The organism is Pseudonocardia sp. Ae150A_Ps1 (assembly GCF_001932315.1).
Taxonomy (GTDB): Bacteria; Actinomycetota; Actinomycetes; order Mycobacteriales; family Pseudonocardiaceae; genus Pseudonocardia.
This window is the reverse complement of the sequence record NZ_MCIJ01000001.1, coordinates 5,561,565-5,617,093: the sequence shown is the minus strand read 5'-3', so window position 1 is coordinate 5,617,093 and position 55,529 is coordinate 5,561,565. Positions and strand designations below refer to the sequence as shown.

Sequence of the window (55,529 nt, the reverse complement as noted above, 5' to 3'; positions counted from 1 at the left end):
GCACGACGAGCAGGAGCAGCTCCGCGAGCAACGGCGCGGCGACCGCGGCCGGCCACCGTCGCCGTCCGAACGTCCACAGCGCGACGCCCACGACGAACCCGGCGACGGCGACGACCGGCGCGACGAGATCACCCCACCGTCCGGCTGCCGTCGCGGCCCCGGTCGTCACGAGGTTCCCCGTCACCACGCCGGCGAACGCGCCGCCGAGCGAGCCGACCGCCCAGACGTCCACCACACCCGAGCACGCCGCCATCGCGGCGAGCACCACCGCACGTCGCACGCGTCGATCCTCCCGGAATCGGCGCGACGGTGGCAGGCTCTCGGACCATGCTGCGTGCCACGTCCTCCCGGGTCGGGCTGTTCCACGTGCGCTACGAGGTGAGCCACGACGGCCGCCCCGTCACCGGCTGGACGGCGCGTACCTGGCAACGCCATCGGGACCTCGTGATCGACGGCCATCCCTACGCGCTGCGCTCGGAGGGCATCGCCCGGTTCGCGCTGGAGGGCGACCTGCGCGCGCACATCCTGCGCTCCGTGGACCATCCGGACGGCCCGCTGTCGCGACCACACTGGAACATCGAGATCGGGGACCTGACGTACCGGCTGGCCGGGTCGGGCGTCGGGCGGCGGTTCGCGTTGCTGACGACGGCCGACGCCGTCAACGAGGCCGGCCGGGTGTGGCGGACGGGGGCGCTGCGGCCGTCGTACGCCGCGCAGCTGCCGGACGCGCTGGAACTGCCGGTGCAGGTGTTCGTGCTGTGGTCGGCGATGGCGATCTGGCGGGCCAGCGTCGCCGCCGCGACCGCCGTCGCCCGGTGACCGGCGCCTACCGGGCGGCGGCGTGGGTCACGAGCACCGGGATCGGCGACTCCAGGATGATCCGCTGAGCGGTGCTGCCGGTGAGCAGCTTCCCGACCGGGCTGCGCCGCTTGACCCCGACGACGAGCAGCTCCGTGTCCTGCGCGGCGGCCAGGTCCAGGAGTGCCTCGGCGGGGTCGCCGCCGTCGTCGACGACGCGGACGTCGGTGCCCGGGTCGCCGTCGGCCCGCAGCGACGCGAGGCGGGCCTCGATGTCGGCGCGCAGCGTGCCGCCGTCGTGGGCGTCGGAGTCGGGGTCGAACCGCTCCTGTCGCTCGGTCGCGAGCGCGACCAGGGTCGCACCCCGCAACCGGGACTCGCGGACGGCCAGGTCGAGCGCGGCAGCGCCCTCGGGCGTCGGGCCGTAGGCCACACAGATCGTCATGTCGCTCCCCATCAAGCGCGTGCGGACGGCGGAACGATATCCAGCGAAACGGACGAGTCGAGGAACAGTTCGTTGTGTTCACAGCGTTCGTAGAGTTTCCGGAACCGGACATTGGCGACCGCGGTGATCTGTGCCAACGTCTCCGGCCATGCCACGACGGCAGGTCATTGCAGCCCTGGGAATCGTCCTCGTCGCCGCTCTCGCGGTGACCGCGTTCGCCGACGCCGCCCGTTCCGGGCAGGGTCAGGCAGCGCGCTCCAACCTCACCCTCATCGCCCCCGCAGCCGCCGGGGGCGGCTGGGACCTCGTCGCCCGCGAGGCGCAGCAGTCCATGCGCACGGGCAACGTCGTCAACACCGTGCAGGTCGTCAACATCCCCGGCGCGGGCGGGACGATCGGTCTCAACCAGCTCGCCGGCCTGGCCGGTGAGGAGACGACCATGATGGTCACCGGGACCGTGATGCTCGGCGGCATCAGCCAGGCCAACAGCCCGCTGAGCCTGGAGGACACGACGCCGATCGCCCGTGTCGCCGAGGACTTCGAGGTGATCGCGGTGCCGGCGGACTCGCCGTTCCGCACGCTGGAGGACTTCCTCGCCGCGTGGAAGGAGAACCCGCGCGGCCTGCCGGTCGGCGGCGGCTCCGCGGGCGGCATCGACCACATGGTGGCCGCGCAGCTGGCGCAGGCCCGCGGGGTGCCGGTCGAGGACCTCGTCTACACCCCGCACCCGGGCGGCGGCGAGCTGACGCTCAGCCTGCTGTCGACGGCGGCCGGCACCGTCGGCGTCGGGATCTCGGGGTACAACGACTTCCGCGACCTCGTCGAGGCCGGGCAGCTGCGGGTGCTGGCCGTCGTCTCCCCGGAGCGTCTGGAGGGCGTGGACGCGCCGACGATGGACGAGCTCGGGCTGCCGCAGGTCGACCTCGTGAACTGGCGCGGTCTCGTCGCCCCGGCCGGGATCACCCCGGAGGAGCGGGCGGAGCTGGAGCAGATCACCCGCGAGATGGTCGGGACCGAGTCGTGGGCCGAGTCGGTGGAGCGCAACCGGTGGGTGCGCAGCGAGGCCTACGGCGACGACTTCGGCGAGTTCCTGGTCAGCGAGCAGCGCCGCATCGACGATCTTCTGAAGGAGCTGGGGCTGGCATGAGCCGCCGTCCGCCACACCTGTCGAGGGGCGCGCTGGTCGTGCCCGCGATCCTGACCGCGCTGGGGCTGTTCCTGGTCTACGGCACGCTGACGATGGAGGTCGTCGGTGACGGCGGCCTGTTCGGCCCGACGACGATGCCGTGGATCGTCGCGGTGCTGTGCTTCGTCGTCGCGGTGGGGCTGGCCTTCGACATCCTGCGGCCGCGCCGCGAGTACGACACCCCCGCCCGGACCCCGGAGCCGGCGATCGCCGCCGGCGCGGCCGTGGCCCCGCCCCGGCCTCCGGGGCCACGGCCGCCGGTGACACGGGCGAGGATCCCGCGGGTCGCACCGATCCGGAGGGGGTGAACGCCCCGGCCGTGCTCACCGCGGTCGGCGGCGTCGTCGCCTTCATCGTCGTCCTGCCCTGGCTGGGCTGGATCCTCTCCGCGACCGGCCTGTTCACCGCCCTCGCCGCCGCACTGGGCAACCGCAAGTGGCTGCCGGTCGTCCTGGCCGGCCTCGCACTGGCCTCCGCGATCCAGGTCGTGTTCAGCGGTCTGCTCGGCATCTCCCTGCCCGCAGGCTTCGTCGGCCTCCTGGGAGGTGGCCTGTGATGGACCAGCTCACCAACCTGCTCGGCGGCTTCGCCGACGTCCTCAGCCCCTCCGCACTGCTGTTCGTCTTCCTCGGCGCCCTGCTCGGCACCGCCGTCGGCGTCCTGCCCGGCCTCGGCTCGTCGATGGCGGTGGCGCTGCTGCTGCCGCTGACGTTCGTCCTCGAACCGACCAACGCCCTGATCATGTTCACCGGCATCTACTTCGGCGGGCTGTTCGGCGACTCCATCGCCGGGATCCTGATGAACACCCCCGGCAACTCCACCGCCATCGCCAGCTCCTTCGAGGGCTACCGCATGGCCCAGCGCGGCAAGGCCGCCCAGGCACTGGCCACCGCCGCCATCGGCGCCTTCATCGGCGGCATGATCGCCTCCGTGCTGGTGGTGTTCTTCGCCCCCACCCTCGCCGAGCTCGCCACCGGGTTCGGGCCCGCCGAGTTCCTCGCCCTCGCCGTGTTCGCCTTCGTCGCGATCTCCGCGGTCGTCGCCGACTCCGCCATCCGCGGCCTCGCCGCCCTGGCCATCGGCCTGACCCTGGCCCTGATCGGCATCGACCAGCCCTCGGGCAGCCCACGGTTCTCCTTCGGCTTCCCCGCCCTGCTCGACGGCATCTCCATCGTCGTGATTACCGTGTCCCTGCTCGCGCTGGGCGAGGTGTTCCACCAGGCCGCGAAACTCGGCCGCACCACCGACCAGGAGACCGTCCTGCCCATCGGACGCCCCTGGCTCTCCCGCGCCGAGTTCCGCGCCGCGCTGCCCGCGTGGCTGCGCGGCACCGGCTACGGGCTCCCCTTCGGCGTCATCCCCGCCGGCGGCGCCGAGGTCCCCACCTTCCTCGCCTACGGCACCGAACGCCGCCTCGACCGCCGCCGCGACACCCCCATGTTCGGCAAGGGATCCATCCAGGGCGTCGCCGGCCCCGAAGCCGCCGGCAACGCCACCGCCGGCACCGCGATGGGTGCACTGCTGGCACTGGGCCTGCCCACCTCGGCGACCGCGGCGATCCTGCTCGCCGCGTTCCAGCAGTACGGCCTGCAACCCGGACCGCTGCTGCTCGAACGCTCCGGCGACATCGTGTGGGCCCTGCTCGCCGGGTTCTTCCTCGCGATGATCGTGCTGCTGATCCTCAACCTGCCCTTCGCACCACTGTGGGCACAGCTGCTGCGGGTCCCGAAGTCCTACCTCTACGCCGGCATCGCCGTGTTCGCCGCGTTCGGTGTCTACGCCGCCGGGGCCAGCACCGTCGACCTCGTGATCATGCTGGTGATCGGTGTGCTCGGACTCGCCATGCGGCTCTACGACATCCCGGTCGCACCGGTGCTGATCGCGGTCATCCTCGGCCCGCTCGCCGAGTACTCCCTGCGCGACGCCATGGGCAACTCCGAGAACGACCCCGCCGTCCTGGTCTCCAGCCCGATCACCATCGTGCTCTACCTCCTGCTCCTCGCCGGACTGGCCTGGACCGGCTGGCGCAGGTTCGCCGAGAAGCGTGCCGCCGACGTCTGACCCGGCGGTGCACCCCGGTCCCGCCGTGCTCCCCGCGGCGGGGCCGGAGGATCACGTGGCCCGGGCGAGACCGATCGCCCGGGCCAGCGTCGTGAGCCGCTCGTCGAGGGTGTCGCCCGCCGGGTAGAGGCGCACGGTGCCGATCCCGGCCGCCGCCCAGTCCCGGAGCCGCGCGGCGACACGCTCCTCGGTGCCGATCAGCGTCGTGCCGAGCACCATGTCGTCCGTGACGAGCGCGGCGGCACCCGCCCGGTCGCCGCCGAGCCAGGCGGCGCGGACGGCGTCGGCCCGCTCGCCCCAGCCCTGGCGGCGGTAGGCGTCGAAGTAGAAGTTCTGCTCCGCCGTGCCCATCCCGCCGAGGCTGAACGCGATCCCCGGGCGGCGGGCGTCGACCATCGCGGCCTCCTCGCCGGGGTCGGCGGCGAACGCGACCTCGGCCCCCTGGCAGAGCTCGACGTCGGCACGGGTGCGCCCGGCCGCGGCGAGCCCGGCGTCCAGCGGGGACAGGTAGGCCGCGGCGCCCTCCGGGACGAAGCTGGTGCCCAGCCAGCCGTCGGCGACCCGGCCGGTCAGTTCCAGCATCCGCGGCGAGAGCGCCGCGACGAACACCGGCAGGTCCGGCACCGGGGTGGTCGACAGGCGCATCGGGCGACCGCGGTCGCCGGGCAGCGGGATCGCGACGGTGTCGCCGTCGTGCGAGATCCGCTCGCCGGCGCAGGCCGCGCGGATCACCTCGATCGTCTCCCGGAGCCGGGTCAGGGGGCGGTCGAACGGCACCCCGTGCAGACCCTCGATCACCTGCGGGCCGGACGGGCCGAGCCCGAGCACGAACCGGCCCTGCGACATGTCGTGCAGGGTGAGCGCGGCCTGCGCGACCGCGACCGGGGAGCGGGTGCCGACCTGGATCACCCCGGAGCCGAGGCGGATCCGGTCGGTGCGGGCGGCGAGGAAGCCGAGTGCGGACGGCGCGTCGGAGCCCCACGCCTCGGCGACCCAGCAGTCGTCGAGCCCGAGCTTCTCGGCCTCGGTCACGAACTCGACGGTCTCCGCCCAGTTCCCCCCGGACGCCTCGACCGTCGTCGCGGTGCGCACCTCAGGACTCCCCGGTGGACCGGACGAGCCCGACCGGGCTGCGCTCGGGGACGTCGCCCGCGGCGAGCACCGCGGACGCGAGCGGGTCGAGCAGCGCGGCGAGCTCGTCCGTGCGGTCCCCGCCGAGCGCCGTCCACGGCCGGGCGGCGGCCGCGTCGGTGAGCCGCTCGATCTCGGTGTGCTCGGCGGCCCCGGCGGACGTCAGGGTCCCGTCGGGGCCGGTCCAGCCGCGGCGGCGGACGTCCTCGGTCCCGGTGGCCCAGTCGTCGTCGCTCCACCCGCGGGCGGTGCGCAGCCACTCGGCGTCGGTCTCCCCCGCGGCGGCCTTGAGCAGGTGCGCGGCGACCGGGCCGACGCCGCGGGCGACCAGGACGGCGACGTGGCCGTCGCCGCGGTGCTCGCGCAGCGTCGTCGTCGCCTGCCAGAGCGTCTCGACCGCGCCGCCGGGACGGGGCAGTGCCGCGTTCGCGGCGGCGAGCACCCGGCCCTCGACGTCCACCTCGGACGCGGCCGCCCAGGCCAGCTCCGCGGCCCGGTCCACCGGGCCGGTCCCGATCCGCCGCAGCGCGGCGGCCGCGCCGGACGACCGGGCGTCCAGGGCGGCGGCGGGCGGGGCGAGCGACCACACCTCCGGCAGCGCGCGGGCGGGCATCGACGGGTGGAAGTTGTGGAACGCGGCCGTCACCGGCGCCGGACCCACCGGCCCCAGCGGGGCGGCGCGCATCGCGAAGTAGCCCCGCCAGAAGCCGCGGTAGCCGGCCGCCTCGGCGGCGGCGCGGGCCTCCGGGGTGAAGTAGACGACGTCGTGCACCGGTTCGAGGCGTTCCCACAGCGCACGCGCGGCCGGCACCGGCCCGGGAGGTGGCGTCACCGGCGCACCGTAACCCGTGTGCGGCGCCGGTGGCGCGCACGCCGCCGGGCCCGCACACCACGTGGGTGTGCGGGCCCGGACGGGATCCCCTGCTCGGCGGTCAGGAGAGGTGGTGCCGCTCCTGCAGCGCGTAGACCGGCGTGGAGATGCCCTCCTGCCGCGCCTTGAGCTGCAGAGCGAGGCACAGCGAGTAGAACCGGCTCTGGTGCAGGTTGCCGCCGTGGAACCAGAGGTTCTGCTGCTGGGTGGGCTTCCACATGTTGCGCTGCTCGCCCTCCCACGGGCCCGGGTCCTTGGTGGTGTCGGACCCGAGACCCCACACCTTCCCGACCTTGTCCGCGACGTCCTGGCCGACGATGTCGGCGGCGAGCCCGTTCATCGACCGGTAGCCGGTGGCGAAGACGACGAGGTCCGCGTCGAGCTCGACCGTGGCTCCGTCCGATCCGGTCAGGCGCACGCCCTTCTCGGTGAACTCCTGCATCTGGCCGCGGACCAGCTTCACCTTGCCGTCGGCGACGAGCTCGGCCGCGCCGACGTCGATGTAGTAGCCCGAGCCCCGGCGCAGGTACTTCATGAACAGGCCGGAGTCGTCGTCGCCGAAGTCCAGCTCGAACCCGGCGTCGGTCAGCCGCTGGTAGAACTCGGCGTCGACCTCGCGGGCCTTGTCGTAGGCCGGCTTCTGGAACTGCGCCATGATCCGGTACGGCAGCGACGCGAAGATCATGTCCGCGGTGTAGGTGTCGACACCGGCCTTGACCGCGCGCTCGGAGTACAGGTCACCGAGGCCGTACTCCATCAGCGTGTCGGACTTGATGATGTGGGTCGAGGACCGCTGCACCATCGTGACGTCGGCGCCGACCTCCCAGAGGGCGCCGCAGATGTCGAAGGCCGAGTTGTTCGACCCGATGACGACGACCTTCTTGCCCTGGTAGGCGTCCAGCCCGGGGTGCTGCGAGGAGTGCTGCACCCCGCCGCGGAACTGCTCCCGGCCCGGGAAGTCCGGCACGTTCGGCTTGCCGGAGACCCCCAGCGCGACGACGACCTGGCGCGGGCGGAGGGTGACCTCCTCGCCCGCCCGGTCGACCACGACGGTCCAGCGGCCGGTGGCCTCGTCGAACTCGGCGGACCGCGCGGTCGTGGAGCCCCAGTAGTTGAGCTCCATGATCCGCGTGTAGAACTCGAGCCAGTCGCCGATCTTGTCCTTCGGGGCGAAGACCGGCCAGTTGTCCGGGAACTTCAGGTACGGCAGGTGGTCGTACCAGACCGGGTCGTGCAGGGCGAGGCTCTTGTAGCGCCTGCGCCAGGAGTCGCCGGGGCGCTCGTTGCGCTCGACGATGATCGTCGGGACGCCGAGCTGCCGGAGCCGGGCACCCAGCGCGATGCCGCCCTGGCCGCCACCGATGATCACGACCTCGGGGTCGCGGGTGCGGCCCAGCTCGGACAGCTCCTCCTCGCGCCGCTCCTTCCACGTGACCCGGTCCGGGTTGGCGCCGTGCTCGGTGCCGAACGGGCGGTTCTCCCGCATCGGCTCCTCGTGCCCCGTGAGCTCGTCGAGGGTGGTGAGGAGGGTCCACGCCTTCCCGTCGACGATCCGGACGTGGCCGGAGCCGCGGCCCACCGCCGTCGCGAAGGTGAACCAGGCCTCGGTGACGCCGTCGGCCTCGGCCGGCTCCGCCGACAGCTCCCACCGCGACGGGTCGGTGCCCTCGAGAGTGTTCTCGAGCAGGTCGCGGACACCGGCGTGGTGCTCGACCGTCTTCAGGTTCCAGGTGAAGGAGACCAGGTCGCGCCAGTAGCTCTGCTCGGCGAACAGCGACACCGCCCGGTCGACGTCCCGGGCGGCCAGCGCCTCGCCGAAGGCGTCCAGCCAGCCCTCCGCGGTCGTGCGCGCCGCGGACTTCTCCTGCGTGGTGGTCACGTGAGCACCTCCTGCGAGCGGTTCGCCGCGACCACGGGGCGCTCGCCGTCCCTGCCGCGGTCATCGGGGCAACGGGAGCAGTGAGCACCACCGTCGTGACGCGCGACACGGGTTGCGGCGAGGTTGCAACCGCTCGGCCTACCGGAAGAGCAGCACTCCGCGGCCGCGCTGCCCGCCCACCTCCAGGGCGCGGTGGGCCTCCGCGGCGTCCCCGGCGGGCCAGGTGGCGGCGACCCTCGGGGTGAGCCTGCCCGACGAGGCGAGGTCGCGGATCGCGAGCAGCGTCTCCCGGTCCTCGGCGACCGTCCGCACCCACACCGGGTGCCAGGTGATGCCGCGCTCCGCGGTGCCGCGGTGACCGCGGACGGTGGCGATCCGGCCGCCGTCCCGGACCGCGGGCAGCAGCGCGTCGCCCTGCAGGGAGCCGTCGGCCAGCCCGTCGACGCCGCCGGGGACGGCACCGCGGACCGACCCGGCGAACCCGTCGCCGCGGGGCAGCACGACGTGTGCGCCCAGCCCGTCGACGAGCTCGGTGTCCCGCTCGGCGGCGTCGGCGACCACCCGCAGGCCGCGGGCCACGGCGAGCTGCACGGCGTACCCGCCGAACGCCCCGGCCGCACCGGTGACCGCGACCGTCCCTCCGCGCGGGACGGCCAGCTCGTCGAGCGCCAGCCAGGCGGTGAGGGCGTTCATCGGGAGCGTCGCGGCGGCGGTCTCGTCGACGCCGTCGGGCAGCGGGACGGCCGACCCGGCCGGGACGACGACGTGCTCGGCATAGCCGCCGTGCGTCCCGTCCGGGACGACGATCGCCATCACCCGGTCGCCCACCCGCAGCGGGACGTCGTCCCCGGCCTCGTCGACCACGCCCGCGACGTCCATCCCGGGCACCCACGGCGGGTCCGTCTCCTGGCGCCGGACGGAGCGCTGGAGCGTGTCGGTCGGGTTGACCGCGGCCGCGGACACCCGGATCCGGACCTGCCCCGGGCCGGCGTGCGGCTCGGGCAGGTCGAGGACCTCGAGGACGTCCGGGCCTCCGTGCGTGGTGAGTCCGACGGCGCGCATGGACCCACCCTCACAGTCAGGCGAGATCGGGGCGCGGTGGGAGCGTCTCCCCCGCCTCGACCGCCACGTCGAGGTGGTTCCCGGCGGGCGGCAGCGGGCAGGTCGCGTGCGCGGTGAAGGCGCACGGCAGGTTCACCACGCGGTTGAGGTCGAGGCGCAGCGCGCCGTCGGCGCCGGGGTCGGCGGTCTTCAGGATCCGGCCCCCGCCGTAGGTGGTGTCGCCGGAGGTGGCGTCGCGGAAGTGCAGGGACAGGCCGCCGTCCCTCCCGGACAGCGCGACCAGGCGCTGCTGTGCGCCGCCGTGGCGGAACGTCACCTCGCCGACGGCGGTCGGGAAGTGCTGCAGCCCGTCGACGACCGCGTCGACGGTGATCCGGCGCGGCTCGTCGTAGGGGGTGAAGGCGGCGTCGACGACGGCGGCCTCGTCGTAGGGGTACGCGGGGACCCCGGTGAAGGTGGTGCGGGTGACCGCGTGCGGGTCCCGGATCCGCAGCGCGGAGGAGTCGGTGCGGCGGGCGATCTCGACCATCCGGTCGCCGACGGCGACCATCACGCCGGGCGCACCGTCGACCGGGTGCAGGTCCACGGTGCCGTCGAGCGGGGTGTCGGCGCCGGGCGGCACGACGCCGTCGGCGGCGGCCGCGGTGACCGTCACCGTCCCGCCGCCGGTGGCCCGCCAGGTGCCGGGGAGGCCGGGGACCGTGCCCGGGCCGTCGTCGAGCCAGTGCAGGGCGGTCAGCGACAGCCAGCCGTGCGGCTCGCGCAGCGTCTCCTCGCGGGCGGCCTTCCAGGCGGCGTGCTCGGTGCGGGCGTCGGTACCGGTCGTCGTCATGCCGGTGGAACGCGGCGTGCGCCGGATGACTTCCCGGGCGGGTGTGTCAGTGCACCCGGTGCCGTTCGGCCTCGGGGTCGGTGCGGGTCAGCGCGATCACCCCGGCGAGCGCGACGACGACGCCGATCAGCGCGGCGCCCGCCCACCCGTCCCGGATCCGGTCGCCGAGCAGCGCGATCCCGACCACGCCCGGCACCACGACCTCGGTCACCGACAGCACCGCCGTCGCCGGGCCGACGGGGCCGTTCTGCAGCGCCTTCGCGAACGCCAGGACGCCGAGCACCCCCATCACGACGACGCCGTACACCAGCGGGTCCAGCAGCAGGTCCCCGATCGTGTCCCAGCGGAGCGGCCCGGGGTGCAGGGCGCGCACGGCGAGCGCGGTGCCGCCGAACCCGAGCCCGGCGAGCAGCGCCAGCAGCATCGGGCGTCCCGTCCGCCACACGAACGGCGTCGCGACGAGGATCAGCACGAACGCGACGAGCAGCGCCGGGGTCGCCGCGGGGGGCAGCGCCTCCGGGCGGTCCGGTTCGGCCGCGGCGGCGACCAGCACCAGCCCCGCCAGCACGGCGACGACGGCCCACCGGTCCCGCCACGCCAGGTTCCACGGGTTCCAGCCGTGGTCGGACAACGTGGTGAGCGCGATCGCGCCCGCCAGGATCGACTGCACCGCGAACACCGGCAGGTACCGCAGCGCGACGACGGTCAGCACCCAGGCCACGACGTCCGCGAACAGGCCCGCGAGGAACCACGGCTGCTGCCACACCGGGCGCCCGTACCGGGCCAGCCTGCTGCCCCGGGCCTCCCACAGCGCGGCGATCGTGTTGCCGACCATGGCGGCCACGGCGATCAACAAGGCGAACACGGTCGTCATCTCCGCCCATCCTGCCCCCTCCCGCGCCGGGCGGCTCCGGACACGCCGATCCCCACGGCGGGAGGACGCGGTGCACACTCGGGCCATGCGCATGCAGTTCGGTGTGGACGAGGACGAGGCGTTCCACGAGTGCGCGGGCCGGCTGATCAGCGGGTTCGCGGACTGGCTCGACGAGAACGACCTGGTCGCCGAGCCCGTCTCGGCGGAGCTGCTGCTGCAGTACAAGTGGCTGGAGGCCGACGGCGACCTCGCCGCGTGGCCGCTGGCACACGTCGAGACGTTCCTCGACGGCTGGTGCCCGCGTGTCATGACCGAGTACCGGCTGCCGGTGCGGCTGGTCCCGCTCAGCGTCGCGTCGTTCGTCGAGTACCTCGACGAGCGCGGGTTGCTGACCCCGGACAGCCCGCGGCCGTCGCAGGTCCGGCGGTTGTGCACCGCCTACGCCGACGACTACGACGAGCTGGAGGCCCGCGGCGTCCACCCGGTGCTCGACGAGTTCGGCACGCCCCCGGACCCGGTCCGGATCCCGGGACCGGCCGACCGCGCCGCCTCGGCCGCGGCGGCGACGGTGCTGGCCGACGCCCGTGCGCTCGCCACCTGGTGCGGGCCGTCGGGCCGGGTCCTGACGAGGACCGGCAACCTGCGCATCGCCGACGCCCGGGAGCTGGCCGGGAAGCTCGGCACCGACGACCTCGACTCGCCCGGCTCGACCGTGCCGACCGGCTCCCGGTCCTGACCTGGGTGCTGGAGACGGCGGTCCGGGCCGGGGCGGTGCACCACGAGAACGGCCGGCTCGTCGCCGGCGGGCGGTTCGGCGGGCTCGACGACACGACCGCGCACGAGGACCTCGTGCTCGCCGCGCGGGACCAGGGCGTGCTGACCGTCACCGGGGAGCGGCGGGTGCCCGACGGGGCCGAGCCGCTCGACGTCCTCGACGGCCTGCTCGAGGAGCCGCCCGCCGGGACCGACGACGAGGACGGGCGGAACGCGCTGGAGATCCTCGCCGAGCAGCTCGGCCGGGCCGACGGCGAGGAACTCCTCGACGAGGACGGGTTCGACCAGGGCACCCCTGTCCCCGAGCCCGCCGACGACGCCACCCCCGCGTTCCTCGCGCTGCTGCGCCACCCGGTCGAGGGGATGCCCTTCGACGATCTCGCCGCCCTGCTCGACCTGGTGCTGGGCTGGGACGGCGGCCCCGCGGGCGACGGGGCCTTCCCGGCCCGGATGCTCGTCACCCGTCTCGAGCGCCTCGGCCTCGCCGAGTGGTCGGACTCCACCCTGGAGCAGGACGACGTGCTCGGTGCCGACGTCCGGTCCGGCGGGCGGGTCACGCTCACCCCCGGTGGCGTCGCCTGCGGTCTGCTGGTGCTGGCCGCGGAGAGCCTGGAGTTCCCGACCCGCCCCGATCCGGCCGTGGCGTCGGTCGAGGAGATCGTCGACCTGGCGGGCGAGGTGACGCCCACCGAGTGGCGCCGCGACATCGACGCCTGGCACGCGGCGCAGCCCGACCCGGACCGTGCGGTCGCGGCGTTCGTCGACCGGGCGCTGGCACCGGGGCGCCCGCTCGTCGTCGTGCTGACGGCGACCGGCGTCGCCGCGGACAGGTTCGGGGACGACGTCGTCGACGGCCTGCTCCGCCGGCACCTGGACGGTCCGCACCGGGCCCAGGTGGCGCGCCGCCTGGTGGCACGCGGGCAGCTGGACCCGGGCACGCTCGAGCCGGAGCTGCTGCTGCAGGCCTCGATCGACGTCCTCGCCGTCACCGTCGACACCATCGGGTCCGACGAGTGGCCCGCGCTGTTCGCCCGGGAGTTCCCGGCCGACGCCGCGGAGGTGTTCGACGAGCTCTGGCGGCTGGACCATCCCCGGCTCGGCGACGTGCTCACCGAGGTCGGTGCGCACCATCCCGATGCGCGGGTCGCGGAGGCCGCCCGCACGGCGCTGTCCCGGTGGCGGGGCCGCAGCGGCGGGCACTGACCGGTACCGGAGTCTGGCCCACCCGGCCGGATCGTGCGAACATATGTTCGTGCGCGGCCTGGCCACCATCCTGCACGCCGACCTGGACTCGTTCTACGCGGCGGTCGAGCAGCGGGACGACCCACGGCTGCGCGGCCGCCCGGTGATCGTCGGTGGCGGGGTGGTGCTGGCCGCGAGCTACGAGGCCAGGGCGTTCGGCGTGCGGACCGCCATGAACGGCGGCCAGGCCCGCGCGCACTGCCCGGGCGTGATCGTCGTCCCACCGCGGATGGCGGCCTACTCCGAGGCGAGCCGGGCCGTGTTCGCGATCTTCCGGGACACCACGCCCGAGGTGGAGGGCCTGTCGATCGACGAGGCGTTCCTCGAGGTCGGCGGGCTCGCCCGGATCGCGGGCACGCCCCGGGAGGTCGCGCTGGTGTCGTTCCTCGGTCCGGCGAGCGGGCGGCACCTGCACGCGCTGGCCCACCTGCGCGACCCCCGCCCGGTCGACACGCACCGCTCGCGGCGGTCGATCGGCTCGCAGCGCGCGCTCGGCCGCAGGCCCCGCACCCCGGAGGAGCTCGACGCGATCCTGGCCGGCACCGTCGACCGGCTGGCACGGCGACTGCGGGCGCCCCGCGAGACCGGTGGCGGGCGGGTGTGCCGCACGGTCGTGCTGCGTCTGCGGTTCGGCGACTTCGCCCGCGTCACCCGCTCGCACACGCTCCCGGTGCCGACCGCGCACACGCCCACGATCCTGACGGCGGCCCGGCGGCTGCTGGTCGCGGCGACGCCGGAGATCCGGGACCGCGGGATCACCCTGCTCGGACTGTCGCTGACCAACCTCGACCGCGACGACGCGGTGCAGCTGGAGCTCCCCCTCGACGCGCACGCCGGCCCGGCACTGGACACCGCGCTCGACGAGGTGCGCCGCCGGTTCGGTGCCTCCTCGGTGTCGCGGGCGACCCAGCTCGGCCGCGACCAGGGACTGCAGGTCCCGCTGCTGCCCGAGCACGAGTGAGCACCTCAGCAGGACGGGTTGCTGCCGAGCTCGCGGGTGGTGCGGATGTAGTAGTTCGTCACCCAGCCCTCCTGCGGGCCGAGGATGCGATACCAGACGGTGTCGCCGCGGACCGCCTCCCCGCGCTGCCAGCAGCCGATCCGGACCGGGGTCCCGGACTCCGGGATGGTCCCGACGACCGCGAAACCGGTGCCCGGTCCGGAGCGGACCTGCAGACCCTCGATCGAGGTCCGGGTGCACCCGGACAGCACGAGAACCCCGCACAGCACCACGAGGCCCTGCGCCACACGCTTCCGTCGCACACCCTCACCTCACCCGATCAGGTGACATCGCGGATGCGCAACGTAGCGATGAGCGACCGACCATGCACGGCGAATCGCGGTCAACCCACGGTTGACGACCTAAGATCGTCAACTTACAGTTGACGCATGACCACTCCGTCCCCCGTCACCGGGACCGTCCGGCTCGACGACCTCATCTCCGCCATCACCGACGTCCACTCCGACCCGCTCGAGCAGCTCTCCGGCGCGGTGCTCGCGGGCGACCACCTCGGTGACCTGGCCGACCACCTGATCGGCCACTTCGTCGACCGGGCCCGCCGCTCCGGCGCGTCCTGGACCGACATCGGCCGCAGCATGGGCGTGTCCAAACAGGCCGCCCAGAAGCGCTTCGTCCCGAAGCCCGACGAGCCGGTCGACCCCGAGGAGGGCTTCAAACGGTTCACCCCGCGCGCCCGCGGCGTCGTGGTCGCGGCGCAGAGCGAGGCCAGGAGCGCCGGCAACGACCGGATCACCCCGGCGCACCTGGTGCTCGGCCTGGCGGCCGACCCGCAGGCGCTCGCCGTCGTCCTGCTGGAGCCCCAGGGGGTCACGCCGGACGCGCTGCGCGAGGCCGCCGTCGCGCGGCTGCCGGAGCGGGTGGAGCAGGTGCCCGACCTCGTCCCGTTCGACGGGGCCGCGAAGAAGGCGCTCGAGCTCACCTTCCGCCAGGCGCTGCGGCTGGGCCACAACTACGTCGGCACCGAGCACATCCTGCTCGCCCTGCTGGAACAGGAGGACGGCGACGGCGTGCTGTCCGGGCTGGACGTCGACGGCCCGCGTGCCGAGGCCGCGATCGTGAAGACGCTCGCCGCGATCGCCGCGCAGCAGGAGCAGGGCGACGGCTGAGAACCGGTCAGGACGCCAGCTGGTAGCGCGTGTGCTGCAGGATCGTCCACGCCACCAGCGCGGGATTGTCCATCATGGGCACGTGCCCGACACCGGGCAGCACCACCAGCTCGGCGCCGGGGACGGCGTCCATCAGCGGGCGGCCGTAGCGGCCGTACGGGATCGTGCGGTCCGAACCGGACCAGGCGATCCGGACCGGGCAGGGCAGCTCGTCGAACGGCACGATGGCCGTCTCCATACTGGCCGCGGACAGCAGCGGGTCGAGCACCGTGCACGCGGCGAGATCGTCGAAGAGCACGGCGACGTCCTCGGCCGAGTACAGGTCGGCGCGTTCCGCGAGGGTGAGCAGCAGCAGGCGCCGGACCAGCCCGCACGACGCGAGCAGCCGCACCGGCGTCCACCCGGCCAGCAGCGCCCCCACCCGGAAGGTGGCGAGCAGCCGGTAGAGGTCCTTCGGCAGCGCCCACGCCCCGGCCGGGGACAGCGCGACGACCGAGCGGGCCCGCCCGCGCCGGGCCAGCTCCAGCGCGGCCCAGCCGCCGAGCGAATTCCCGACGACGTGCGGCATCTCGTCGATCCCGAGCTCGTCGAGCTGCTCGACCAGCGCGTCGACCATGACGTCGATGGAGAACTCGCCGTCGGGCAGCGGGGGGCCGTCGCGGTGCCCGGGCATCGTGACCGCCCAGACGTCGTGGTGCTCCTCCAGCATCGGGAGCAGCGGCGTCCAGGCGCGCCACGACGACGTCACGCCGTGCAACAGCAGCAGCGGCTCGCCGGAGCCGCCCCGGTGGAACGCGGTCATCTCACGATCATGGGCGCCGCGGCGCCGGGATGCAGCGCGAGCACCTCGTCGAAGCCCGCGGCCAGGCACTCGGCGAACAGGTCCCGGTCGGTGATCGCCGCCGCGTCCAGGTTGGCGCCGACGCAGCAGACGTCGCCGTGCGTGACGACCGAGATCATCGCCGCGCAGCCGGGCAGCGGCGCGAACGGGTAGACCCGCTCGATCCGCGCGCCGCACAGGAACGCCTCCGATCGCAGCCCCGGCACGTTCGACGCCTGCAGGTCGTTCCCGGCCGTCGACCCGCCGGCGACCAGCGTCAGCAGCGGGCCCGGCAGCCGCGCCAGCAGCGGCGCGACGACGTCGGTGCTCTCCAGCGCGGGCTCGCCCCGCGCCGCGCGCATCTGCTCGCCGACCGCCCGGATCCGCTCGGCCGGGTCGGTCACGCCCATCGGCGCGGCCAGCCGGGCGGGCGCCCACCGGTTCCCGCCGGACGAGTCGCCGTCGCGGCGTACCGACACCGGCACCGACGTGCGGAGCGTGGTGTCCGCACCGACCGGCCGGCCCATGCGCTCGTGGTAGTGCCGGAACCCGCCGAGCAGCGCGGCCACGTAGGCGTCGTTGAAGGAGCCGCCCACCGACTTCCCGGCCGCCCGCAGGTCGGCGAACACGACGTCGACCGCGACGAAGCGCCAGGACAGCCCGCGCGGGCGCAGCAGCTCGGAGCCGCCACCCGACGGCGGGGACAGCACCCGCACCGCCGAGTCGAGGTAGCGGGCCGTCTCGCGGGCCGCGGTCAGCGGGTGGGTCAGCGCCCCGAACAGGTCCCGGGCCGCGCGCGCCGCCGACGGCACGATCCCGGCCTCGCGCCGCACCAGCCGGTCCATCTCGGCCAACGGGTCCGGCGCCTCGGTCGCGGGTGCCGGCGGCTGCGGCTTCGTCTCGTCATGCTCGCGCTTGCGGCTGTGCAGCTGGGACAGCAGCTGGACCGCGCCCATGCCGTCGGTCAGCACGTGGTGCAGCTTCAGCAGGAACGCGGCACGGCCACCGGGCAGCCCCTCGACCAGCATCGCCTCCCACGGCGGCCGCTCCCGGTCGAACGGGGTCATCGCGAACTGCTCCGCGATCGGGCCGAGCTCGCTCCAGAACCCGGGGCCCGCACCGGGGATCCGCACCCGTCGCAGGTGGTAGTGCAGGTCGAACTCGACGTCGTGGATCCAGTACGGGGTGCCGAGCCCGGCCAGCGGCTCGCGGACCCGCTCCCGGAAGCGCGGCACCATCCGGGTCGCCCAGTCGACGGCCGCGACCAGCCGGTCCCGGTCGGGCTTCGTGTCGAGCAGCTCGACCGCGAGGACCGGCGAGCGGTAGCGCGGGTCCTCGGCCTCGGCCTCGGCCTCGGCGCGCCACATCATCACCTCGAACGGCGACATCTCGCGGACCGATCCCCAGGACAGCGGGACGTCGCTCATCGGGTGCCGCCCTCCGGCCAGTTGGGTCAGTGTGTCGACGAACAGGTCCCGGATCTCCTCGGAGTACTTCCCGGCGTTCTCCGGCACCCAGTTGGTGGTGTCGACAGGCGGGTGTACGGCGACCTGCACGGTGCCCGCCCGCAGGGTCTGTGCGCCGCGCCACATGATCTCGCCGGCGTTGCGGATCACGACCGGCACGATCGGCACCTCGGCCTGCATCGCGATGTGGAACGCGCCCTTCTTGAACCGGCCCAGCCGCGGCGTCGGGGAGCGGGTGCCCTCCGGGGCGATCACCAGCGAGATGCCCTCGTCGCGCAGCTTGGCGACGGCCGGCCGGAGCGCCTCGCGGGCCTGCCGGCTGTCGCCGCGGTCGATGAAGGCGACGTCGGCCATCTGGAACAGCTGACCCCACACCGGGATCTGCGCCGCCTCCTTCTTCGCGACGCCGGTGAAGCTGCCGCGCAGCAGCTTCATCAGGACCGGCACGTCGAACTTGGACTGGTGGTTGAACACGAACACGCACGGCCGGGCGGCGACGAGGTGCTCCGCGCCCGTCACCTCGACGTCGATCCCGGACAGTCCGAACGCGACGTCGGACCCGACCGACGCGGCCAGGTCGACGAACCGGCGGCGCGAGCCGTGCAGCAGCCCGGCACCGGCCGCGGCGGCCAGCCCGCCCGCCATGCCGCCGTAGAACACGGCGGTGCGGGCGACGTCGGCGACGTCCGGGAGGAGCCCGCCGCGGGGCGCGCAGTCCAGCACCGGCCAGCCCAGCTCGACGGCGACCCGGCGCAGCGAGTCGGTCGGCGACACCGCGACCGGGTTGCCGACCGCGGAGAGGAACTCGGCGTCCTCGGTGCCGTTGGCGTACCCGAAGCAGTCGGTGAGCTCGGCATCCTGTGCCTCGGCGTCGGCACGGACCGCGGCGGCCTTCCCGGCGCCCCACAGCGAGATGCCGGCGACCCGCCCGGTGAGCACGCCGTCGCGCACCTCCAGCTCGGTGCACAGCACCCGGTCGGCGCCCAGCTCCTCGGCCATCGGCTGGACCTGGAACCGGGTCGCCGACGACGCCATGACGACCTGGTGACCCTGCTCCTGGTGCGCGGCGACGAGCTCCCACACCTCCGGGTGCAGCGCACCCGCGATCTCCTCCTTGAACAGGGACCGGCCCAGTGCGTGCAGCTCGTCCTCGCTGCGGCCCTTCCAGGTGGCCAGGGTGATCGAGAGGAACTCCTTGAAGTCGTCATCGGTGCGGATGCCACGCATGCCGGACAGCACCGTGCGCGCCATCTCGACCGGGCCGACGTCGAACTCGCGCAGGCGCTTCCGGTAGAAGGCACCTGCCGAATACCCGTCGATGACGGTGCCGTCGTAGTCGAAGTACGCGATCGTCCCCGGCCCCGGCGGGGCCTCCCGGATCGCCCGGAGCCGCTCGGCCCGGGCGGTCTCAGCTCGCGACACCACTGTCCCCCTCCGCACGTGCGTGGTCACTGTCGGACGCCACGGCCGGCGCCGCGGGTACCGGGTCCGCCGACCGGGAGCCGTCCGTCGCCGACCCCAGGACGACGGCGAGCCGGGCGCGCTGCAGCTGCGCGAGGCGGCCGAGGTCGTCGATGACGCCCGTCACCTCGTCCCGCCACATCCGGCGGCGCTCACCGAGATCGGCCGCGCCGTCGCCCGCGTCGGTGAGCAGGCCCCGGTTGCCCGCCTGCCGCACCGCGGTGGCGTAGAGCTCGCGGGACACCGAGTCGGCCCGGTCCAGCCGGTGCTGCAGGAGCATCTGGCCGCCGACGCCGAGGCACTCCTCGAGGAACGGCCCCTCCTCGGTCAGCGCCTCGTCGTCCCGCGCGGCGAGCCGGTCGGCGACGACGAGCTGGGCGTCCAGGAAGGAGCGGAGCACGCCCGGGGCGACGAGCAGCGGCGCCTGGCGCAGCGCGCCGCGCACGTCGGCCGGCGCCGCGGCACGCGAGCGCCAGTCCGGGTCGACGAGATCGAGCTCGTGCAGGATCTCGTCGCGGAACTCCCGGCGGGTCGAGAAGAAGAACTCGAACTTCAGCAGGTCCCGCAGCCGGGCCAGCTCCCGCCAGGCGACCTCGACGAGGTCCTCGGCGTCGCCGATGCGCAGCAGCGCCACCTCGAGCAACGCCCGGTTGAGCAGGTGGTGCAGCGTCCCGTTGCGGTAGAAGGCGGCCACGTGGTGGCGGCCCGAGCTGATCGAGAAGACCGGCTCGGTGCCGTCTTCGAAGATCGTCACGACGCCGGCCTCGGCCAGCCGGTCGAGCGTCATCCGCAGGCCGTGCCGGGTGCGCAGCTCGGCGATCGGGACGGGGACGCCGCGCGACTCCAGGTAGTCGGCCAGCGGCGCGACGACCTCCCGGACCTGCTGCAGGGTCAGTGCCCGGTCCCGCGCCGAGAGCAGCGCGAAGGTCGCCAGCGACGTCGCGGTGGCCGGGGTGACCCGGTTGATCCCGGCGCACACCCGGAAGGCGACCTTGTCCAGCTGCGCGGACCCCTCGCCGGCGTCGGCGAGTGCCTGCCGCAACCCGATCGGCTCGGCGAATCGGACCCGCGCGGCACCGATGTGCCGGCGCTGGTCGCGGAAGTAGTGGTAGAGCCAGCCCAGGCCCTCGGCCTTCTTCTCGCCGCCGCGCTGCTCGGCGGCCATCGCGCCGACCTCGTGCAGCTGGTCGTAGGCGATCGACACCGGCACGAGCACGGCGTCGAGCTCCGGGCGGTCCTCGATCGCCGAGACGAGGTAGCGGAGCAGGCCGATCCGCGGCTTGCGGAGCTTGCCGGCGCGGCTGCGGCCGCCCTCGATGTACCACTCGAGGTTGAACCGCTTGGCGAGCAGGTGCCCCAGGTACTCCTGGATCGCCGCCTTGTAGACGGTGTCGCCGCCGAAGCTGCGGCAGATGAACACGACGCCCGCGCGCCGGCCGAGCGCCCCCATCGGCCAGAACGACAGGTTGTTGCCGCCGAGCACGTGGTTGCGGGGGAAGTTGCGGTCGTGCAGCACCTCGGCGAAGAGCAGCGGGTCGGCGTACGAGCGGTGGCTGGGCAGGAACACCAGCGCGTGCTCCTTGTTGAGCTCGCGCAGCCGCTCCAGGCCCGACTCGTCGACCTGGACGTCCCAGGCCCGGGAGTGCATCGGCCCCATCATCGCCCGGAAGACGTCGATCGCCGGCGGGCTCTGCACCGCGGCCATCTCGTGCAGGCACGACTCGAGCCGGCGCTCGATCTCGGGGGCCGGCTGCCCGGTCCGGCGCGCGAGCCGCTCGACGAGCGCCGGGAACCGGGTCGACGAGGTGATCTGCTCGACCATCCGGCGCGGCACCTTGTACCGGTCACCCAGCACGCGTCGTTCGGCCCGGTCGCACGCCAGGACGGCCTGGCGGGCGACGAACCGCGCGAAGCCGTGCGACCCCGGCCGCCCGTTCTCCTGCGCGACGAACCGGGAGACCAGGTCGGCGACGGTCGCGGGCTCCCCCGCGACGACGCGCGCGGCGTCCCGCCGGTGCCGGGCCATCGACGGGTGCAGCGGCGACCACGCCATCCGCATGACGGCGGTGGTCGCCAGCCCGGCGAGCCTGCGGACCGCCCCCGGCTCGTCGGACTCCGGGGTCACCCAGGTGACCCGGGCCGGGACGATCACGGTGGCGTCGTCGGAGTGCAGCGACTCCCCGAGCGCGGACGGGACGTCGGACCCCACGCCGAGGGGCACGACGACCGAGCCGGGATGGTGCTCCTCGGCCCAGCGCCGCAGGATCGTGCGCTCGGTGTGCGACCGCGACTGGGCCACCACCACCTCACGGGTGCCGCTCGGTCCGTCCGTCGTCATGGAACCCCCGTTCGGACCGCCGCCGCACCGCGGCGTCGTGGGGACCCCACGTAGTTACCGATGAGTTCGGGAACAACAGGGACACGGCCCGGGGCCTCAGCCGACCAGCGACCACGCCTCGGTGAGGGTGTGCCGCAGGATCTGCTCCATCTCGTCGAACTCGGCCTGCCCGGCGACCAGCGGCGGGGCGAGCTGCACGACGACGTCGCCGCGGTCGTCGGGACGGCAGTAGAGCCCGTTGTCCAGCAGCGCGCCGGGCAGGAACTGCTTGACCAGCCGCTCCCGCTCCCCCGCGTCGAAGGTCTCCCGGGTCTGCCGGTCCTTGACCAGCTCGATCGCCCAGAAGTAGCCGTCGCCACGGACGTCACCGACGATCGGCAGGTCCAGCAGCTTGCGCAGAGTGGTCTCGAACCCCGCGGCGTTGCCGAGGACCCGGCCGTAGAGGTCCTCGCGTTCCATCAGGTCGAGGTTCGCGAGCGCGACGGCGGCCGAGACCGGGTGCCCGCCCCAGGTGTAGCCGTGCGGGAACGTGACGCCCGGGGCCAGGAACGGCTCCATCACCCGGTCCGAGGCGATCATCGCGCCGAGCGGGCCGTAACCCGACGTCATGCCCTTGGCGCAGGTGACGATGTCGGGGGTGAACCCGAACTTCGCGCAGGCGAACGGGTGCCCCTGCCTGCCGAAGGCGTTGATCACCTCGTCGGAGACCAGCAGCACGTCGTGGCGGTCGCAGATCTCCCGCAGCCGCGCGAAGTACGACGGCGGCGCGGTCAGGCAGCCGCCGGAGTTCTGCACCGGCTCGACGACGACGGCCGCGACCGTGTCGGCGCCCTCGAAGAGGAGCGCCTCCTCGACCCGGTCCGCGGCCCAGCGGCCCAGCGCCTCGGCGTCGCCGTCGAACTCGGGGTGCCGGTAGAGGTTGGTGTTCGGCACCCGGAACCCGCCGGGCGCGAGCGGCTCGAAGTCCTTCTTCATCGCCGGCAGGCCGGTGATCGCCAGCGCCCCGTGGGTGGTGCCGTGGTACGCGGTCGCCCGGCTGATCACCTTGTGCTTGGCGGGCCTGCCGCGCAGCGTGAAGTACTGCTTGGCGACCTTCCAGGCGCTCTCCACGGCCTCCCCGCCGCCGGAGGTGAAGAAGACCCGGTTCAGGTCCCCGGGTGCCAGGTGGGCGAGCCGCTCGGCCAGCTCCGCGGCGGGCGGGGTGGTGTAGCCCCACACCGGGAAGTACGCCAGCTCCGACGCCTGCCGCGCCGCCACCTCGGCGAGCTCGCGACGACCGTGACCGGCCTGGACCACGAACAGGCCGGCCAGACCGTCAAGGATCCGCCTGCCCCGGTCGTCCCACAGGTGCACACCCTCGCCCCGGGTGATCACCGGGACCGGGTTCACCCCGTCCCGGCCGTGCATCCGGGCGAAGTGCATCCACAGGTGCCGGCCCGCCGACCGGGCGGCCTGCGACGTCCCGGTGGCGGTGGGGTCCTCGAGTGCGGTCATGGGGCGCTCCTTGCTCCGCGGGGGACGCGGGTCCCGGCGTCCGTGGGCCGCGGGCAAGCATACGAGCCGGGCGGCCCGCGCCGCCCGGCCGCGGGATCACCCGAGGTCGGCCGAGAGGAGCTCCACCTGCCCCATCGAGGCCGCGATGGCACCGTCGAGCGGGCGGCCGTAGCCGGCGGCGACGTCGGCGGCCCGCCGTGACCCGACCGTCCAGCCGTGCCGCTGCAGCCACTCGACCGGGCCCTCGCTGCGCGGCTCGTCGAAGAAGAGCTCACGGACGTCGGTGCCGAGCATCCGCTCGGAGAGCGCGCGGAAGTGCGGGTCGGACACGATCCGGTCGATCGAGACGCCGAAGTGCTCGACGGCGATCCGGCTGCCCGGCGCGGACAACGCGTGGACCCGCTCGAACAGGAGCCGTTCGGCGTCGGCGGGCAGGTACGGCAGCAGTCCCTCGGCCAGCCACGCCGTCGGGCGCGCCGGGTCGAGCCCGGCCTCGGTCAGCGCGAGCGGCCAGTCGTGCCGCAGGTCCACCGGGACGGTCTCCCGCCGCGCGGTGGGTGCCCGGCCGGCGTCGGCGATCACGCCGTCCTTGAAGGCCAGGACGCGCGGCTGGTCGACCTCGAAGACGGTCGTCCCGGACGGCCAGTCGAGCCGCAGTGCGCGGGCGTCCAGGCCGGCGGCGAGCAGCACGACCTGGCCGGTCCCCGCGCCGCGCAGGGCCTCGTCGAAGAACCGGGACCGGACGCCCTGGTAGGTGGCCTGCAGGCGCCACAGGTCGTCGGGGTCCTGCGGGTCGCCCTGGACGTCGACGCCGTGCCCCGCGGCGTCGACGAACGCCTGGGCGAGCGGATCGTCCACGAGCCGGTCCGTGCGGCGGGTCTCGGTGGCCCGCCCGGCGGCGACCGCGAGAGCGGTCGCGCCCACGCTGCTGGTGATGTCCCACTGATCGTCGGCGGTACGCATGACGATCACCGCACGACGGTTCATTAGCATTGCTCAGGTCAGCGCGTGATGATCACTCACGTGGCGGAGGACGTACCGGACACCCGGTCCCATAGCCGTCGGGCGCGGTGACCCGTAACACACCCCGGGGGGGCGGCCCGAGTCCACGCGATGGACCTCCGCCGGGTCACCGGGTACATCGCGCTGGGCCTCCTCGCGCTCTACCTGCTGTGGCTGCTCTCGCGGACCGCCCCGGAGCTGCGCAAGAGCACCCGGGGCCGTCATCTGCGGGCCCAGGTGCTGGCTGTGCGGCTGTGCGCGGTGGCGCTGGCCGGGCTGTTCGTGGGGCTCGTCCACTTCTGGGCCACCGCGTGGTGGCAGGTGATCGTCGCGGTGCCGGTCACCTTCGCGCTGGCGACCGGGCTGCGCCGGATCCACCGGAAGCTGGTCGCGCTGCCCCGGCACCGCGTGCCGCTCGCCCAGCGGGTCCGGCGCACCGGGCACTTCCAGGTGATCCGCGAGCCCGGCTCGTCCGGGCCGCACCGGCACGCGGCGGGTGAGCTCGGGACGGCACCGTTCGTGGTGCCCGGCGCGGAGCCGGACACCGCCGTCCCGCCCGACGCGCCGGACGGTGGGTCCCTGTTCGACGTGGCCCCCGTCGACGCGGTCCCGCCCGCGGAACCCGACGACCCGGGCCGGTCGCGGCCCGGGTCCGGGTACTGAGGACGCCGGCCCGGATCAGCCCGTGGCGCCCACCGGCTCCTGCCGCTCCGCCCCGGCCCCGGCCTCCACGGGGTCCTCGGACTCCGCGGCGTCCGGGAGGTCGGCGGGATCGGCATCGCCCGCGGTCTCCGGCGTCGCGGCGCGCCCCTCCAGCAGCTCGGTGTAGACCCCGGTGAGTGCGTCCGCGATCCGGGACCGGTCGAAGCGCGACACCGCCCGGTCCCGGCCGGCGATGCCGAAGCCGGTCCGCAGCCCGTCGTCGGCGAGGATCTCGCGCACGGCCACCGCCAGGTCGTCCACCCGGCCGGGTCGGACGTGCAGACCGGTCACGCCGTCGACGACCGCGTCCCGCAGCCCGCCGACGCCGGAGGCGACCACGGGCCGTGAGCACGCCATGGCCTGCAGCGCAGGGGCGACCGGGACGTCGTGCCCGGGGGCGGCCACGACGACGTCCGCCGAGCGCAGCAGCCGCGGCACCGTCGCGGCACCGACCGGGCCGAGGAACCGGACGCGCCCGGCGACCCCCACCGACTCCGCGACGGCGAACAACCGCGCGCGGTCCGCGTCGTCGCCGGTGGCGCCGCCGCCGACGAGCAGCTCCGCACCCGGCACCCGGGCCAGTGCGCGGATCGCCGCACCCGCCCCCGCACCGTCGGCCAGCGACCCGAGCGTGACGATCCTCGGGTGCTCGTCCCGGCGCAGGGCAGGCCCCTCCGGGGTGAAGACGTCGGTGTCGACGCAGGCCGGGACGGTGCGCAGCACCGCCCGCGGGACGCCGAGACGCAGCAACGCGGTGTGCTGGTCCTCGCTGGCCGCCAGCACCCGGGCGCGGCCGACGGGCAGCGGGTCGTCGTCGGCGCCGGACCGGGCGGGGACACCGGCCGGGTAGGACAGGACGACCGGGAGACCGGTCGTCCCCGCGGCCCGGGCGGCGGCCGGGCCGACGGCGTGCACCAGCTCGGGCGGGTCGTCCGCCCAGGCGGACGCGAGGCCGTCGGTGAGCGTGGCCGGGGTGAGGGTGTCGACCCGCAGGTCGCCCGCGCCGTCCGGCCGGACGAGGGCGGGGTCGTCGGGGAGGTCGGTGACGACGCGGATCCGGTGGCCGGCCGCGGCCAGCGCCGCCGCGACGAGACCGGTGCCGCAGTCCTCCGGCACCTCAGGGGTTCGGACGATGGCGATGCGCAACTCAGGCCTCCTGGTCGTGCTCGCGATGCGGGCACGCGCAGGTGGCTCTACGCGTCGGACGGCCGACCCTACCCGTTCGAGCGGGCGGCGCCACCCGGCGCAGCGCGCATGCCCGCACACGGATCCGGGTGCGCGGCCGCCCGGACCGACGGTCGGACGGCCGGCCCGGACTACTCCCGGGCCCCGGCCGTGGCCTCGGCGGCGGCCCGACGGGCGTCGGCACGGCGCCGGCGGACCAGCCAGGCCACGACCCCGGCCACGACGACCACCGCGAGGACGATCCAGCCGAGCAGCCCGAAGGCGTGCTCGAACTCCTTCGCCGCCTCGCGCAGCAGGAACCCGGCGGTCACGTGCATCGCCGCCCACGCCGTCGCACCGACGGCGACGGCGGGCAGGAACCGCCGCAGCGGCAGCCCGGACGCACCGGCCGCGGCCGGCGTCATCGTGCGCACCACGGGCAGGAAGCGGGCGCACAGCACGGCCCAGGAGCCGTGTCGGCGCAGGGTGCGGGCGGCGTCGTCCCACGAGTCGCGGCCCATCCGACCGATCAGCCGGGACTCGCGCAGCCGGGACCCGAACCGTCGTCCGATCGCGTAGCCGATGGTGTCGCCACCGGCCGCCGCGACGGCGACGACGCCGGTGACCAGCACGGCCGCCGGCACGTCCGGGACGGCCATCGCCGCCGCGATCAGGACGGTCTCGCCGGGCAGGAGGAGGCCGACACCGAGCGTGGTCTCCCCGAGCGTGACCAGGCCCGCGACGAGTACCACCACCCAGAGCGGCACGGACGTGAGGAACTCGATGATCTCGGAGATGGGAGGCTCCTTCAGTCGACGCAGGGAACGCCGTCGGCGGTCAGGTCGGGGGGCGGGACGCTCGCGGGTGGCGCGGCCGGGTCCGGCGACCCGCGCGGGGCGGCGGCGCCCGTCGTGCCGGAGTCCTCGGCCGGGGCCGGGTCGTCGCCGACGGCGGCCTCGGGCGTGGCACCGGTGCCGTCCCCGTCCGGGTCCTCGCCGGGCGCCGCGGGGTCGGTGGGGTCCGCCAGGAAGGCGGTGACCTCGGCCGGGTCCACCTGCACGGCGACGCCCTCGCTGCCGGTGCGGTAGTCGGCGCGGCCGGTCGGGATCGTCCGGAACTCGACGCGGTCGCCGCGCAGCTGGCTCGCGTGCGCGATCATCGAGGTGAGGTCCCACCCCTGGTCGAGGACGACGGCGCCGTTGACCGCACGCAGCAGTCCGGCGACGGCCGTGGGATCGGCCAGCGTCCCGGCCGAGAGCAGCCGGTGGGTGAGCCCGGCGAGGAACGCCTGCTGGCGCCGGACCCGGTCCAGGTCCCCGCCCGGCAGCCCGTGCCGCTGCCGGACGAACTGCAGTGCCTGCGCGCCCTCCACCGTCTGCGGGCCCGCGGCGGAGTCGGCACCGGAGTACCGGTCCCGGACGGGTTCGCGCAGGCAGACGGGCACTCCTCCGAGCGCGCGGGTGATCTCGGCGAACCCGGCGAGGTTGACCTGGGCGTAGTGGTCGACGGAGACGCCGGTCAGCTCCTCCACGGTCGCGACGAGCGTGCGGCTGCCCGCCGCGTTCGCCTCGCGTTCGAGATCGGCCCCGGACAGGCCCTGCCCGCTCAGGCCGGGCCGGGCGACGGCGGCGCCGCGGGCGTGCGCAGAGTTGATCTTGTGCATGCCGAGGCCCGGGACGTCGACCCAGGCGTCGCGCGGGATGGAGACCGCGGACGCGCCGAGCGACGGGTCGTCCGGGATCCGGACGAGCATGAGGGTGTCGGTGTTGGCCTGACCGTCGGCGTCACCGGCGTCGAGCGCGTCGAGCACCTCGCGGGGCAGCGGGTTGCCGCGGGCGTCCACCCGGGAGTCGCTGCCGACCAGCAGGATGTCGGTGGCGCCGTCGGCCACCGTGTCGCCGGTGATGTCGGCGGTGACCAGCCCGCCGTCGCCACCCAGCACCGACCAGGCCGCGCCGGTGGCGAGCAGGACGGACGCGGACAGTGCCGCGACCCAGCGCCGGGCCCGCGACGGGGGCCGGTCCCCCGCCCGCGGCCACGGTGCGACCGGCCCGCCCGGTGCGACCGCCCCGACCGGGGCGAGCGGGGTGGTCCGGCGGGTCGGGTCCACGGGGGGCGCCGCCGGAGGGCGGCGCGGCGGGCGGGGCCGTCCGGGGCGCTCGGCGGATCGCCTCGGCGGGGTGCCCGGCGGCGGGCCGGGCGGACGGGCCGGCGGCGGGCCCGGCGGCACCGCGCCGCGGGGGTCGCGCCGCGGCGGGCGGGGCGGGGTCACGCACTCCCCCGGGCCCGGCCGGCGCCTCCGGCGTCGGGGCGGCGTCGTGCCCGCTGTGCCGCGACGACCGCGTGCACCGTCTCGACCACGCCGGGATCGTCGATCACGTAGATCTGGTGCCGGCCCTCCCGCCGGGCCCGCACGAGCCCGGCGAGCTTCAGCTTGGCCAGGTGCTGGCTGACCGCGGCGACCGGCTGGCCGAGCGCGGTGGCCAGCGAACCGACGTCGTGGGGGCCCGCGGCGAGCAGCCAGACGATCTGCAGCCGGGAGGTCGCGCTGAGCATCCCGAACGCCGCGGCCACGTCGGCCAGCAGCTCGGGTTCGAGGAGCTCCTCGTCCACCACACCTCCAGACAGTTGCAATACTTACGCAACTGTTACCGTACCGGTCGGGGTCCGGGCACGGCCCCGGGGACCGAGGAGCGCGATGGACCGGACGACCGAGGCGGGCGCCGCCGCGGCCGGGCCGCCTCCGCGCCGCGGCCCCGGCCCCCCGCCGGTCCCGGGCGAGGCCGCCCTGCGCCACTACGCGCAGGCCGACGCGTTCGCCCTGCTCCGCGGCCTGGAGACGTCCCGGCGCGGGCTCACCGAGGACACCGCCGCGCTCCGCCTGGCCGAGCACGGCGAGAACGTCCCCGCCGCCGACCGCAGGCACGGCCCGCCGGTGTGGCTGCGCCGCGCACTGGCCAGCCCGTTCGCCGGACTGATGACCGTGCTCGGTGCACTGCTCGCCGTCGCCGACGAGGCCGGGAGCGCGGCGCTGGTACTGGTGATCGCCGCGCTCGGGATCGGGCTGCGGCTGTGGCACGAGATCCGGGCCGACCGCACCGCTCGGGTGCTGCGGGCCCGGGCCGGCACGACGGTCACGGTGCGCAGGCGCCCCGCCGCCGGCTCGTCCCCGCGGGAGAGCGAGGTGCCGCCCGAGGACCTGGTGCCCGGCGACGTCGTGCTCCTGCGGGCCGGCGACCCGGTGCCCGCCGACCTGCGGCTGCTGCGCGCCACGGACCTGCTGGTCGACCAGTCGTCGCTGTCCGGGGAGCTGCTGCCGGTCCCGAAGGCACCGCCGTCGGCCCCGGAGCGTTCGCCGCGCCGGCTCCGTGACCGGCCGGCCACGGTCCCTCCGGTGACGGCGATCCCGTCGCTGCTGCCGGCCGGTGGCACCGTCACCCGGGGCGAGGCGACCGCGGTCGTGCTCGCCACCGGGTCCCGCACGCACGCCGAGGAGCTCGGCGGCCGGGCGCACCGGCCGCGGCCGTCGTCCGCGGTGGACCGGGGCGTCCGCGCGGTGAGCTGGACGCTGGTGCGCTGCATGCTGGTCGCCGCACCGCTGGTCGTGGTCGTCAACGGCTCGGTGTCCGGCGACCCGCGGCAGGCCCTGCTGTTCGCCGTCGCCGTGACCGTCGGGCTGGCGCCGGAGCTGCTCCCGCTGATCGTCGGGACGACGCTGCTGCGCGGCGCCGCCCGGCTGCGCGAGTCCGGTGTGCTGGTGACCCGGCCGGACGCGATCCACGACCTCGGAGCGATCGACGTCGCCTGCCTGGACAAGACCGGCACGCTCACCGAGGACCGGGTCGTGTTCACGCACTCGGTCGACGTCGACGGGCGGCCCGATCCCGCACCCGGCGACACCGCGGCCGTCGCCGTCCGGTTCCAGGGCACCCCGCGCGACGGCATCGACGACGCGCTGGCCGGTGCGGGCCGGGACGGGTCGGCGGAGCTCGCGCAGGGGCTGCTCACCCGGGTCGACGAGCTGCCGTTCGACCACGCACGGCGCCGCGCGGCCGTCGTGCTGCGCGACGCGCACGACCCCGGTGAGCTCGTGATCGTGCGCGGCGACCCGGACACCGTCCTCCCTCGCTGCTCGCACGCGGTCCGCGACGGCTCCGCCGAACCCCTGACCCGCTCGCTGCGCGCCGCCGCGGCCGACGCCGCCGACGGCCACCGCGCCCGCGGGATGCGGGTCGTCGCCGTCGCCACCCGGCGGATCGCCGCGCACGACCCGGACCCCGAGCAGGACCTGCTGCTGCTCGGGTTCGTGGGGCTGGTCGATCCGGTCCGCGCGTCCGCCGCGGGCGCGGTCGCACGGTTCCGCGAGCAGGGCGTCGAGGTGAAGGTGCTGACCGGGGACGACCCGGTCGTCGCCGAGCAGGTCTGCGAGCGGGCCGGGATCGCGGTCGACGGGGTACTCGACGGCGCCGCCCTCGACGCGCTCAACGACGTCGCGCTGGCCCGCGCGGTGCAGCGGACCACCGTGTTCGCCCGGCTCGCCCCACTGCAGAAGGAGCGGGTCGTCGCGGCGCTCCAGGCACGCGGCCACACCGTCGGCTTCCTCGGCGACGGCGTCAACGACGTCGGCGCGCTGCGCACCGCCGACGTCGGGATCGGGGTCGACGACGCCGTGCCCGCCGCCCGCGCGGCCGCCGACATCGTGCTCACCGGCCGGGGCCCGGACGCCGTCGTCACCGCCGTCGAGGAGGGCAGGCGCACCCTCGGGCGGGCCACCCGCTACCTGACGGTGACCGCCGCGCTCAACGTCGGCAACGCGCTGTCGGTGGTCGTCGCCTCGGCGGTGCTGCCGTTCCTCCCGCTCCTGCCCGCGCAGCTGGTGCTGCAGAGCGTGCTGTTCGGGGTGGCGGCGCTGTCGCTGCCGTTCGACCGGGTCGAGCCGGGCTGGACCGCCCGGCCCCGGACCTGGGACACCCGCGGCATGCTGCGGTTCATGGCGGTGCTCGGGCCGCTGTCCTCGGCGTCCGACCTGGTCACGTTCTGGGCGGTGTGGCGTTTCCTCGGCCTGGACACGCCGCAGGAGCAGGCGGTCTTCCAGGCGGTCTGGTTCGTCGAGGGCGTCCTGTCCCAGGTGCTGGTGCTGCTCCTGCTGCGGACCCGGGCCGGACGCCCGGTCCGCGCGGTGGTGCTCACCGTCGCGGCGGTCGTCGTCGCGGGGGTGGCGCTGCCCTTCACCCCGCTCGCCCCGGTGTTCGGGATGGCGGCACCGCCGCCCGCGGTGTGGCCCCTGCTGGCGGCCGTCGTGCCGCCGTTCCTGCTGTGCGTGGCCGCGACGCGGCCGCTCTACCTGCGTCACGTGCTGGGGATCGCCCCGGCGGAGAAGGACGGTGTCCCATGACCCCACCCGGACCGACCCAGCTGCTGATCGTGCTGCTGGTCCTCGTGCTGCTGTTCGGCGCGAAGAAGCTGCCCGACCTCGCCCGCTCCGTAGGTCGCTCGAGCCGGATCCTCAAGACGGAACTGTCCGCCGAGGAGAACCGCACCGACCACACCGACCGCTGACCCCACACTGGCCGCGCACCCCTCCGCGGGGCGGCGCACCCGTCGCGTGGGGTGCGCCGCGCCGTGACGGGGTGCGTCCCGGCGGGACGCGGCTCAGAGCAGGCTGGACCAGTAGATCCAGAACCGCTGGAGCGCCAGGCCGATGATCACCAGGAACCAGAGGACGACCGGCACCGCGTGGTAGCGGCGCAGGCCCTCGTAGAGCCCGCGGGCCGCGCCGCTGCGGTCCAGCGCCGCCAGTGCCGAGTACCAGAAGATCGGGATCGTCACGGCCCAGACGACCATGCAGTACGGGCAGAGCGCCCCGATCTCGTACAGGCTCTGGACGATCAGGTAGTGCACGAAGGCGACGCCGAGCGCCGCCCCCGCGGTCAGTCCGGCCCACCACCACGCCGGGAAGCGGACCCCGGCGAGCAGCGCGGCCCCGACCGTCACGACGACGGCGAAGGCGCCGATCCCGAGCAGCGGGTTCGGGAACCCGAAGAACGCCGCCTGCTCGGTCTGCATGACCGACCCGCAGGACAGCACCGGGTTGATGCTGCAGGACGGCGTGTACCCCGGGTCCAGCAGCAGCTCGATGCGCTCGACGGTCAGCGTGAACGCGGCGACCAGGCCGAGCGCGCCGCCGAGCGTCAGCAGCCACGGCAGGACCCGCGGCACCGGGCCGGGGACGCCGCCGGCCACGGGCCCGCCGGGCACCCGGTCGATCTCCTCGGTCATGGCCGCGGCCGTCACCGGTTCACCGCGGCGTCGAGCGCGTCGGTGATGTCCTGCACCGAGCTCACCTGCACCTGCTCGCCGTTCACGAAGATGGTCGGGGTGCCCTGCACGCCGGCGGCCTCACCGGCCGCCTTCTCGGCCTGCACCGCTTCCAGGGTCGCCGGGTTCGCGACGGCAGCGTCGTAGGCGGCTCCGTCGAGGCCGATCTCGTCGGCGTAGCCGCGGAAGATCGCCGTCGGGTCGGGCTGCTCGGACCAGTTCTGCTGGTTCTGGAAGAGCTTCTCGTACATCGGGACGAACTTGCCCTGCTGGTGCGCGGCCTCGGCGGCGACGGCGGCCTGCTCGGCGTTGGGGTGGATCGGCAGCGGGAAGTCCCGGACGACGAACTCGACGCGGTCGCCGTACTGCTGCACCAGCTGGCTCATGATCGGCTGGAGCTGGCCGCAGCCGGGGCACTGGAAGTCGAGGAACTCGACGAGGGTCACCTGGGCGCCCGGGGCGTCGTTCAGCCGCGGCGCGTCGGCCGGGGCGAGCGCGTCGGCGGACACCTCGCCGCCGGCGCTCCCCGTGGGGGCGTCGGGGCGGTTGACGAACAGCAGTGCCGCCACCAGGAGCGCGAACGCACCGACGACGAACAGCGAGATCTTGACATTGCGGGTCATGGGGAGGGCTCCTCCACGGGGCTCCGGCACGGAGCCGGGATCACGGGTACTGGGGACGCGGGACGTTCCCTCCCGGTCAGTTCCGGTCCACGCACAGCTGCTCGACCGGCGACGGCCCGAGCAGCGTCCGCTCCGGGGGTGGCGACGGGTCGGTGTCGGCGTGGCCCGCCGGGACGGCGGCGACCGGCGTCACCGGCAGGGCGGCCGGCGACGGGGGATCGTCGCCGTCCCGCCGAGGGACCTGCTCCGAGTCGCCGACGTGCAGCGTGGTCGGGATCTGGTACGGGCACTCGACGGCCCGGACGTGCTCCGCGTGGTGCGTCGCCGCGGCCGCGGCCGGCCCCGCACAGACCACCAGGGCCACGAGCAGGAGCAGCAACGACGCGAGGACGCGCACGCACCTCACCTCGTTCCTCGCCGACGGACCGCGGCGGGACGCGTTCCGGCCGCGGGCACGACGATACCGACGCAGTTCAGAGGGGTCGCCGCTCCCCCATCGCCCCGATCCGGGCCCGGACCGGTGGTCGCGTGCCGACGCCCGGTCGTCGGGCGGCTACCGTCGGTGGGCGTGAGCTTCCCCGAACCGTCGGCCGTGTGGCGTCCGGCCGCCGACACCGAGCGCGCGGTCACCTCCCCCACCGGATCGTGGACCCGCTTCGCCGCGCCGGGCGGATCCGTCGGCGGCGGTTTCGGGCTCTTCGAGTCGTGGATCCCCGCGGACTCCCCCGGCGCGCTGCCGCACTACCACTCGGGTTTCACCGAGAGCTTCTACGTGATCGGCGGACGGCTGCGGATCATGACCGGGTCGGACTGGACGGAGGCCGGCCCCGGCGATCTCGTGCACGTCCCGGCGCACGGGGTGCACGCGTTCCGGACCGGCCCGGACTCCGACGCCCGGTTCCTGATCCTCTTCATGCCGGGTGCCCCGCGGGAGCGCTACTTCCGCGGGCTGGCCGGGTTCGCCGCGCGGGCCGAGCCACCGACCGACGACGAGGTCGACGCGTTCACGCGCAGCTGCGACCAGGTCAACCTGCGCGACCACCCGGGGTTCTAGGCCACCCGCGGTGTGACCGGGGACACTTCGACGGAGAAGATCCCCGCACCCGTGAGGAGCTCCGATGGACACCGCCGCCACCCGGCTGATCGGGATGGTCCAGGCCCACTGGACCACCGACGCGATCTGCGCCGCCGCCGAGCTGGGCGTCATGGACGTCCTGGCCCGCGGGCCCGCCGGCGTCGACGAGCTGGCCGCAGAGACCGGCGCGCACCCGCCGACGCTCGACCGGCTGCTGCGCGCGCTCGCCACACTCGGCCTGTGCACCCGCGAGCCGGACGGCCGGTGGGCGGACACCGAGCTGGGCGGGGCGCTGCGCCGCGACGCACCGGGCGCTGCGCACGCCAGGGCACTGCTCACCTCCCGGTTGTGGCGCCCGCTGTGGGACGACCTGACCGAGTCGGTCCGCACCGGCGAGCAGGCGTGCCGGCGGGTGACCGGGCGGCCGATCTTCGGGCACCTCACCCACCGGCCCGAGCTGGGCGCGCTCTACGACGTCACCCAGCGCGGCCTCGTCGACGAGGCGGGGGCCGCGTTCGTCGACGCCTACGACGTCCCGGACGGCAGCACCGTCGTCGACCTCGGCGGGGGGACGGGCGCGCTGCTGCGGCACGTGCTGACCGCACGGCCGTCGTGCCGCGGCATGCTGCTCGACCTGCCCGACGTCGCCCAGCGGGCGCACGACGAGCTCACCGCGGCGGGGCTCGCGAGCCGCTGCGACGTGATGCTCGGCGACTTCTTCGAGGCCGTCCCCGGCGGCGCGGACGTCTACCTGCTCTCGTTCGTCCTGCACGACTGGACCGACGACGAGTGCCGCGCACTGCTGCGGACGGTGCGGGTCGCCACCGGGCCGGACGCCCGGGTGCTGATCCTCGAGCAGTTGCTGCCCGACGACGGCCCCGGCGAGCCCGGACCCGCCCTCTACGACCTGCACATGCTCGTCGGCACCGGCGGCCGGGAGCGCACCGCCCGGGAGTACGCGGAGCTGCTGGACGACACCGGCTTCCGGGTCGAGGCGGTCGTCCCGACCACCGGCCCGCGCAGCGTGATCGACGCCCGCCCCCGGTGAGGCCGGCCACCGCCGACTGCGGGACACTTGCGTCGAACGTAGAATTGTTGCCGTACGCAATGTATCTGGGCGCGCCCCTGCCGGGCCTGCCGCCGCAGCCGGGGAGGTGGAGAGATGGACGCGACGACCACGACGCGCACGCAGGCCGAACGGGCCGCCCGGGACGCGATCCCGGATCATCCCCAGCTCGCCGGTGCGCTGCGCGCGGGTGACCTCCCTGCCGTCGCCGCCGGGGCCGGGGACCTGAGCCCCCGGGACCTCGCCGAGACGCTGGCGCGGTGCGACGAGGCCGACGCCGGGGTCCTGTTCCGGCTGCTGGACAAGGACACCGCGGCCGCCGCGTTCGAGGAGCTCGACGCGGTGACCGCCCAGCGGGTGCTCGACGGGATGCGCGAGGACCGGGTGGCGGAACTCGTCGAGGGCCTCGATCCCGACGACCGCGCCCGGCTGCTCGGCGAGATGCCGGCGTCGGTGGCGCACCGGGTGCTCGCCGGGCTGGCCCCGGACCGGCGCCGGGCGACCGCCGCGCTGCTCGGCTACCCGGCCGGGTCCGCCGGCCGGCTGATGACGCCCGAGACGGTGAGCCTGCACTCCGGCGGCACCGTCACCGAGGCGCTGGCCCGGGTGCGCCGGGCCGGGCGGAACGCCGAGACCGTCTACACGCTGCCGGTCGTCGGGCCGGGCCGGGTGCTGGAGGGTGTCGTCACGCTCCGCGAGCTCGTGCTCGGCACGCCGGAGACGCCGCTCGCCGACCTCGTCGAGACCGGCACCCCCACGGTGCGCGCCACCGACACCGGGGAGCACGCCGCCCGGCTGCTCGGCGACTCGGACCGGATCGCGCTCCCGGTCGTCGACGGCGAGGACCGCCTGCTGGGCCTGCTCACGATCGACGACGCGGTGGAGGAGCTGGAGCGGGCCGACTCGGAGGACGTCGCACGGCAGTCCGGCGCGGCCCCGTGGTCCGGGCACTACATGACCGTCGGCGTGCTGTCGCTGGCCCGCTCCCGGATCGTCTGGCTGCTCCTGCTCCTGGTGGCGGCCACACTCACGGTGAACGTCCTGCAGTACTTCGAGGACACACTCGCCCAGGTCACGACACTGGCGCTGTTCGTGCCGCTGCTGATCGGCACCGGTGGGAACGCCGGTGCCCAGGCCGCGACGGCGAGCGTGCGCGCGCTCGCCGTCGGCGAGGTCCGGCCGTCGGACGTGCTCACGGTGATGTGGAGCGAGGCCCGGGTGGGCGCCGCGCTCGGCACGATGCTGGCCCTGGCGGGGCTGGTGATCGGCACCGCGCTCGTGGGGGCGCAGGTCGCGCTCGTCGTCGGGATCTCGCTGGTCGCGATCTGCGCCTGGGCGGCGACGATCGGGGCGACGATGCCGCTGGTCGCGCGCCGGCTGGGCATCGATCCCGCGGTGGTGTCCGCCCCCGCGGTGACGACCCTGGTCGACGCGACCGGCCTGGTCATCTACTTCTCCGTGGCCCACCTGGTCCTGCAGTTCTGACGCCCGGCCGCGCGCCGGGCGGGGTCAGCTCACCAGTCCGGCGCGGAAGGCCAGTGCCACCAGCTGGACGCGGTCCCGGGAGCCGGTCTTCGCCAGCAGGTGGCCGATGTGCGTCTTCACCGTCGCCTCCGACACGACCAGGTCCTGCTGGATCTCGGCGTTGGACCGGCCGTCGCCGACCAGGTTCAGCACCTCCCGCTCGCGCGGGGTGAGATCGGCGAGCGCGGCCGCCGCGTCGGGCGCCGCGGCGGCCGGCTCCGGCGCGGACAGCAGTGGCGCGGTCGCCCGCAGCAGCCGGCGCGTCGACACCGGGTCGATCACCGAGTCGCCACTGTGGACCGTCCGCACCGCGTCGATCAGGCCCTGCGGCTTGACGTCCTTCAGCAGGAACCCGCTGGCCCCGGCCCCGATCGCGGCCGTCACCGACTCGTCGAGATCGAACGTCGTCAGCACGACGACCTTCAACCCGGGATGCGCGGCCAGCGCCAAGCGGGTCGCCTCGATCCCGTCGAGGCGCGGCATGCGGACGTCCATCAGGACGACGTCGACCGCGGTCCGGTCGAGCTCGGCGAGCGCCTGCTCACCGTCCCCGGCCTGCGCGACGACGGTCAGGTCGTCGCACGAGTCGAGCACCATCGCGAAACCGGCGCGGACGAGCTCCTGGTCGTCGACCAGCATCAGGCGGACAGGGTTCACCGTTCTCCTCGGGTGGGTGTCGACGGGGGCACCGGGAGCCGCAGCCGGACGGACCAGCCGCCGTCGGGGTGCGGTCCGGTCTCGACCGAGCCGCCGTGCAGGGCGGCGCGCTCGCGCATCCCGGTCAGGCCGTGCCCGCCGCGGGGCGGGCGCGGCACGGGGCCGCGGGCACCCTCGTCGCGGACGCGCACGGCCAGCTCGTCGGTGCTCCACTCCAGACGGACGTGGGTGGGTGTGCCGGGACCGGCATGCTTAATCACGTTGGTGAGGGCCTCCTGGACCACCCGGTAGGCGGTCAGGCCGGGGCCGGTGGGGACGGTCCGCGGCGTGCCCGTGACCTCCAGGTCGACCGGGAGACCGCCGGCGCGGACCTGCTCGACCAGCGCGGGGACGTCGTCGGTGCCGGGCTGCGGGCGGCCTGCGGTGTCGGCGGTGCTGTCGGCCGGGTCGTCGGGGCCGGTGTCGCGCAGCATCTCCAGCAGCCCGCGGACGTCGGCGAGCGCCTCGCGGCCGGTGTCGGCGATCCCGGCGAGCACGTCGACCGCCTTCTGCGGGTCGCGCTGCGCGGCGAACTGGCCGCCGTCGGCCTGGGCGATGATGCCGGACAGGGAGTGCGCGACGACGTCGTGCACCTCCCGGGAGATCCGCGAGCGCTCGGCGAGCAGCTCGATCCGGACCTCCTGGCGGCGGCTCTCCTCCAGCAACCGGGCCCGGTCGCGCAGACCCTCGGTGTGCCGGAACGACGCCCGGCGCAGCGAGCCGGTCAGCCAGACGCCGATCGCGACCAGCAGCATGTAGCCACCGACCACGGCCATGCCGAGCAGTCCCATCTGCGGCACGGCCCCCCGCAGCAGGAACGGCCCGAACATCCCCGCGAGGAGCAGGAGCACGGCCACGGGGCCCGCCCAGCGGGGCCCGTAGGCCACCGCCGAGTACCCCATCACGAGCGCGGGGAGCAGGAACGCGGCGAGCGTCCCCGGCAGCGCGACCGTGCAGACGGTCGCGACGACCGCCGTCGCCACCGCCGCCGGGATCGGGTACGCGCGCCGGAACACCACCGGCGCGGCGGCGAGGACCGCGACGACGAGGGCGGCCGTCCGCTGGGAGGCCATGACCTTGCCCTCGAACGTCCAGCTGACCGCGATCCCGATCAGCAGCGCGGCGAGCACCGCGTCGACGACGACGGGGTTGCGCCGGCAGAGCACGACGAACCGTTCGACGAGCGTCGGCTCCTCCGCCGACGAGGGGCGGCCGATGTCGTTCAGGTAGCGGCGCAGGGTCCGGAACGAGGCGGTCATCGGGCACCTCCGGCGCGCGCCGAGACGACGTGCACGACCTGTTCGAGCGGGCCGCGACCGGCCAGCCCCCGCCAGCCGGCGGCGAAGAGGACCGCGACCGCGCAGAACACGGCGGTGACGGCCCACGGCGAGGTCTCCGGTGCGCCGCCGGCCAGGGTCAGCACCACGATGTGTCCGGCGTAGACGGTCAGCGCCAGCGAGCCGGTCGCGGCGAGCGGCACGAGCAGCGCCGGGACGGCGCGGGCCACGAGCAGGCACAGCCCGAGCACCGCGACGGCGACCCCGGCCGCCCCGACGACGTCGAACGGGCTGCCGCTGTGCGGGGCGGCGACGAGCAGCCAGGCCGGCGTCGTCGTCGCGACCGTGCCGTACGACGACGAACCCAGGATCTCGAGCGCGGCCTCCGGCGGCATGCCGAGCCGGTCGGCGACGGGCGCGACGCTGCCCAGCAGCGCCTGCCGCCCGCCGAGCACGTCCACGGCGAGCCATGATCCCCCGTACCCGATCGTGGCACCGACGAGGCCCCCGGCGAGCAGCCTGCCGGCGGCGGCGCGCAGGTCGAGCCGGCCGATCGCCATGCCCAGCAGCAGGAACGGCATCCAGGTCAGCACGGGATAGGCCCCCGAGAGCAGCAGCACGTCGACGGCCCGGACCAGGCCGGCGCCCGAGGTGAGGTCGGACGCCTGCAGCACCCCGCCGAGGATCGTGCCGCCGTCCGCCGTGGTCGGCCCCGGCAGCACCGAGCGCAGGGCGAACGACAGCAGCGGCCCGGCGACCGCCCACACCGCGGCGGTGACGGCGAGCGTCCGCGCCCCGGCGAAGAGCAGCGGCAGCACCAGCAGGAACTCGACGCCGTAGACGGCCAGGATCACCATCGGTCCGGTGCTCACCGCGGCGAGGACGACACCGAGCACGATCAGCAGGACGGCGCGCACGGCGACCCGGCGGCGCAGCGCGGCCCGGTCAGGGGAATCGCCGGAGCGCAGCGCGGACCGCGCCATGAGCGCGAGCGACACGCCGCCGAGCACTCCGAACAGGACGGCCGCGCGGCCGTTCACCAGGGTCCAGAGCGTGGAGGTCGCCTCCGCGGCCGCGACGTGGGCGACGATCATCCCGAGGACGGCGAGGCCGCGGGCGGCGTCGACGCCCGCCAGCCGCTCCCGGCCGGACGCGCCGGACCGGCGGCCGGTCCGCCACGGCGCCGGTGCGGTGGGCGCCCGTGCCGGGCGCGGTGCCGGGACGGATTCCCGCGTCCGACCACGGCATGAGGCCCCCTAGGCTGTGACCTCATGACCAGCCCGTTCGCCGTCCAGGACGGCGCCGAACGCGCCCAGCTCACCGCTTTCCTCGACGAGTACCGCGCCCTCCTCGACGCCTCCCTCGACGGGCTGACCGAGGAGCAGGCCCGCCGCCGGCTCGTCCCGTCCCGGACGACGCTGCTGGGACTGGTCGGGCACGCGGCGTTCGTCGAGACGGTCTGGTTCGGACAGGCCGTGACCGGGGCGACGCGGGTGGAGCTCGGCATCCCGGAGTCGGTCGAGGACTCCTTCGAGTTCACCGACGACGACACCGTGGCCGCGGTCCGCGCCCGCTACCGCGCGGTGGCCGAGCGGTCCCGCGCCGCCGTCGCCGAACTGTCGCTGGACGACACCGTGCACGGCCGCGGGCGGCCGATCACGGTGCGCTGGCTCCACCTGCAGGTGCTGCGGGAGCTGGCCCACCACTGCGGGCACGCGGACATCCTGCGGGAACAGGTGCTCGCCGCCGACCGGGCGGGGTGATCGACCGTCACCCCGAGCCGGCGGGGTCCGGGGACCCGGTGCGCCGGGCCGGGTCCGGTGGTGCCGTCGGCGCCGCCCCCGGACCGCCCGGGTCGGCCCCGGAGCCCCCGGGCCCGGCCGGCTGCCCCGGTGCACCGTCGCCACCGGGAGCGGTGCCCGGCGTCGTGCCCGTCCCGGGTGCCGGACCGGCCGGCGTCGTGCCCGCCCCGGGCGCCGTGCCGGGATCCGGCTCGGTACCCGCACCCGGCGAGGAACCGGACCCGGGCTCCGTCCCCGCACCGGGAGTCGTGCCCGGTGCCGGTGCCGGGGCCGTGCCGGGTGCCGTGCCCGTTCCGGGCGGCTGCCCCTGCCCCGGCTCCGTGCCGGGCGCCGTCCCCGGCCCGGTGTCCTGCGGGGCGGTGGGGGCCGCTCCCCGCGTCGGAGCGGGTCGCGCCGGCGCGCCCGGTCCCGGTCCCGGCCGGGCCTGAACACCACCGCCGGGCCCGGCACCCGGCGCCGGAGCCGGTGGGCGGTGCGCACCGGCGCCCGGTCGCGGCGCGACCGGACCGGGCTCGGCGGCGCGGTGGGCGGGCCGCCGCTCCGGCTCCACCGGCTGCGACGGATCTCCCGCACCGGGGAGGCGGGCGACGGCGCCGGGGTCCACCACGTCCGGGACCGGACCGGGCGCCGCGCGCGGGCCGCCGTCGACCGCCGGCGGGTCCGCGACGGCGGGCGGCGTCCCGAGCTGCGGCCAGCCGCCGTCCGGGCGTGCGGCGGCGACCGCGACCGCGACCCCGCCCGCCGCACCCGCGACGGCCAGTACCGCGCCCGCGACGCCGAGCGTCACCGCCCGCGACACCGTCCGGGACGGCGTGACGGGGACGACCGGCATCGGTCCACCGTGGAGCGTCGGTGCCGGGTCGGTGGTCACGACCGGCTCGGCCGGCTCACCGGACGGACGGATCGGGGGCCGCGGCGGGGGTTCCGCCGACCGCCCGCGGGACGACGTCCGGTCGTCGCCCCCGTGCTCACCGTCGTCGTCGCCGACCCCGCCCGTCACCGCACTGCGCCCCCTGCTCGTAAGCCGAGGGGCGATCGTCGCGGTGCCGGTCCCCCGGGGCCAGCCGTACGACCCGGATGCACCCCGGAGCACCGGAGAAACGCACGAGCGGGTGACGGTGGCTCACCAGGCGACCGGCAGCTCCTCCAGACCGAAGATCGCCTTGTGGCTGGCCCAGGCGATGCCGTCGTCGGTGGCGAACCGCAGCCCCGGGAACCGGCGCAGCAGCGCCGGGAACGCCACCCGCATCTCGGCGCGGGCCAGCGGCGCGCCGAGGCAGTGGTGGATGCCGTGCCCGAACGCGACGTGGTTGGTGGGGCGGCGGGTCACGTCGAGCCGCTCCGGGTCGTCGGCGATCCCGGGATCGCGGTTGGCCGCGGGCAGGTTGAACAGCACGAGGTCGCCCGCCGGGATCGTGGTGCCGTCGAACTCGACGTCGGCGGCGGCGAGCCGGGGCGACCCGGAGTTGACGATCGAGATCCAGCGCAGCAGCTCCTCGACGGCGGCGGGCACGGCGTCCGGGTCGTCGCGGACGAGTGCGAGCTGGTCGGGGTACCGGAGCAGCGCCAGCGTGCCGAGGGCGAGCATGTTCGACGTCGTCTCGTGCCCCGCCACGAGCAGCAGGTTCGCGATGCCGACGAGCTCGGCGTCGGTGACGACGTCGGCGTGCTCGCGGATCAGCATCCCGATCAGGTCCTCACCGGGGTCGCGGCGGGCCCGCGCGACGAGGTCCTGCATGTACGCCAGTGCCTCGGCGGCCAGCTCGACGCGCTCGGCCTCGCCGAGGGTGGTGTCGAGCTGGCGAGCCGTGCGGGTCTGGAACTCGTCCTGGTCGGCGGGCGGCACGCCGAGCAGCTCGCAGATCGCCAGCGACGGGACGGGCAGCGCGAAGAGCCGGACGAGATCGGCCGGGGCGCCGTCGCGCTCGACGGCGTCGAGGTGCTCGTCGACGATCTCGACGATCCGCGGTTCGAGCCTCCGCATCCGCCGCACCGTGAACTCCGGGGTCAGCAGGCGGCGCAGCCGGGTGTGGTCGGGCGGGTCGAGGGAGAGCAGGTTGCCGGTGCGGTCGCCGGAGAGCTGGCGCGGGTCGCGGCTCGGGCCACCCGTCAGGTCGGCGGGCGTCCAGCCGTTGCGGAAGGTGGTGGCGTCGCCGAGCATCCGGCGGACGTCGGCGTGCCGGGTCAGCAGCCACGCGGACGGGCCGAACGGCGTGGGGACGCGGACGACGCCCGGCTGCTCCCGCAGCTCCGCGGCGTCCGGGGCGGGGCCGAACCCGCTGCGGCGCAGCTCGATCGGCCGGGGCTCCTCGGTGGTGGTCACGGTGGGTCCTCCGTCAGGGTCGGGTGCGGGGAATGGCGGCGGTGACGGCCATCGCGACCAGCGCGGAGCCGGCCCCGAGCAGCATCACCAGGGAGAACGCGGTCTCGGACGGGACGACGGAGCCGCCGGGACCCGCCGTCGTCATCCGGGCGAGCAGGACGCCCGCGACGGCACCGGCGGTGGACAGGCCGATCGCCCGCATCAGGTTGTTGAGGCTGTTGGCCGCCGCGGTCTGGGTGACCGGCACCGCGGCCATGACCAGGGCGGGCATCGCCCCGTAGGCCAGTCCGATGCCGGCGCTGATCACGACGGAGCTCACCAGCAGCTGCCACACCGCGGCGTGGAAGGCGGCCCCCAGCCCGTACCCGGCGGCGACGACGACGGCGCCGGCCATCAGCGTCGTCCGCGGGCCGTAGCGGGCGCTGATCCGCGCCGACACCGGGGACATCGCCATCATGCAGAGCCCGCCGGGCGCGAGGACGAGGCCGGCGACCAGGATCGACTGCCCGAGCCCGTAGCCGGTCTCCTCGGGCAGCTGCAGCAGCTGCGGGAAGACCAGCGACATCGCGAACATCGAGAACCCGAACACGGCGGACGCGATGTTGGTGGGCAGCAGCGGGCGCCGCCGGCTGACCCGCAGGTCGATCAGCGGATCGGGGGTGCGCAGCTCGCGCAGCCCGAAACCGGCCAGCGCCACCGCCGCGACGGCGAGCAGCGACAGCGTGAGCGGGCTCGCCCAGCCCCAGTCGCCGCCCTTCGACACCGAGAGCAGCAGCCCGACGAGGGCCACCGCGAGCAGCAGTGCACCGGGCAGGTCGAACCGTCCCCCGGTCCGCTGCGGCGACTCCGGGACGAGCAGCACCACCAGGGCGATCACCGCGGCCCCGAGCACCGCGGCGGCCCAGAACAGTGCGTGCCAGTCGGCGACCTGCACCACCAGCGCGGACGCGGGGAGGCCGAGCGCGCCGCCGACGCCGAGCGAGGCGCTCATCGTCGCGGTGGCCGAGCCGACCCGCTCCGCGGGCAGCAGGTCCCGCATCAGGCTGATCCCCAGCGGGACGACGCCCGCGGCCAGTCCCTGCAGCGCCCGCCCGACCACCAGCGGGACCAGCGAGGTGCTGAGCGCGGCCACCACGGAGCCGGTCACCAGCACGCCGAGGCAGACGAGCAGCATCCGGCGCTTGCCGACCATGTCGGCGAACCGTCCGACCACCGGGACGGCGACGGCGCCGGCCAGGAGTGTCGCGGTGACGATCCACGCGGTGTCCGCCGGGTCGGCACCCAGCAGGGACGGGAACAGCGGGACGAGCGGGACCACCACGGTCTACTGGAGCGAGACGACGATGCCCGCCGCGGCGAGCACGGCGACCAGCGCGGACGGCGGCCCGATGGGGGTGGGAGCGTCCACGGGGGAGGCCGGGGAGCTCGAGGGACGGGACATGCACACTCCTGCGACACCGGTGCGGGACACCGCCGACGCTAAGTCGATCACTTGACTTAATGCAAGCGGAACGGTTCCCTGGGCACCGCGACCCCGGACGGGAGGCGACGAGATGAGCACGAGCGGCCCGAGCGAGCGCGCCGCGGCGACCCGGGAACGGATCCTGGAGGCCGCCGAGCGGCTCTTCGCCGAGCACGGCGTCCACGCGGTGTCGAACCGGGCCGTGGCGGAGGCGGCCGGACAGGGCAACAACACCGTCGTCGGCTACCACTTCGGCACGAAGGCCGATCTCGTCCGCGCGCTCATCCGGCGCCAGGCCGGGGCGATGGACGCCCGCCGCGAGGAGACGGCGGCCCGGCTGCCGCCCGAGGCGGACCTCCGCGACTGGGTCGACGCCCTGGTCCGGCCGGTCGCCGACCACCTCGCCGCGGCCGGGGCGCCGACCTGGTACGCGCGGTTCGGGGCGCAGGTGATGACCGACCCCGCGCTGCGGGAGATCATGGTCGCCGAGTCGCTCGCGTCGCGGTCGCTGACCGTCGTCCTCGACGGGCTGAACGCCCGGCTCCCCACGCTGCCGCCGGAGGTCCGGCTCGAGCGCGGTGAGATCTGCCGTCAGCTGCTCGTGCACCACTTCGCCGAGCGGGAGCGGGCGCTGGCCGAGGGCCTGCCCACGCCGCGGTCGTCCTGGGCGGACGCCGCGACGGGGCTGGTCGACGTGCTCGTCGGGGTGTGGACGGCGCCGGTCAGTCCCGCAGGTCCGGGCGCCTGAACTCGGTCGTCTCCTCGTTCCCGGGCCGGCCGGGCATCGTGAAGACCGTCGTGTCGCCGTCGTCCGGGGCGTTGTCCGGGGCGACGTCGTCGGGGTCCGCGGTCCCGGCGCCCGCCCAGTCGGCCGGCCCGGTCTCGCCGATCCGCCGGCGGTAGACGGTGGGCGCGCCGGTGTCGGGGGCGAGACCGTCCGGCGCCGGGGCGCCGCCGCCGATGCCCTCGTAGACCTCCGGACGGTTGCGGCGCAGGCTCAGCGCCCACGCGCCGCCCGCGACCGCGGCGACCAGTACGACCCCGGGCAGGACCCACCGGGCCGGCGACGACGGGTCGGTGCCGAGCAGCGCGTCGAAGTTGCCGACCAGCACGACCAGGATCGCCGCTAGCAGCAGCGCCGCGAGCGCCGGGGCGACCAGCCGCGACCACACCGACACCGGCGCCGTCCGGTTGCGCCGGAAGAACCCGATCACGGCCACCGAGGTGCCGGTCATCAGCAGCACGACGCCGATCGCCGAGAGCCCGGAGAACCAGCTGAACAGCGACAGCATCGGGTCGGCCGCGGTGACGGCGAAGCCCATGACGACGACGAGCGCCAGCACCGACTGCGCCACCGACCCGGCGACCGGGCCGCCGGAACGGGCACCGACGGTGGCCAGCACGCCGGGCAGGACCCGCTCCCGGCCGAGCGCGAACAGGTAGCGGGCGACGCCGTTGTGGAAGCTCAGCAGCGCCGCGAAGACGCTGGTGAGCAGCAGGACGGTGGCGACGTCGGCGACGACCGGCCCGAACATCTCCGCCAGCGGCCCGAAGACGAGGCCGGGCCCCTCCTCCCCCGCACGCACCTGCAGCTGCGACGGCCCGGTCGCGGCGACCATCGCCCAGGCGGACAGCGCGTAGAACAGGCCGGTGAACGTGACGGCGACGAAGGTCGCCCGGGCCACCGTCCGGCGCGGGTCACGCGCCTCCTCGGAGTAGATCGCGCCGGACTCGAACCCGGTGAAGGACGCGACCGTGAAGGCGACGACCGCGCCGATCCCGCCCGCGAACAGCGTGGCGGGCATCAGCGGCTCGGCCGTGACCACGCCCTCGGCGGGACGGGTGAAGCCGGCGACGTCGAACCCGACGACCACCGCCACCTCGACGACCAGCAGCACCGCGAGGATCCGCGCGTTCAGGTCCACGCGCAGCAGCCCGAGCCAGCCGACGGCCAGCATCGCGAACAGCGCCCAGGTCCACCACGGCAGCCGCAGGCCCGCGACGTCGCCGACGAAGTCGGACATCGTCGAGCCGAACAGTCCGTAGAGCGCGATCTGGATCGCGTTGTAGGCGACGAGCGCGACGAACGACCCGGAGACCCCGGCCGGCCTGCCGAGCCCGCGGGCGAGGTAGGAGTAGAAGGCACCGGCGTTCGCGACGTGCCGGCTCATCGCGGCGTAGCCGAACGCGAACAGCACGAGAACCGCGGCGACGCCGAGGAACGCCAGCGGGACTCCCTGGTTGCCGCTCACCGCGTACGCGGTGGTGACACCACCCGCGAGGACGGTGAGCGGGGCCGAGGCGGCGACGGTGAAGAACACCAGGTGCACCACACCGAGGCGGCGCCGGCGCAGGCCGGGGACCTGCCGGTCTGCGGTCGCGAGCGCGGACATGCGCGACTCCTGAACTCGGGAGAATCGTTTGACGATGCGGAATGATAACGTCACGTCAGAACGGGCGCGAAATCGGTAAGAAATGTTGACGATATGCGCTCGCGCAATTACCCAGGGTGAAATCGAATCGAGGGGCGACAGGTGGAACAGGGCGCGCTGGCGAACGGCTTGTTCCTGATCGCGTACGACGAGACGGCGGGCCGCCCGGGACTGGCGCCCGATCTCCTGGCCTGCGGCCTGGTCGGTGCCCAGCTGGCCGACCTCGTCATGGCCGGAGCGCTGACCGTCGGCGCCGACGACCGGGTCGTCGCCACCCGGCCCGGCCCGGCGGCGCGGGTGACCGGCGAGGCGGCGACCCTCGTCCTCGACAGCATCGCCCACGAGCCCCGCGCCCACCCCGTCCGCGCCTGGATCGAGGCGCTCGGCGGGCCGCTGACCGACGCCGTCCGGAACGACCTGGTGGAGCGCGGGACGCTCGCGCAGTCGACGGGACGGACCCTGCTGGGCCGGAGCCGGACCCGGCTCACCGCGACCGACACCACCGCCGCGCGGGCACCGTCGATCGCGTTGCGCGAGATGGTCCGCGCGCCCGCCACCTTCACCCTGCCGGGCGCCGTCACCCTCGTGCTGGTCTCGGCACTCGGTGTCGAACGGCTGCTGGAGCCGGAGGTCGACCGGGCGACCGCGCGGGCGCTGGCCCGCGACGCGGCCGGGCACCTGCCGGCGCCCGTCGAGCGGCTGCGGCAGGGCCTGGCGGAGACCGCCGCCGCTGCCGGCGTCGCCGTCCGGCGCTGACGGTCAGTGCCCCGGCGGCACGTCGAGGGTCGGGTTCCGGTCGAAGAAACCCGAGGGCGTCAGCCGGAACCCGCAGGACGCGGTCGGCATCACCGGCCAGTCCTCCGGACGCGGGAAGTGGGTCACGCCGAAGGTGTGCCAGAGCGTCAGCTCGACGCCGTCGACGTCACGGTCCTCCCCCACCCACGCCGGCAGTCCCGCCCCTCCGCCGTGCTGGTTCACCAGCTCACCCGCCGGGTAGCGACGCTGCGGGTCGTAGGCGGTGACCCACAGGTGCCGGCTCGCGAACGCAGCCCGGCCGGCGATCGAGGAGCCGTCGTCGGCGAGCAGGGCCGGCCCGTCCTCCGGCTCCAGCACGTACGCGGTCGGGTCGCCGAACCGGTTGCGCGCCTCGGCGGAGGAGACCCTCCACACGCGACCGGCGCCGCGGTCGGCGAACCGGCCGGCCTCGCGTTCGGACGCGATCCGGGTGACGGTGCGCTCGAACGCGTTGCCGTAGGGGTTGTCCGCCGAGACCGGCAGCCGCCGCACGTCGAGCTCGTCGACCGCACCCCGCGCGCCGTCGACGGTCAGGTCGAGGCGGGCGCAGAACAGGTGCTGGTGGTACGGCGCGCCGAGGCCGGGCGCGACCTGGCTCGCCCAGCGGGACGCCCGCTCGTCGTAGGCGCCGGTGAACACGACCCCGGTGGACTTCACGTCCAGCTCGATCGCGCCGTCGGGGTGGAGGTGCCAGTAGAAGCCGTAGTCGTAGTTGCCGATCGTCGCGAAGAACGAGACCACCAGGCGACGGCGGCGCCGCACCGCCTGCTTCCCGGTGAAGACGTCGGTGTGCTTCCAGAGCACGCCGTCGTCCTCCTCGTGCAGGCAGACCGCGTTGCGGATCGTGCGGGGCCGCGCGTCCGGGTCGGCGACGACGGCGTCGACATAGTGGATCTCGCCGACGCAGTCGCACCCGAGCTCGAGCGAGTTCGCCTGCTGCCCGAGCAGGTACTCACCGGCGTCGAAGTAGTTCTGCCAGAAGCGGACCGGACCGGGGTCGGCGTAGGGGACGACCATCTCGGCGACCGACACCCGGTGCGCCACCGGCCGGCCGGAGATCGAGAGCTGCTGCAGGAGCAGGCCCTCGCGCGGGTCGAAGCCGATCCGGAAGCGCCAGCCCTCCCACTCGACGACGTCGTCGCCGGACACGGTGAAGCTCGCACCCTCGGGCTGGGTGACGTGCAGGGGCCGCCGGGTCTCACGGTAGGGGCCCTCGCCGAAGTTGCCCTCCTCCTCGGGGATCGGCACGACCCCGGTGTCGACGAGCTCGACGACCCGGCGCTCCAGCAGGTCCACATAGGCCACGACGCCGTCGATCGGGTGCGCCCACGGACTGTCATCCGGGCGGTGCTGCAGGAACGACAGCACCCGCAGCATCCGGCGCCCCTGCTCCCCCGGGAGCCCGAACGAGCCCGCCGACAGCGGGCACGCCGCGACCAGCGAGACGTCCTCGACGCCCCGCTCCGCCATCGCGGCCAGCCAGCCGGGGTCGGCCTTCACGATCGCGTCGACGCCCTCCATCTCCTCACCCGTGATCGGGGGCTGGCCGTCGACGGCCGGATCGTGCTCGACCGTGGCGTCCACCGTGGACCGGGTGAGCGACGCGATCACCGTGCGGGACGTGCCGGACGCCGGGTCCAGCAGGACGGCGCGCACCCGGCGGTCCACCGGGTCGCCGTCGCGGTGGGCGGCGACCTCGGCCCGGGGCGGCTCCTCCAGTGCGAGGACCGGCACGCGCACGCCCGGACCGAGCAGGTCGTGCGACGTCAGCAGTGCGCGTGCGGCGTCGATCTCGGCGGCGGTGAGCCGGGACAGCGGGTGGATCATGCGACCTCTCCAGTCGTGCCGGTGCGTGCCGCCGACCCTGCCACGCGGGACCGGGCTCGCGCCGATCACGACCGGGGGCTCACGTGCGACGACGGTGGGTCACCGGCAACGGTGGCGTGCGCCTCGAATCTCGCTCCGGAGACCCAAGCGACACCGGTTACCGGTACGTTCAGTACCGATCAACTAGTCCGACCGGGTGGCACGCACCGTCCGGACGGCCTACCGCGAGGAGGTAACGCGACCGTGAGTAACAGCGTCTTCGCCGGTTCCCCGTTCCTGCGCGAGAGTGCGGCCGTCGACCACCGGGCCGGCGGCGCCCGGACCGCCCTGCGGACCCGGCACGACCGCGCCGCGACCGACGTCCGCGCCGCCGGCCGGTCCGGCGACGAGCAGGGCCTGCTCGACGCGACCCGGCGCCTGGAGCAGCTGCTCGCCGCGGCCCGCCGCGAGCTCGGTGCGCGCGACGCCGACACCCTCGTCGTCGAGGGCACTCTGTCGGTCGCGTACCTGCTCGGTGACGACGAGACCCGCGGCCTCGAGCTGGCCGCCCGCAACCTGGCGGCTCGCGAGCAGGAGTTCGGCGCCGACCACCCGGCCTCGCTGGCCGCCGCCGACGCGCTCGCCGCGGCACACCGCGTCACCGGACGCCCCGAGGAGGCCGTCGCCCGGCACGAGGACGTGATCACCCGGCGCGGGCGCGTGCTGGGCGACGCGCACCCGTGCACCGTCGCCTCCCGCGCGGCGCTCGCCGTGGCCCGCGCCGACGCCGGCGACCTGCGCGGCGCCGCCGGGCTGCTGTCGTCCACGCTGGACACCGCCGACCGGTTCCTCGGGCCGAGCCACCCGGTGACCGACGACGTCCGCGAGCTGCTGGCCGAGTGTCGTGAGGCGCTGGCCGACGAGGCGCTCGCCGCCGTCCGCCCGGGCCGCGAGGAACCGGCCGACGAGCCCACGGAGGAGCCCACCGGTCTGCTCTCCGTGCTCTCCCGGGTCCCCGACCCCCGCGAGGAGACGCGCCCGATCTTCTTCGACCGGCCCTCCGGACCGCTGCCGGTCATCGGCTGATCCACCGGTCCCACGACACCGCCTCCCGGGATCCACCGCCGGGCAGCCTCCCCTCGCGGTGGGCCGGCCGGAGGACCCCTGCGGTCCGGAGTGGATGCGGACACCACCAGGCCGCAGGTGGGATCGCCGCGCGCCACGTGCGCACATCGGTCATCCGGGCGCCCGGTAAGTGTGCCCGGTCGGGGTCGTGGTCCGCACCCTGCCGTCCGGCCCGCGAGCCACCCGCCACCCCGCCTGCTCCCGGACATGGTTGTGGAACTCGCACACCCCCCTCCCGTTGTCGAGGTCGGTCGCCCCACCCTCGGCATCCCGCCGGATGTGATCGATATGCCGCACCGGGGCATCGCAATACGGCTCGGTACACCGATTCCCCGCCCGCACCCGCACCAGCCGGGCCAGCAATCCAGTGAACGTGCGCTGACGGGAGTCACCGCCGATCACCACACCGTCGGAAGTGATCAATCGGCGCAGGCTCTTCCTCCCCTCGCCCGTGGCCAGGAGCTCGACCGGGACAGCGCCGTGGCCGGGGATCTCCGCCGGCAACGGCGAACCCGGGTCCAGCAGCGCCTCGACCGGCACCACCACCTGGACCTCGACACCCACATCGGTCGCGATCGCCTGTCCGGTGAGGCGCTCGACGAGCGTGTCGGCCATGACCTGCCCGCGAGTGCGGGTCAGGGGTGCCGGGTTCACCGACACCTCGATGAAGGCCTTGTTCAACGCGGCGAGGCAGGCCACACCCTGCTCGACCGGGAGGTAGGCGGTCAGGTAGGTCATCGCATCCGGCGCCGGGCGCAGGGTCACCCGGCGCTCGGCTCGGGCCGACTCGACCCGGGCGAGGAACTTCCCCGGCGCCACCTCGGCGGCGAAGCGGCGTGCGAGATCCTGCAACCGCCGGATCCCCAGCCGGGTCAGATCGTGGCCGGCCAGACGCGCATCCACCGCGGCACGTTCGGCGCGGTCCAGATCGGAGCACGCGGCCACCACCGCCGCCACCTTCACCGCGCTCAACTCACCGGCACCGAACAACCCACGAACATGATCGAGACCGTCGTGCAGGTCCCGGGCGGTACTCACCCGGCGCCGCGCCTCGGTCGGCGACACCCGGCAGGCCAACCCGACCTGCGCCACCACACCGCGCTGCAACCGATCCGGATCCGTCCGCCCGGCAGCGATGCCGTTCTCGACATGGAGCCGGGCGAACGCCCGCACCCGCGTCGCCTGCAACGCCGCCAAGGAGTGCTGCACGGATTCGAGCTGCTGGATCTGATCGATCAACTCCGCCTCGGAGACACCGGACAGGTCGTCGAGCGCGGCCTGTTCCCCCGCCAGCTGAACCAGCGCCAGATCGATCTGCGGGAACCCCGGATCCCCGGCAGGCAGGCCGGTGCGTGGAGGTTCCTGGACCGCGGTCATAGGGCTGAGTCTGCTCGACCATATGTTCGATCCGCTAGTACGACGTTCGCGCCCGCACACCCGTGACCTGCGAGAGAGCGCGCGAACCACTCGGCGCCGGCGATCGCCCCGGGAGGTCGGCCGCTGCCGAGCACGTTCGCGGAGCCGCCTTCGTCCGAGTCGACCGGCAGATGATGCGCCCCCTCCACTCCGGCACCACCGCGGATCGCCTCGCCCCTCACCCTCGCGAAGCAGCCACGAGCCTGTACCGCCCCGGAGGCGTCACGGACCACACGGTCGACTGCACAGACCTCGGTTCGCACACCTCCGCCACGGACCTCCGCCCGCCACATGATCACCCGAGGCCGCGACCCGCCCTCAGCCCCGGGCCACCAGCTTCATCAGCGTGTCGACGACGTCGTCGAACGCCCGCTCCTGCGCTGCCCCGGAGAGCTCCCCGCACCACACCGGCGCCTGGCTCATCGTCGCGTGCAGGCACTGCAGCGTGGCGTCGGTGTCGACGACCGCGAACTCCCCGGCCGCGAGCCCCTCGGTCAGCACGGCCCGGAACACCGCGTCGTGCCGGCGCCGCAGCGCCTTGATCCGGGTGCGCTGCGCGGCGGGCCAGGTGCTGGGCACCAGGAACAGCCGCAGCGCCGCGGGGTACTCGCGCACCGCGATCGTCACGTGCTCGCGCATCAGGGCCCGCAGCCGTCGGGCGGCGCTTCCCTCCCGGCCGGCCGGGAGGCTCTCCAGGCGGCTCGTCCAGTCGTCGCCGAGGGTCTCGATCGCGGCGGTGACCAGATCGTCCTTGCCGGGGAAGTAGTAGTAGAGCGACCCCTTCGTGACGTCGAGGCGCTCGGCCACGTCCTCCAGGCTGACCGCGTCGTACCCGCGCTCGCCGACGAGCTCGGCGGCCGTCGTCAGGATCTGCCGGATCCGGCGGCCGCGCTTGCGCTGCACCCGCCCGACCGGCTCCTCGCCCACGCGCGCCGCGTCCGTCATCACTCCACCTCCGCCGAAACCTCCGCCGACCAGTCTCGCACCGGCCGCGCGGGCACCTCACGGACTCCAGTATTGACCTATGAGTCAAGTTTTGTCATCGTGGTCAGAGTTTGATGCCGAGGTCGATACCCAGAGGAGGTCGGCGACGTGGACTTCGCCCCCACCGAGAGCCAGCGCGCGCACCGCGACCGGGCCCGCGCGTTCGCGGAGTCGGTGCTGCTGCCCGGCTACCGGGGCCGGGAGGCCGCCGGCCGGATCGACCCGGACCTGCGCCGCGACATGGGCCGCGCGGGCCTGATCGGCCCGCAGCTGCCCACCGGTCTCGGCGGCGGCGGGACGGACCGGCTCACCGCGGGCCTCGTCGTCGAGGAGATCGGCCGCGGCGACATCAACGTCGGCTACCTGAACGTCGTCGGCGCGCTGACCGGCCGGATCCTCGCCGCCAACGCGACGCCCGGGCTCGCCGCGCACTGGGTGCCGCGGATCTGCTCCGGGGAGGAGATCGTCGGGATCGGGCTGACCGAGCCGCACGCCGGGTCCGACGCCGGCGTCCCCCGGCTGACCGCGACCCGCGACGGCACGTCCGACGACGCCGACTGGGTCCTCGACGGCGTCAAGTCGCTGTCGTTCGCCGCCGACGCCGCCGCGGTCGTCGTCTTCGCCCGCACCGGCGGGTCCACCGAGCGCGGCCGCGACATCTCCGCGTTCCTCGTGCCGCTCGACCGGCCCGGCGTGACCGTCGAGCCGTACCCGGACATGGGCACCCGCGCCGTCGGCCGCGGGGCCGCCCACCTCGACCGGGTCCGCGTCCCCGCCGACCATCTGCTCGGACCCGAGGGGCAGGGGTTCGGGCAGGTCATGTCCGGGTTCGACTTCTCCCGGGCGCTGATCGGGCTGCAGTGTCTCGGCTGCGCGCAGCAGACCGTCGACGAGACCTGGCGGTACGTGTCGGAGCGCGAGGCGTTCGACCGGCCGCTGTCGGTCAACCAGGACGTCTCGTTCCCGCTCGCCGAGGCCGACACGCTGCTCGCCGCGGCCCGCGGGCTCTGCCACCGCGCGCTCTGGCTGGCCGACGCCGGCGAGCCGCACACCGCCGAGGCCGCGATGTGCAAGTGGTTCGCCCCGAAGACGGCCCACGACCAGATCACCCAGTGCCTGCTGCTGCACGGCCAGTACGGCTACCGCACCGAGCTGCCGATCGAGCAGCGGTTGCGGGACGTGCTCGGCCTGCAGATCGGCGACGGCACCGCCCAGATCATGAAGCTCGTCATCGCCCGCCGACGGCTGGGCCGCGAGCTCGCACCCTGACTCACCCGACCGACCACGAGGAGAACACCCGATGGGCAGGATGGACGACAGGACCGTGATCGTGACCGGCGCCGGGCGCGGCATCGGCCGCGCGATCGCCGAGCGGCTGGCGGCCGAGGGCGCCGCCGTCGCGGTCACCGACGTCGACGAGCAGACCGCCGCCGGCACCGCCGCGGAGATCGGCGGACGGGCGGTCGGGATCCGGGCGGACGTCGCCGACCCGGAGTCGGTGCGGTCCATGGTGGACCGGGTCCGCGCGGAGTACGGCCGGATCGATGTCCTCGTGAACAACGCCGGCTGGGACAAGGTCGGCCCGTTCGTCGACTCCGACCCCGCCGACTGGGACCGGATCATCCGGATCAACCTCTACGGCGTCCTGCACACCGCACACGCCGTGGTCCCGGTGATGGTCGAGCAGGGTGGCGGGACGGTGGTCAACCTGGCCTCCGACGCCGGCCGGGTCGGCTCGTCCGGCGAGGCGGTCTACTCCGCGGCGAAGGGCGGGGTCATCTCCTTCTCCAAGACCCTCGCCCGCGAGGTCGCCCGGAACGGGATCAACGCCAACTGCGTGTGCCCCGGCCCGACCGACACCGCCCTGTTCGCCTCGGTCGTCGAGGGCAACGACAGGCTGCGCGACGCGCTGGTCAAGGCCATCCCGTTCCGCAGGCTCGCGCAGCCGGAGGACCTCGCGGCCACCGTCGCGTTCTTCGCCTCCCCCGACGCCTCGTACCTCACCGGACAGACCGTCAGCGTCAGCGGCGGCCTCTCGATGGCCTGATCGGCGCGCCGTGGACACCACCTCCGCACACGACCTCCTCGACCTCGACGACCTACTCACCGACGACGAGCGCGCCTGGCGCGAGCACGTCCGCGGGTTCGTCGCCGAGCGCGTCACCCCGCACGTCGCCGACTGGTTCGAGCGGGCACACCTGCCCCGCGAGCTGATCCCCGAGCTGGGCCGGGCCGGGCTGCTCGGCGCGCACCTGCACGGCCCGGGATGTCCGGACCGCAGCGCCGTCGAGTACGGGCTCGCCGCGGCCGAGCTGGAGGCGGCCGACTCCGGGATCCGGACGATCGTCAGCGTCCAGGGCTCGCTCGCCATGACCGCGATCGACCGGTTCGGCACCGACGAGCAGCGGGAACGCTGGCTGCCCGGGATGGCAGCGGGCGAGCTCGTCGGCTGCTTCGGGCTCACCGAGCCCGGGTCCGGCAGCGACCCGGCGAGCATGACCACCCGCGCCGAGCCCGACGGCGACGGCTGGGTGCTGCACGGCGCGAAACGCTGGATCGGCCTCGCGACGATCGCCGACGTCGCCGTCGTCTGGGCGCGGACGCCGGACGGGATCCGCGGGTTCTGCGTCCCGACCGGCACCGACGGGTTCACCGCCACCCCGATCGAGCCGAAGCTGGGGCTCCGGACGTCGGTGCAGGCCGACGTCGTGCTCGACGGCGTCCGGCTGCCCGGCGACGCGGTCCTGCCCGGAGCGACCGGCCTGCGCGGCCCCTTCACCTGCCTGAACGAGGCCCGCTACGGGATCATGTGGGGCGCGATGGGCGCCGCCCGCGACGCCTGGACGACGGCGTGGCGCTACACGCTGGAGCGCCACCAGTTCGGGACGCCGCTGGCCGCGTTCCAGCTGACCCAGCAGAAGCTCGTCGACACCGCGCTGGAGCTGCAGAAGGGCATGCTCGTCGCGCTGCGCACCGGCCGGCTCAAGGACGCGGGACGGCTGCGCCCGGAGCAGATCTCGGTCGGCAAGCTCAACAACGTCCGCGAGGCGATCGACATCTGCCGGACGGCGCGCAC

General features: G+C 75.0%; 53 protein-coding genes (2 of these 53 cut by a window edge). 22 read left to right on the top strand and 31 right to left on the bottom strand.

From position 1 onward, the window contains the following. Positions 1-280 carry the start of a DUF1275 family protein gene (locus tag Ae150APs1_RS26445; RefSeq protein ID WP_139317198.1) on the bottom strand. Its footprint begins 329 nt before the window's first position, so the window shows 280 of its 609 coding nt (coding positions 1-280); the start codon lies at positions 278-280; its stop codon lies beyond the left edge, outside the window. Between the two features lie 47 nt (positions 281-327). Between Ae150APs1_RS26445 and Ae150APs1_RS26440 the strand changes: the two genes are divergently transcribed. Then, positions 328-819 carry a hypothetical protein gene (locus Ae150APs1_RS26440; RefSeq protein ID WP_010243560.1) on the top strand — a complete coding sequence of 164 codons (492 nt, stop codon included), beginning with the start codon at positions 328-330 and terminating at the stop codon, positions 817-819. A 7-nt stretch (positions 820-826) separates the two neighbouring features. Here the strand turns inward: Ae150APs1_RS26440 and Ae150APs1_RS26435 are convergent, their stop codons facing one another. Next, positions 827-1,243 (bottom strand): universal stress protein, encoded by a 417-nt coding sequence (locus tag Ae150APs1_RS26435; RefSeq protein ID WP_075302639.1) that lies wholly within the window; start codon positions 1,241-1,243, stop codon positions 827-829. A gap of 148 nt (positions 1,244-1,391) precedes the next feature. Between Ae150APs1_RS26435 and Ae150APs1_RS26430 the strand changes: the two genes are divergently transcribed. From Ae150APs1_RS26430 to Ae150APs1_RS26415, 4 genes are read left to right on the top strand one after another with little or no spacing between them, the layout of a single operon-like run. Then, positions 1,392-2,390 carry a tripartite tricarboxylate transporter substrate-binding protein gene (locus Ae150APs1_RS26430; RefSeq protein WP_075300971.1) on the top strand — a complete coding sequence of 333 codons (999 nt, stop codon included), beginning with the start codon at positions 1,392-1,394 and terminating at the stop codon, positions 2,388-2,390. Beyond that, positions 2,387-2,737, top strand: coding sequence for a hypothetical protein (locus tag Ae150APs1_RS32295; RefSeq protein WP_075300969.1), 351 nt, complete (start codon positions 2,387-2,389; stop codon positions 2,735-2,737). Before Ae150APs1_RS26430 ends, Ae150APs1_RS32295 begins: the two co-directional genes overlap by 4 nt. Further along, positions 2,734-2,985 (top strand): tripartite tricarboxylate transporter TctB family protein, encoded by a 252-nt coding sequence (locus Ae150APs1_RS32290; RefSeq protein ID WP_075300967.1) that lies wholly within the window; start codon positions 2,734-2,736, stop codon positions 2,983-2,985. The genes Ae150APs1_RS32295 and Ae150APs1_RS32290 overlap by 4 nt, the downstream gene beginning before the upstream one ends. Then, the gene (locus Ae150APs1_RS26415; RefSeq protein WP_075300965.1) at positions 2,985-4,490 is read left to right on the top strand and encodes a tripartite tricarboxylate transporter permease; all 1,506 of its coding nucleotides are present in this window, start codon (positions 2,985-2,987) and stop codon (positions 4,488-4,490) included. Before Ae150APs1_RS32290 ends, Ae150APs1_RS26415 begins: the two co-directional genes overlap by 1 nt. Positions 4,491-4,541: 51 nt before the next feature. Here the strand turns inward: Ae150APs1_RS26415 and Ae150APs1_RS26410 are convergent, their stop codons facing one another. The 6 genes from Ae150APs1_RS26410 to Ae150APs1_RS26385 form a co-directional block, all read right to left on the bottom strand. Continuing rightward, positions 4,542-5,582, bottom strand: coding sequence for an LLM class flavin-dependent oxidoreductase (locus Ae150APs1_RS26410; RefSeq protein ID WP_075300963.1), 1,041 nt, complete (start codon positions 5,580-5,582; stop codon positions 4,542-4,544). Between the two features lies 1 nt (position 5,583). Continuing rightward, positions 5,584-6,453 (bottom strand): hypothetical protein, encoded by an 870-nt coding sequence (locus tag Ae150APs1_RS26405; protein ID WP_249266487.1) that lies wholly within the window; start codon positions 6,451-6,453, stop codon positions 5,584-5,586. 100 nt (positions 6,454-6,553) lie between these two features. Further along, the gene (locus Ae150APs1_RS26400; RefSeq protein ID WP_075300959.1) at positions 6,554-8,371 is read right to left on the bottom strand and encodes an NAD(P)/FAD-dependent oxidoreductase; all 1,818 of its coding nucleotides are present in this window, start codon (positions 8,369-8,371) and stop codon (positions 6,554-6,556) included. A 138-nt stretch (positions 8,372-8,509) separates the two neighbouring features. Then, complete coding sequence (locus Ae150APs1_RS26395; RefSeq protein WP_075300957.1) at positions 8,510-9,433, bottom strand: NADP-dependent oxidoreductase; 924 nt, start codon at positions 9,431-9,433, stop codon at positions 8,510-8,512. 16 nt (positions 9,434-9,449) lie between these two features. Next, entirely contained in the window at positions 9,450-10,265 is an 816-nt protein-coding gene (locus Ae150APs1_RS26390) for a DUF1684 domain-containing protein (protein ID WP_075300955.1), read from the bottom strand. 46 nt (positions 10,266-10,311) lie between these two features. Continuing rightward, the gene (locus tag Ae150APs1_RS26385; protein WP_010226505.1) at positions 10,312-11,139 is read right to left on the bottom strand and encodes a hypothetical protein; all 828 of its coding nucleotides are present in this window, start codon (positions 11,137-11,139) and stop codon (positions 10,312-10,314) included. Positions 11,140-11,224: 85 nt separating this feature from the next. Between Ae150APs1_RS26385 and Ae150APs1_RS26380 the strand changes: the two genes are divergently transcribed. Genes Ae150APs1_RS26380 through Ae150APs1_RS26370 form a run of 3 tightly spaced genes read left to right on the top strand, consistent with a single transcriptional unit; the run spans position 11,225 to position 14,116 of the window. Continuing rightward, on the top strand, positions 11,225-11,875 hold the full coding sequence (locus tag Ae150APs1_RS26380; protein WP_075300953.1) for a hypothetical protein: 651 nt from the start codon (positions 11,225-11,227) through the stop codon (positions 11,873-11,875). A 5-nt stretch (positions 11,876-11,880) separates the two neighbouring features. Next, positions 11,881-13,116, top strand: coding sequence for a hypothetical protein (locus Ae150APs1_RS26375; RefSeq protein ID WP_075300951.1), 1,236 nt, complete (start codon positions 11,881-11,883; stop codon positions 13,114-13,116). Positions 13,117-13,159: 43 nt separating this feature from the next. Next, a complete protein-coding gene (locus tag Ae150APs1_RS26370) occupies positions 13,160-14,116 on the top strand; it encodes a DNA polymerase IV (protein ID WP_170918138.1) in 957 nt (318 codons plus the stop codon). A gap of 5 nt (positions 14,117-14,121) precedes the next feature. Here the strand turns inward: Ae150APs1_RS26370 and Ae150APs1_RS26365 are convergent, their stop codons facing one another. After that, entirely contained in the window at positions 14,122-14,418 is a 297-nt protein-coding gene (locus tag Ae150APs1_RS26365) for an SH3 domain-containing protein (RefSeq protein ID WP_083680542.1), read from the bottom strand. A gap of 126 nt (positions 14,419-14,544) precedes the next feature. Here Ae150APs1_RS26365 and Ae150APs1_RS26360 point away from each other — a divergent pair, with 126 nt between their 5' ends. After that, positions 14,545-15,282 carry a Clp protease N-terminal domain-containing protein gene (locus tag Ae150APs1_RS26360; RefSeq protein ID WP_075300949.1) on the top strand — a complete coding sequence of 246 codons (738 nt, stop codon included), beginning with the start codon at positions 14,545-14,547 and terminating at the stop codon, positions 15,280-15,282. Positions 15,283-15,289: 7 nt separating this feature from the next. Here Ae150APs1_RS26360 and Ae150APs1_RS26355 read toward each other — a convergent pair whose 3' ends face one another. The 5 genes from Ae150APs1_RS26355 to Ae150APs1_RS26325 all read right to left on the bottom strand — a co-directional run bounded on the left by Ae150APs1_RS26355 (position 15,290) and on the right by Ae150APs1_RS26325 (position 23,824). Continuing rightward, the gene (locus Ae150APs1_RS26355) at positions 15,290-16,084 is read right to left on the bottom strand and encodes an alpha/beta hydrolase (RefSeq protein WP_060572823.1); all 795 of its coding nucleotides are present in this window, start codon (positions 16,082-16,084) and stop codon (positions 15,290-15,292) included. Continuing rightward, positions 16,081-18,990: an HAD-IB family hydrolase gene (locus Ae150APs1_RS30675; RefSeq protein ID WP_083680574.1), complete on the bottom strand. Its 2,910-nt coding sequence runs from the start codon at positions 18,988-18,990 to the stop codon at positions 16,081-16,083. Before Ae150APs1_RS30675 ends, Ae150APs1_RS26355 begins: the two co-directional genes overlap by 4 nt. After that, complete coding sequence (locus Ae150APs1_RS26335; RefSeq protein WP_075300947.1) at positions 18,977-21,367, bottom strand: glycerol-3-phosphate 1-O-acyltransferase; 2,391 nt, start codon at positions 21,365-21,367, stop codon at positions 18,977-18,979. Before Ae150APs1_RS26335 ends, Ae150APs1_RS30675 begins: the two co-directional genes overlap by 14 nt. Positions 21,368-21,463: 96 nt before the next feature. After that, positions 21,464-22,861, bottom strand: a complete 1,398-nt coding sequence (locus Ae150APs1_RS26330) for an aspartate aminotransferase family protein (RefSeq protein ID WP_075300945.1) — start codon at positions 22,859-22,861, stop codon at positions 21,464-21,466. A 96-nt stretch (positions 22,862-22,957) separates the two neighbouring features. Further along, a complete protein-coding gene (locus tag Ae150APs1_RS26325; protein WP_075302633.1) occupies positions 22,958-23,824 on the bottom strand; it encodes an SAM-dependent methyltransferase in 867 nt (288 codons plus the stop codon). 150 nt (positions 23,825-23,974) lie between these two features. Here Ae150APs1_RS26325 and Ae150APs1_RS26320 point away from each other — a divergent pair, with 150 nt between their 5' ends. After that, on the top strand, positions 23,975-24,526 hold the full coding sequence (locus Ae150APs1_RS26320) for a hypothetical protein (RefSeq protein ID WP_075300943.1): 552 nt from the start codon (positions 23,975-23,977) through the stop codon (positions 24,524-24,526). Positions 24,527-24,541: 15 nt separating this feature from the next. Here the strand turns inward: Ae150APs1_RS26320 and Ae150APs1_RS26315 are convergent, their stop codons facing one another. The 4 genes from Ae150APs1_RS26315 to Ae150APs1_RS26300 form a co-directional block, all read right to left on the bottom strand. Further along, complete coding sequence (locus Ae150APs1_RS26315) at positions 24,542-25,681, bottom strand: glycosyltransferase (protein ID WP_075300941.1); 1,140 nt, start codon at positions 25,679-25,681, stop codon at positions 24,542-24,544. A 200-nt stretch (positions 25,682-25,881) separates the two neighbouring features. Beyond that, complete coding sequence (locus Ae150APs1_RS26310) at positions 25,882-26,496, bottom strand: DedA family protein (protein ID WP_249266486.1); 615 nt, start codon at positions 26,494-26,496, stop codon at positions 25,882-25,884. A gap of 41 nt (positions 26,497-26,537) precedes the next feature. Further along, positions 26,538-27,839, bottom strand: a complete 1,302-nt coding sequence (locus Ae150APs1_RS26305) for an LCP family protein (protein WP_075300939.1) — start codon at positions 27,837-27,839, stop codon at positions 26,538-26,540. A 158-nt stretch (positions 27,840-27,997) separates the two neighbouring features. After that, on the bottom strand, positions 27,998-28,342 hold the full coding sequence (locus tag Ae150APs1_RS26300; RefSeq protein WP_227012650.1) for a metalloregulator ArsR/SmtB family transcription factor: 345 nt from the start codon (positions 28,340-28,342) through the stop codon (positions 27,998-28,000). 85 nt (positions 28,343-28,427) lie between these two features. Between Ae150APs1_RS26300 and mgtA the strand changes: the two genes are divergently transcribed. After that, complete coding sequence (mgtA, locus tag Ae150APs1_RS26295) at positions 28,428-31,124, top strand: magnesium-translocating P-type ATPase (protein ID WP_083680543.1); 2,697 nt, start codon at positions 28,428-28,430, stop codon at positions 31,122-31,124. Then, positions 31,121-31,288: a twin-arginine translocase TatA/TatE family subunit gene (gene tatA / locus Ae150APs1_RS34445; RefSeq protein WP_060572841.1), complete on the top strand. Its 168-nt coding sequence runs from the start codon at positions 31,121-31,123 to the stop codon at positions 31,286-31,288. The genes mgtA and tatA overlap by 4 nt, the downstream gene beginning before the upstream one ends. 93 nt (positions 31,289-31,381) lie before the next feature. Here the strand turns inward: tatA and Ae150APs1_RS26285 are convergent, their stop codons facing one another. The 3 genes from Ae150APs1_RS26285 to Ae150APs1_RS32285 all read right to left on the bottom strand — a co-directional run bounded on the left by Ae150APs1_RS26285 (position 31,382) and on the right by Ae150APs1_RS32285 (position 33,067). Continuing rightward, complete coding sequence (locus tag Ae150APs1_RS26285) at positions 31,382-32,023, bottom strand: vitamin K epoxide reductase family protein (RefSeq protein ID WP_083680544.1); 642 nt, start codon at positions 32,021-32,023, stop codon at positions 31,382-31,384. Beyond that, entirely contained in the window at positions 32,020-32,670 is a 651-nt protein-coding gene (locus tag Ae150APs1_RS26280; RefSeq protein WP_010231062.1) for a thioredoxin domain-containing protein, read from the bottom strand. The genes Ae150APs1_RS26285 and Ae150APs1_RS26280 overlap by 4 nt, the downstream gene beginning before the upstream one ends. Before the next feature lie 76 nt (positions 32,671-32,746). Further along, positions 32,747-33,067 carry a hypothetical protein gene (locus Ae150APs1_RS32285; RefSeq protein ID WP_075300937.1) on the bottom strand — a complete coding sequence of 107 codons (321 nt, stop codon included), beginning with the start codon at positions 33,065-33,067 and terminating at the stop codon, positions 32,747-32,749. Positions 33,068-33,238: 171 nt separating this feature from the next. On the opposite strand from Ae150APs1_RS32285, the gene Ae150APs1_RS32280 reads away from it, so the two are divergent. The 3 genes from Ae150APs1_RS32280 (at position 33,239) to mgtE (ending at position 36,296) form a co-directional block, all read left to right on the top strand. Next, positions 33,239-33,724 carry a cupin domain-containing protein gene (locus tag Ae150APs1_RS32280; protein ID WP_170918137.1) on the top strand — a complete coding sequence of 162 codons (486 nt, stop codon included), beginning with the start codon at positions 33,239-33,241 and terminating at the stop codon, positions 33,722-33,724. Between the two features lie 64 nt (positions 33,725-33,788). Then, entirely contained in the window at positions 33,789-34,793 is a 1,005-nt protein-coding gene (locus Ae150APs1_RS26265) for a methyltransferase (RefSeq protein ID WP_083680545.1), read from the top strand. A gap of 114 nt (positions 34,794-34,907) precedes the next feature. Beyond that, on the top strand, positions 34,908-36,296 hold the full coding sequence (gene mgtE, locus Ae150APs1_RS26260; RefSeq protein WP_075300933.1) for a magnesium transporter: 1,389 nt from the start codon (positions 34,908-34,910) through the stop codon (positions 36,294-36,296). Positions 36,297-36,320: 24 nt separating this feature from the next. Here the strand turns inward: mgtE and Ae150APs1_RS26255 are convergent, their stop codons facing one another. The 3 genes from Ae150APs1_RS26255 to Ae150APs1_RS26245 are packed head-to-tail and all read right to left on the bottom strand — an operon-like array spanning position 36,321 to position 39,444. Next, a complete protein-coding gene (locus Ae150APs1_RS26255; protein ID WP_075302623.1) occupies positions 36,321-36,974 on the bottom strand; it encodes a response regulator transcription factor in 654 nt (217 codons plus the stop codon). A gap of 14 nt (positions 36,975-36,988) precedes the next feature. Beyond that, entirely contained in the window at positions 36,989-38,290 is a 1,302-nt protein-coding gene (locus Ae150APs1_RS26250) for a sensor histidine kinase (RefSeq protein ID WP_083680546.1), read from the bottom strand. Further along, on the bottom strand, positions 38,287-39,444 hold the full coding sequence (locus Ae150APs1_RS26245; protein ID WP_256385599.1) for a DUF418 domain-containing protein: 1,158 nt from the start codon (positions 39,442-39,444) through the stop codon (positions 38,287-38,289). The genes Ae150APs1_RS26250 and Ae150APs1_RS26245 overlap by 4 nt, the downstream gene beginning before the upstream one ends. Before the next feature lie 135 nt (positions 39,445-39,579). On the opposite strand from Ae150APs1_RS26245, the gene Ae150APs1_RS26240 reads away from it, so the two are divergent. Next, the gene (locus Ae150APs1_RS26240) at positions 39,580-40,071 is read left to right on the top strand and encodes a DinB family protein (RefSeq protein ID WP_075300929.1); all 492 of its coding nucleotides are present in this window, start codon (positions 39,580-39,582) and stop codon (positions 40,069-40,071) included. A 7-nt stretch (positions 40,072-40,078) separates the two neighbouring features. Here the strand turns inward: Ae150APs1_RS26240 and Ae150APs1_RS26235 are convergent, their stop codons facing one another. The 3 genes from Ae150APs1_RS26235 to Ae150APs1_RS26225 form a co-directional block, all read right to left on the bottom strand. After that, positions 40,079-40,942, bottom strand: a complete 864-nt coding sequence (locus Ae150APs1_RS26235) for a hypothetical protein (protein ID WP_139317201.1) — start codon at positions 40,940-40,942, stop codon at positions 40,079-40,081. A 291-nt stretch (positions 40,943-41,233) separates the two neighbouring features. Next, positions 41,234-42,433, bottom strand: a complete 1,200-nt coding sequence (locus tag Ae150APs1_RS26230; RefSeq protein ID WP_075300925.1) for a cytochrome P450 — start codon at positions 42,431-42,433, stop codon at positions 41,234-41,236. A gap of 13 nt (positions 42,434-42,446) precedes the next feature. Beyond that, positions 42,447-43,754, bottom strand: a complete 1,308-nt coding sequence (locus Ae150APs1_RS26225; RefSeq protein WP_249266485.1) for an MFS transporter — start codon at positions 43,752-43,754, stop codon at positions 42,447-42,449. A gap of 232 nt (positions 43,755-43,986) precedes the next feature. Between Ae150APs1_RS26225 and Ae150APs1_RS26220 the strand changes: the two genes are divergently transcribed. Beyond that, positions 43,987-44,643 (top strand): TetR/AcrR family transcriptional regulator, encoded by a 657-nt coding sequence (locus tag Ae150APs1_RS26220; protein WP_075300923.1) that lies wholly within the window; start codon positions 43,987-43,989, stop codon positions 44,641-44,643. Here Ae150APs1_RS26220 and Ae150APs1_RS26215 read toward each other — a convergent pair. Next, on the bottom strand, positions 44,618-46,288 hold the full coding sequence (locus Ae150APs1_RS26215) for an APC family permease (protein WP_075300921.1): 1,671 nt from the start codon (positions 46,286-46,288) through the stop codon (positions 44,618-44,620). The genes Ae150APs1_RS26220 and Ae150APs1_RS26215 overlap by 26 nt on opposite strands. A gap of 141 nt (positions 46,289-46,429) precedes the next feature. Here Ae150APs1_RS26215 and Ae150APs1_RS26210 point away from each other — a divergent pair, with 141 nt between their 5' ends. Beyond that, the gene (locus tag Ae150APs1_RS26210; RefSeq protein ID WP_075300919.1) at positions 46,430-47,083 is read left to right on the top strand and encodes a GPP34 family phosphoprotein; all 654 of its coding nucleotides are present in this window, start codon (positions 46,430-46,432) and stop codon (positions 47,081-47,083) included. Between the two features lie 3 nt (positions 47,084-47,086). Here the strand turns inward: Ae150APs1_RS26210 and Ae150APs1_RS26205 are convergent, their stop codons facing one another. Then, on the bottom strand, positions 47,087-48,949 hold the full coding sequence (locus Ae150APs1_RS26205; protein WP_075300917.1) for a primary-amine oxidase: 1,863 nt from the start codon (positions 48,947-48,949) through the stop codon (positions 47,087-47,089). 243 nt (positions 48,950-49,192) lie between these two features. On the opposite strand from Ae150APs1_RS26205, the gene Ae150APs1_RS26200 reads away from it, so the two are divergent. Further along, positions 49,193-50,014, top strand: a complete 822-nt coding sequence (locus Ae150APs1_RS26200) for a tetratricopeptide repeat protein (RefSeq protein ID WP_075300915.1) — start codon at positions 49,193-49,195, stop codon at positions 50,012-50,014. Between the two features lie 150 nt (positions 50,015-50,164). Here Ae150APs1_RS26200 and Ae150APs1_RS26195 read toward each other — a convergent pair whose 3' ends face one another. Both Ae150APs1_RS26195 and Ae150APs1_RS26190 read right to left on the bottom strand, forming a co-directional pair. Beyond that, positions 50,165-51,430, bottom strand: coding sequence for a DUF222 domain-containing protein (locus Ae150APs1_RS26195; RefSeq protein ID WP_075300913.1), 1,266 nt, complete (start codon positions 51,428-51,430; stop codon positions 50,165-50,167). A 357-nt stretch (positions 51,431-51,787) separates the two neighbouring features. Beyond that, positions 51,788-52,414, bottom strand: coding sequence for a TetR/AcrR family transcriptional regulator (locus Ae150APs1_RS26190; RefSeq protein WP_075300911.1), 627 nt, complete (start codon positions 52,412-52,414; stop codon positions 51,788-51,790). A gap of 147 nt (positions 52,415-52,561) precedes the next feature. On the opposite strand from Ae150APs1_RS26190, the gene Ae150APs1_RS26185 reads away from it, so the two are divergent. The 3 genes in view from Ae150APs1_RS26185 to Ae150APs1_RS26175 are tightly spaced (at most 31 nt apart) and all read left to right on the top strand, a layout consistent with a single transcriptional unit that may run on beyond the window. Further along, positions 52,562-53,722: an acyl-CoA dehydrogenase gene (locus tag Ae150APs1_RS26185; RefSeq protein WP_075300909.1), complete on the top strand. Its 1,161-nt coding sequence runs from the start codon at positions 52,562-52,564 to the stop codon at positions 53,720-53,722. A gap of 31 nt (positions 53,723-53,753) precedes the next feature. Next, a complete protein-coding gene (locus Ae150APs1_RS26180) occupies positions 53,754-54,500 on the top strand; it encodes a 3-oxoacyl-ACP reductase family protein (protein ID WP_075300907.1) in 747 nt (248 codons plus the stop codon). A gap of 10 nt (positions 54,501-54,510) precedes the next feature. After that, positions 54,511-55,529 carry the 5' portion of an acyl-CoA dehydrogenase family protein gene (locus Ae150APs1_RS26175; protein WP_075300905.1) on the top strand. 163 nt of this gene lie beyond the right edge of the window, so 1,019 of the gene's 1,182 nt are visible here — the first part of the coding sequence; it begins with the start codon at positions 54,511-54,513; its stop codon lies beyond the right edge, outside the window.

What these genes read in the sequence shown, in the direction of transcription:
- Ae150APs1_RS26265 (WP_083680545.1), top strand. Translation starts at nt 33,789, where the DNA reads ATGGACACCGCCGCCACCCGGCTGATCGGGATGGTCCAGGCCCACTGG.
- Ae150APs1_RS32295 (WP_075300969.1), top strand. Translation starts at nt 2,387, where the DNA reads ATGAGCCGCCGTCCGCCACACCTGTCGAGGGGCGCGCTGGTCGTGCCC.
- Ae150APs1_RS26380 (WP_075300953.1), top strand. Translation starts at nt 11,225, where the DNA reads ATGCGCATGCAGTTCGGTGTGGACGAGGACGAGGCGTTCCACGAGTGC.
- mgtA (WP_083680543.1), top strand. Translation starts at nt 28,428, where the DNA reads ATGGACCGGACGACCGAGGCGGGCGCCGCCGCGGCCGGGCCGCCTCCG.
- mgtE (WP_075300933.1), top strand. Translation starts at nt 34,908, where the DNA reads ATGGACGCGACGACCACGACGCGCACGCAGGCCGAACGGGCCGCCCGG.
- Ae150APs1_RS26235 (WP_139317201.1), bottom strand. Translation starts at nt 40,942, where the DNA reads ATGCCGGTCGTCCCCGTCACGCCGTCCCGGACGGTGTCGCGGGCGGTG.
- Ae150APs1_RS26415 (WP_075300965.1), top strand. Translation starts at nt 2,985, where the DNA reads ATGGACCAGCTCACCAACCTGCTCGGCGGCTTCGCCGACGTCCTCAGC.
- Ae150APs1_RS26250 (WP_083680546.1), bottom strand. Translation starts at nt 38,290, where the DNA reads ATGACCGCCTCGTTCCGGACCCTGCGCCGCTACCTGAACGACATCGGC.
- Ae150APs1_RS26320 (WP_075300943.1), top strand. Translation starts at nt 23,975, where the DNA reads ATGGACCTCCGCCGGGTCACCGGGTACATCGCGCTGGGCCTCCTCGCG.
- Ae150APs1_RS26280 (WP_010231062.1), bottom strand. Translation starts at nt 32,670, where the DNA reads ATGACCCGCAATGTCAAGATCTCGCTGTTCGTCGTCGGTGCGTTCGCG.
- Ae150APs1_RS26325 (WP_075302633.1), bottom strand. Translation starts at nt 23,824, where the DNA reads ATGCGTACCGCCGACGATCAGTGGGACATCACCAGCAGCGTGGGCGCG.
- Ae150APs1_RS26360 (WP_075300949.1), top strand. Translation starts at nt 14,545, where the DNA reads ATGACCACTCCGTCCCCCGTCACCGGGACCGTCCGGCTCGACGACCTC.
- Ae150APs1_RS26370 (WP_170918138.1), top strand. Translation starts at nt 13,160, where the DNA reads ATGTTCGTGCGCGGCCTGGCCACCATCCTGCACGCCGACCTGGACTCG.
- Ae150APs1_RS26435 (WP_075302639.1), bottom strand. Translation starts at nt 1,243, where the DNA reads ATGACGATCTGTGTGGCCTACGGCCCGACGCCCGAGGGCGCTGCCGCG.
- Ae150APs1_RS26195 (WP_075300913.1), bottom strand. Translation starts at nt 51,430, where the DNA reads ATGACCGCGGTCCAGGAACCTCCACGCACCGGCCTGCCTGCCGGGGAT.
- Ae150APs1_RS26205 (WP_075300917.1), bottom strand. Translation starts at nt 48,949, where the DNA reads ATGATCCACCCGCTGTCCCGGCTCACCGCCGCCGAGATCGACGCCGCA.
- Ae150APs1_RS26240 (WP_075300929.1), top strand. Translation starts at nt 39,580, where the DNA reads ATGACCAGCCCGTTCGCCGTCCAGGACGGCGCCGAACGCGCCCAGCTC.
- Ae150APs1_RS26390 (WP_075300955.1), bottom strand. Translation starts at nt 10,265, where the DNA reads ATGACGACGACCGGTACCGACGCCCGCACCGAGCACGCCGCCTGGAAG.
- Ae150APs1_RS26355 (WP_060572823.1), bottom strand. Translation starts at nt 16,084, where the DNA reads ATGACCGCGTTCCACCGGGGCGGCTCCGGCGAGCCGCTGCTGCTGTTG.
- tatA (WP_060572841.1), top strand. Translation starts at nt 31,121, where the DNA reads ATGACCCCACCCGGACCGACCCAGCTGCTGATCGTGCTGCTGGTCCTC.
- Ae150APs1_RS26330 (WP_075300945.1), bottom strand. Translation starts at nt 22,861, where the DNA reads ATGACCGCACTCGAGGACCCCACCGCCACCGGGACGTCGCAGGCCGCC.
- Ae150APs1_RS26255 (WP_075302623.1), bottom strand. Translation starts at nt 36,974, where the DNA reads ATGCTGGTCGACGACCAGGAGCTCGTCCGCGCCGGTTTCGCGATGGTG.
- Ae150APs1_RS26430 (WP_075300971.1), top strand. Translation starts at nt 1,392, where the DNA reads ATGCCACGACGGCAGGTCATTGCAGCCCTGGGAATCGTCCTCGTCGCC.
- Ae150APs1_RS26220 (WP_075300923.1), top strand. Translation starts at nt 43,987, where the DNA reads ATGAGCACGAGCGGCCCGAGCGAGCGCGCCGCGGCGACCCGGGAACGG.
- Ae150APs1_RS26215 (WP_075300921.1), bottom strand. Translation starts at nt 46,288, where the DNA reads ATGTCCGCGCTCGCGACCGCAGACCGGCAGGTCCCCGGCCTGCGCCGG.
- Ae150APs1_RS26190 (WP_075300911.1), bottom strand. Translation starts at nt 52,414, where the DNA reads ATGACGGACGCGGCGCGCGTGGGCGAGGAGCCGGTCGGGCGGGTGCAG.
- Ae150APs1_RS26180 (WP_075300907.1), top strand. Translation starts at nt 53,754, where the DNA reads ATGGGCAGGATGGACGACAGGACCGTGATCGTGACCGGCGCCGGGCGC.
- Ae150APs1_RS26335 (WP_075300947.1), bottom strand. Translation starts at nt 21,367, where the DNA reads ATGACGACGGACGGACCGAGCGGCACCCGTGAGGTGGTGGTGGCCCAG.
- Ae150APs1_RS26385 (WP_010226505.1), bottom strand. Translation starts at nt 11,139, where the DNA reads ATGACGACCGTGTTCGCCTTGTTGATCGCCGTGGCCGCCATGGTCGGC.
- Ae150APs1_RS26440 (WP_010243560.1), top strand. Translation starts at nt 328, where the DNA reads ATGCTGCGTGCCACGTCCTCCCGGGTCGGGCTGTTCCACGTGCGCTAC.
- Ae150APs1_RS26395 (WP_075300957.1), bottom strand. Translation starts at nt 9,433, where the DNA reads ATGCGCGCCGTCGGACTCACCACGCACGGAGGCCCGGACGTCCTCGAG.